The organism is Sphingomonas sp. FW306-1B-B10E (assembly GCF_058782005.1).
In genome coordinates this window covers 1-57,671 of record NZ_JBYSXG010000020.1, presented here as the reverse complement: position 1 = coordinate 57,671, position 57,671 = coordinate 1, and the positions used below count along the sequence as shown (strand labels likewise).

At 65.0% G+C, this 57,671-nt stretch carries 42 protein-coding genes (1 of these 42 running past the window's edge); 32 read left to right on the top strand and 10 right to left on the bottom strand.

The genetic code is table 11. The features are described from left to right. Positions 1–532, top strand: the 3' portion of a protein-coding gene (locus AC3WJI_RS10040; RefSeq protein ID WP_492757120.1) for an oxygenase MpaB family protein. It extends 317 nt beyond the left edge of the window; 532 of the gene's 849 nt are visible here — the last part of the coding sequence; its start codon lies beyond the left edge, outside the window; it ends in the stop codon at positions 530–532. On the opposite strand, the gene AC3WJI_RS10035 is transcribed toward AC3WJI_RS10040, so the two are convergent. Then, positions 529–1,503 (bottom strand): hypothetical protein, encoded by a 975-nt coding sequence (locus AC3WJI_RS10035; RefSeq protein WP_492757119.1) that lies wholly within the window; start codon positions 1,501–1,503, stop codon positions 529–531. The genes AC3WJI_RS10040 and AC3WJI_RS10035 overlap by 4 nt on opposite strands. A 257-nt stretch (positions 1,504–1,760) precedes the next feature. Here AC3WJI_RS10035 and AC3WJI_RS10030 point away from each other — a divergent pair, with 257 nt between their 5' ends. The 27 genes from AC3WJI_RS10030 to AC3WJI_RS09900 all read left to right on the top strand — a co-directional run bounded on the left by AC3WJI_RS10030 (position 1,761) and on the right by AC3WJI_RS09900 (position 39,200). Beyond that, the gene (locus AC3WJI_RS10030) at positions 1,761–12,674 is read left to right on the top strand and encodes a LysM peptidoglycan-binding domain-containing protein (RefSeq protein ID WP_492757118.1); all 10,914 of its coding nucleotides are present in this window, start codon (positions 1,761–1,763) and stop codon (positions 12,672–12,674) included. Between the two features lie 12 nt (positions 12,675–12,686). Continuing rightward, positions 12,687–13,094, top strand: coding sequence for a hypothetical protein (locus AC3WJI_RS10025; protein ID WP_492757117.1), 408 nt, complete (start codon positions 12,687–12,689; stop codon positions 13,092–13,094). 381 nt (positions 13,095–13,475) lie between these two features. Further along, the gene (locus AC3WJI_RS10020; protein WP_492757116.1) at positions 13,476–23,585 is read left to right on the top strand and encodes an HNH endonuclease; all 10,110 of its coding nucleotides are present in this window, start codon (positions 13,476–13,478) and stop codon (positions 23,583–23,585) included. Next, positions 23,585–24,055 (top strand): SMI1/KNR4 family protein, encoded by a 471-nt coding sequence (locus AC3WJI_RS10015; protein ID WP_492757115.1) that lies wholly within the window; start codon positions 23,585–23,587, stop codon positions 24,053–24,055. The genes AC3WJI_RS10020 and AC3WJI_RS10015 overlap by 1 nt, the downstream gene beginning before the upstream one ends. Positions 24,056–24,270: 215 nt before the next feature. Further along, complete coding sequence (locus AC3WJI_RS10010) at positions 24,271–24,972, top strand: flagellar hook-basal body protein (RefSeq protein WP_492757114.1); 702 nt, start codon at positions 24,271–24,273, stop codon at positions 24,970–24,972. Beyond that, the gene (locus AC3WJI_RS10005) at positions 24,969–25,745 is read left to right on the top strand and encodes a flagellar hook-basal body protein (protein ID WP_492757113.1); all 777 of its coding nucleotides are present in this window, start codon (positions 24,969–24,971) and stop codon (positions 25,743–25,745) included. The genes AC3WJI_RS10010 and AC3WJI_RS10005 overlap by 4 nt, the downstream gene beginning before the upstream one ends. A 2-nt stretch (positions 25,746–25,747) precedes the next feature. Beyond that, positions 25,748–26,152 carry a flagella basal body P-ring formation protein FlgA gene (locus AC3WJI_RS10000; RefSeq protein ID WP_492757112.1) on the top strand — a complete coding sequence of 135 codons (405 nt, stop codon included), beginning with the start codon at positions 25,748–25,750 and terminating at the stop codon, positions 26,150–26,152. Beyond that, the gene (locus AC3WJI_RS09995) at positions 26,149–26,724 is read left to right on the top strand and encodes a flagellar basal body L-ring protein FlgH (protein WP_492757111.1); all 576 of its coding nucleotides are present in this window, start codon (positions 26,149–26,151) and stop codon (positions 26,722–26,724) included. The genes AC3WJI_RS10000 and AC3WJI_RS09995 overlap by 4 nt, the downstream gene beginning before the upstream one ends. After that, positions 26,724–27,842 carry a flagellar basal body P-ring protein FlgI gene (flgI, locus tag AC3WJI_RS09990; RefSeq protein ID WP_492757110.1) on the top strand — a complete coding sequence of 373 codons (1,119 nt, stop codon included), beginning with the start codon at positions 26,724–26,726 and terminating at the stop codon, positions 27,840–27,842. Before AC3WJI_RS09995 ends, flgI begins: the two co-directional genes overlap by 1 nt. Positions 27,843–27,850: 8 nt before the next feature. Further along, positions 27,851–28,195, top strand: coding sequence for a flagellar basal body rod protein FlgB (locus tag AC3WJI_RS09985; RefSeq protein ID WP_492757109.1), 345 nt, complete (start codon positions 27,851–27,853; stop codon positions 28,193–28,195). Positions 28,196–28,199: 4 nt separating this feature from the next. Further along, a complete protein-coding gene (gene flgC, locus AC3WJI_RS09980) occupies positions 28,200–28,628 on the top strand; it encodes a flagellar basal body rod protein FlgC (RefSeq protein ID WP_492757108.1) in 429 nt (142 codons plus the stop codon). Next, complete coding sequence (fliE, locus tag AC3WJI_RS09975; RefSeq protein WP_492757107.1) at positions 28,625–28,939, top strand: flagellar hook-basal body complex protein FliE; 315 nt, start codon at positions 28,625–28,627, stop codon at positions 28,937–28,939. The genes flgC and fliE overlap by 4 nt, the downstream gene beginning before the upstream one ends. Continuing rightward, positions 28,936–30,198, top strand: coding sequence for a flagellar basal-body MS-ring/collar protein FliF (gene fliF, locus AC3WJI_RS09970; protein ID WP_492757106.1), 1,263 nt, complete (start codon positions 28,936–28,938; stop codon positions 30,196–30,198). Before fliE ends, fliF begins: the two co-directional genes overlap by 4 nt. Then, complete coding sequence (locus AC3WJI_RS09965; protein ID WP_492757105.1) at positions 30,185–30,556, top strand: hypothetical protein; 372 nt, start codon at positions 30,185–30,187, stop codon at positions 30,554–30,556. Before fliF ends, AC3WJI_RS09965 begins: the two co-directional genes overlap by 14 nt. After that, complete coding sequence (locus AC3WJI_RS09960) at positions 30,553–31,224, top strand: hypothetical protein (protein WP_492757104.1); 672 nt, start codon at positions 30,553–30,555, stop codon at positions 31,222–31,224. The genes AC3WJI_RS09965 and AC3WJI_RS09960 overlap by 4 nt, the downstream gene beginning before the upstream one ends. Then, on the top strand, positions 31,221–32,549 hold the full coding sequence (locus AC3WJI_RS09955; RefSeq protein ID WP_492757103.1) for a FliI/YscN family ATPase: 1,329 nt from the start codon (positions 31,221–31,223) through the stop codon (positions 32,547–32,549). Before AC3WJI_RS09960 ends, AC3WJI_RS09955 begins: the two co-directional genes overlap by 4 nt. Then, positions 32,542–32,991, top strand: coding sequence for a hypothetical protein (locus AC3WJI_RS09950; RefSeq protein WP_492757102.1), 450 nt, complete (start codon positions 32,542–32,544; stop codon positions 32,989–32,991). Before AC3WJI_RS09955 ends, AC3WJI_RS09950 begins: the two co-directional genes overlap by 8 nt. Then, positions 32,988–33,746, top strand: coding sequence for a hypothetical protein (locus AC3WJI_RS09945; RefSeq protein WP_492757101.1), 759 nt, complete (start codon positions 32,988–32,990; stop codon positions 33,744–33,746). The genes AC3WJI_RS09950 and AC3WJI_RS09945 overlap by 4 nt, the downstream gene beginning before the upstream one ends. Further along, positions 33,746–34,183 (top strand): flagellar hook assembly protein FlgD, encoded by a 438-nt coding sequence (locus tag AC3WJI_RS09940; protein WP_492757100.1) that lies wholly within the window; start codon positions 33,746–33,748, stop codon positions 34,181–34,183. The genes AC3WJI_RS09945 and AC3WJI_RS09940 overlap by 1 nt, the downstream gene beginning before the upstream one ends. A gap of 11 nt (positions 34,184–34,194) precedes the next feature. Beyond that, positions 34,195–35,367, top strand: coding sequence for a flagellar hook-basal body complex protein (locus AC3WJI_RS09935; RefSeq protein ID WP_492757099.1), 1,173 nt, complete (start codon positions 34,195–34,197; stop codon positions 35,365–35,367). Then, complete coding sequence (locus tag AC3WJI_RS09930; protein ID WP_492757098.1) at positions 35,364–36,137, top strand: FliM/FliN family flagellar motor switch protein; 774 nt, start codon at positions 35,364–35,366, stop codon at positions 36,135–36,137. Before AC3WJI_RS09935 ends, AC3WJI_RS09930 begins: the two co-directional genes overlap by 4 nt. Positions 36,138–36,143: 6 nt before the next feature. After that, complete coding sequence (locus AC3WJI_RS09925) at positions 36,144–36,437, top strand: FliM/FliN family flagellar motor switch protein (RefSeq protein ID WP_492757097.1); 294 nt, start codon at positions 36,144–36,146, stop codon at positions 36,435–36,437. Positions 36,438–36,442: 5 nt separating this feature from the next. After that, positions 36,443–36,844: a hypothetical protein gene (locus tag AC3WJI_RS09920; RefSeq protein ID WP_492757096.1), complete on the top strand. Its 402-nt coding sequence runs from the start codon at positions 36,443–36,445 to the stop codon at positions 36,842–36,844. Then, positions 36,841–37,554, top strand: coding sequence for a flagellar type III secretion system pore protein FliP (gene fliP / locus AC3WJI_RS09915; RefSeq protein ID WP_492757095.1), 714 nt, complete (start codon positions 36,841–36,843; stop codon positions 37,552–37,554). The genes AC3WJI_RS09920 and fliP overlap by 4 nt, the downstream gene beginning before the upstream one ends. Then, positions 37,551–38,294, top strand: a complete 744-nt coding sequence (locus AC3WJI_RS09910) for a sigma-70 family RNA polymerase sigma factor (RefSeq protein ID WP_492757094.1) — start codon at positions 37,551–37,553, stop codon at positions 38,292–38,294. The genes fliP and AC3WJI_RS09910 overlap by 4 nt, the downstream gene beginning before the upstream one ends. A gap of 5 nt (positions 38,295–38,299) precedes the next feature. After that, positions 38,300–38,851 carry a tetratricopeptide repeat protein gene (locus tag AC3WJI_RS09905; protein WP_492757093.1) on the top strand — a complete coding sequence of 184 codons (552 nt, stop codon included), beginning with the start codon at positions 38,300–38,302 and terminating at the stop codon, positions 38,849–38,851. 7 nt (positions 38,852–38,858) lie between these two features. Continuing rightward, positions 38,859–39,200, top strand: coding sequence for a hypothetical protein (locus tag AC3WJI_RS09900; RefSeq protein ID WP_492757092.1), 342 nt, complete (start codon positions 38,859–38,861; stop codon positions 39,198–39,200). Positions 39,201–39,207: 7 nt separating this feature from the next. Here the strand turns inward: AC3WJI_RS09900 and AC3WJI_RS09895 are convergent, their stop codons facing one another. Genes AC3WJI_RS09895 through AC3WJI_RS09875 form a run of 5 tightly spaced genes read right to left on the bottom strand, consistent with a single transcriptional unit; the run spans position 39,208 to position 44,582 of the window. Then, a complete protein-coding gene (locus AC3WJI_RS09895; protein ID WP_492757091.1) occupies positions 39,208–40,344 on the bottom strand; it encodes a tetratricopeptide repeat protein in 1,137 nt (378 codons plus the stop codon). A 9-nt stretch (positions 40,345–40,353) separates the two neighbouring features. Continuing rightward, positions 40,354–42,375: a flagellar biosynthesis protein FlhA gene (locus tag AC3WJI_RS09890; protein ID WP_492757090.1), complete on the bottom strand. Its 2,022-nt coding sequence runs from the start codon at positions 42,373–42,375 to the stop codon at positions 40,354–40,356. Then, positions 42,368–43,471 (bottom strand): EscU/YscU/HrcU family type III secretion system export apparatus switch protein, encoded by a 1,104-nt coding sequence (locus AC3WJI_RS09885; RefSeq protein ID WP_492757089.1) that lies wholly within the window; start codon positions 43,469–43,471, stop codon positions 42,368–42,370. Before AC3WJI_RS09885 ends, AC3WJI_RS09890 begins: the two co-directional genes overlap by 8 nt. Before the next feature lie 10 nt (positions 43,472–43,481). Beyond that, positions 43,482–44,237, bottom strand: coding sequence for a flagellar biosynthetic protein FliR (locus tag AC3WJI_RS09880; protein WP_492757088.1), 756 nt, complete (start codon positions 44,235–44,237; stop codon positions 43,482–43,484). Positions 44,238–44,243: 6 nt separating this feature from the next. Further along, entirely contained in the window at positions 44,244–44,582 is a 339-nt protein-coding gene (locus AC3WJI_RS09875; RefSeq protein WP_492757087.1) for a flagellar biosynthetic protein FliQ, read from the bottom strand. Between the two features lie 487 nt (positions 44,583–45,069). On the opposite strand from AC3WJI_RS09875, the gene AC3WJI_RS09870 reads away from it, so the two are divergent. The 3 genes from AC3WJI_RS09870 to AC3WJI_RS09860 are packed head-to-tail and all read left to right on the top strand — an operon-like array spanning position 45,070 to position 49,774. After that, entirely contained in the window at positions 45,070–45,402 is a 333-nt protein-coding gene (locus tag AC3WJI_RS09870; protein ID WP_492757086.1) for a hypothetical protein, read from the top strand. A gap of 51 nt (positions 45,403–45,453) precedes the next feature. Further along, positions 45,454–46,581: an efflux RND transporter periplasmic adaptor subunit gene (locus AC3WJI_RS09865; protein WP_492757085.1), complete on the top strand. Its 1,128-nt coding sequence runs from the start codon at positions 45,454–45,456 to the stop codon at positions 46,579–46,581. A gap of 1 nt (position 46,582) precedes the next feature. Further along, a complete protein-coding gene (locus AC3WJI_RS09860; protein ID WP_492757084.1) occupies positions 46,583–49,774 on the top strand; it encodes an efflux RND transporter permease subunit in 3,192 nt (1,063 codons plus the stop codon). Positions 49,775–50,070: 296 nt separating this feature from the next. On the opposite strand, the gene AC3WJI_RS09855 is transcribed toward AC3WJI_RS09860, so the two are convergent. From AC3WJI_RS09855 to AC3WJI_RS09845, 3 genes are all read right to left on the bottom strand, one after another. Then, on the bottom strand, positions 50,071–51,558 hold the full coding sequence (locus AC3WJI_RS09855) for an eCIS core domain-containing protein (RefSeq protein ID WP_492757083.1): 1,488 nt from the start codon (positions 51,556–51,558) through the stop codon (positions 50,071–50,073). Positions 51,559–52,043: 485 nt separating this feature from the next. Beyond that, a complete protein-coding gene (gene gyrB, locus AC3WJI_RS09850; RefSeq protein ID WP_492757130.1) occupies positions 52,044–54,605 on the bottom strand; it encodes a DNA topoisomerase (ATP-hydrolyzing) subunit B in 2,562 nt (853 codons plus the stop codon). 53 nt (positions 54,606–54,658) lie between these two features. After that, positions 54,659–54,988, bottom strand: coding sequence for an ArsR/SmtB family transcription factor (locus AC3WJI_RS09845; RefSeq protein ID WP_492757082.1), 330 nt, complete (start codon positions 54,986–54,988; stop codon positions 54,659–54,661). 288 nt (positions 54,989–55,276) lie between these two features. On the opposite strand from AC3WJI_RS09845, the gene AC3WJI_RS09840 reads away from it, so the two are divergent. Next, complete coding sequence (locus AC3WJI_RS09840) at positions 55,277–56,683, top strand: M20/M25/M40 family metallo-hydrolase (RefSeq protein ID WP_492757081.1); 1,407 nt, start codon at positions 55,277–55,279, stop codon at positions 56,681–56,683. Positions 56,684–56,808: 125 nt separating this feature from the next. On the opposite strand, the gene recF is transcribed toward AC3WJI_RS09840, so the two are convergent. Continuing rightward, positions 56,809–57,671 (bottom strand): DNA replication/repair protein RecF (recF, locus tag AC3WJI_RS09835; RefSeq protein ID WP_492757080.1); only part of this gene is annotated, 863 nt, incomplete at its 5' end.

The following is a 57,671-nucleotide window of genomic DNA, read 5'->3' as shown; positions in this document are numbered from 1 at the left end:
TGCCGCCGACGAGGCCGAGGCAGTGATCGCCAAGGTGCGCGACGTGCATACCCGCGTGCGCGGCACCCTGCCCGACGGCACACCCTATGCCGCGGACGATCCGCGACTGCTCGCCTGGGTCCATGTCACCGAGGCGGTGAGCTTCCTCGATGCGTGGCGGCGCTATGCCGAGCCGGGCATGTCGGCGCGCGATCAGGACCGCTATTTCGCCGAATTCGCGCGCATCGCCGAGGCGCTGGGCGCCGACCCGATCCCGCGCAGCCGCGCCGACGCCGACGCGCTGATCGCCGAGATGCTGCCCGAGCTGCTGGTCGACGCGCGTACGCGCGAAGTCGCGCGGATGGTGCTCGACCAGCCGTCGCCGAATCTCGCGGTCAAGCCGTTCCAGGCGATGACGTTCCAGGCGGCGGTCGACCTGCTGCCGGGATGGGCGCGACGGATGCACGGGTTCAGCGGACCGGGGCTCGCGACGCCGGTGGTGCGCTTCGGCACCGGCGGCATGGCCCGCACGATGCGCTGGGCGTTTCGCTAACCTCCGATTTTCAACACGTCGGCAAGCGTGGGGATTACGCCAGCGAGCGCAGGTGCCAGTATGACGAGAATCTTGCTCAGGCTCTGCAGGACATCCGGACCAGCCATTGCGGAAGCGCGGTCCGCTGCATTGACGTCTTTCGACGCCAGCTCGGCCGCCGTGGCGCGCAGTCCTGCGAGGACCGGCAGGGCGAAGACAGCAATCACCAGCGACAAACTAACGCCCGAATAGAGCGCAAAGGCATCGATATGCGCCGAGAATGCAGCGGCGGCAGGCTCTCGCAAAAGCATCAAGGGCCAACGCGTCCAGGCCAGCTGAAAGGCGATCGCGGTGATCATAAAGATTGCTGCGGCATTGACATAGAGACTTAGCCGCGCGCGCTGGCGGTTCAGATGTGCCCAGGCATCCTCCAGCGATACCGATTTCGCAGGCCGCGCAAGGCAGGCGACCGCGCCGACGATCACCGCCGCGGCACCCAGCATCGGAACGATGCGGCCTAGCGAAAGTACCATCTCGAAATTTTCGACGGTCAGGCCCGGCTGCTCCACATCGATGGTGGTATTGCCAAATATCGTCACGGCGTCGTCGATTACGTTTTTCCCCAGCGGCGTCTCAAGCGAAGACCACCGCATCGAGATCCATAGCCATATCGTGCCTATCCCGATCCCGGTCGCCAATGTGGCGAGCAGCACGCCACGCATCCTTGCGTCGAATTCTTCCACCAAGTGCCGAACGAACAGAAGCAGCGTCAGAAAAGTGACGCAGATCAGAACCAGCAATGCGGCGAGGATGTAGAGCCGGCCGGCGGCATCGTAATGGCCGTTCGGTAGGGGCGCGAGCGCAGGCATTCGCACTACGCCGTTCCACCCGTACAGGCCGATCAGCAGGTCCGATAGAATGAAGACAAAGGTGGGCGGCACGACCAGCGCGAGCGTGGCCCATCCTATGGTTGGCCGATCGTCCCCCTGCATGCCCCATCCCCTATGGCGGCGAGCCCGTCGCCATATACGGCGCAACCGCTTGCGTGCCTGAATATTGCACTTTCGCACCCCGGGAAGCCAAGCTGTTTACGTTCCCTGTATATCGTCCTGGGCTTGCCCGTGGATTGCCGGCAAGCGTACTCGGCCGTCCTTCTAAAGGGCCGTCGATAAAAACCCCTAAACAATGACCCGATCCCGCTGACTACGACTGCACGGGCGTCTGCCCGCGGCAGCAGGTGAGCAAGGCTATGGTTGCGATTTTCACTGGTTCGGGCACCGGTCTCGAGCGCGGTTCGGGCAATGTGCTCGGCAATTCGGGCCTGTTGGGATCGGCCAGCTTCGGGCGGGGCGGCGAACAATTGTTCCTGAATGCCGCGACGGGCAATCTGCTCGTCCAGCATCGCGACGAATTCCTCACCGGGCGCGGTGGCGATATCGGGATCGGCCGGACCTATAACAGCCTCGGCAACATGAGCGACGAGAATGGCGACAATTGGCGCCAGAGCACCGACCGCGCGGTGTTCGGCCTGTCGGGGATCGTCAACAGCTGGGGCAGCACGATCAAGCGCCGCTCCGCCGATGGCTCCGAGATCAACTATGGCTGGAACGGATCGGCCTATGTCGCGACCGACGGTGCCGGCGCCTTCGATACGCTGACTTGGGGTTCGGGCAACAACTGGACCTGGACCGACGGCGATAGCCGTACCAGCGAAGTCTATGGCTTCCACAATGGCGACTGGCGGATCGTTTCCGAGCAGGACACCAGCGGCAACGTCATCAGCTATAGCTACACCGGAGACCATCTCACCCAGATCGCCACCGCCGATGGCGGCACGATCCAATATATCTGGTCGGGAGACGCAATCACCGGCATCGTGACGTCGAGCCAGGGCGCGACGCTGACCCGCACGCGCTATGGTTATGACGCGACCGGCCGGCTCAGCACGGTAACCGTGGATCTTAGCCCCGAAGACAACGACATCACCGACGGTCGGACCTACACGACGACCTATGGCTATGAAGGCACGTCGCTGCTGGTCGCGAGCATCGCTCAGAGCGACGGTTCGCGGGTCGACCTGCAATACGATTCGAACCAGCGCATCGTCTCGATTTCCGAAAAGATCGACGAGACGACGAGCCGGACATCCACCCTTGCTTATGGCCAAGGCTATACGACGGTTACCGACGCTGCGGGTCAGACCACACGACTAGATTACGGCACCGATGATAATTTTGCGGTGCCGTTGGCGGCTTGGGCCAGTAGCAATGTGGTTCAAGAGCCAACGGTCTTCGCCGGTCAGGCGGGGATGCGGTATACCGTTCTGGCGCCCGGCATCTCGGCCGAAGCCTCGCAGGCGTTTACCGCCGCAGCGGGCGAGACGGTCAGCTTCGCACTCACGCTGCTGTCGGAATCAGGAACCACTAAGCAGGACCTCGGCATCTATGGCGATGTCGACGGCTGGTCGACCAATGACGGGTCTTCGGCGCGGATCGTTTCCGGGCCTGGACGAGTCGTTCAGCTCGGCGGCGGGCTGTGGCGTGTGATAGAGCTTTCGAGCACTGAACCAACACGCATCCAGATCACACGGACGTTCAAGCAGGCGCAGGCCGCCAGCGCGCGCTTCCTGGTTGACGGCGCCGACGGCTTCCGGGCGGGCGCGTCGCTCGCCGTGGCTGATCCCGTGCTGATCCGGAGTATGACCGCGGACCTGGGGCAGAAGGACATCGGCACGTGGAGCACGGTCGATCTCGATACAGTATCCGCCGGCACCATTGATGGCGCCCCTGCCTATCGGTTCACTATCTCAGGCGACGCGGAACAGCCGGCAATAAGCACGCAATTCTCAGTGGAAGCGGGGGAAACCTATAGTTTCTCTATCTCCATGATGGCAGCGTCGCCACATCCTTCAAGTAAGCACAAGATCGGCCTCTCAGGCAGCCTGAACGGGCCAGTGGTGAGTTCCTTTCGCACCGTCTCGGGCTTCGGCAACGCCATCATTACCGGTAATCCTGTTTATGTAGAAGGTTTGCGCACGACTGAGCCAACGCGCTTCGAATTCCTGGTCACGTTCGATCGCGCGCAGACGATGACAATTTCCTTGAGCCCTGATATGGGTACCGGCCCGAGCAGGGGCGTATCGGTGATCGCCGGGGCGCCGCTGATCACACGGCGGTTGCCAGACTCCGTAAATCCGGGACAATTGCTCAGGATCACGGCGCCGCCTACGTCTGCTGGCGCTCCCTCGCAGATCGTCCAGTTCGGCTATGATTCGGCTGGCAATGTCAGCAGCATCACCGATGCGATGGGGCAGGACACGAAGTACGTCTATGACGGCGCAGGCAATGTAGTCAGACTGACCGACCGGCTCGGTAATACCGTCACCCGTACCTACAACGCCGCCAACCAGATCCTGACCGAAACCCGCACCGGATCCGACAAAACTTCCAGCAACGCCCCGCATACCACGCGCTATGTGTATGACAGCCTGAACCGGCTGGTATACGTCGTTACGCCCGAAGGGCGAGTCAGTCGCAACGAGTATGATGCGGCGGGCCAGCTCGTCCTGGTCTCCGACTTTCCAGACTATCTCTATCCCGCGAGCGGGTTACCTTCCGGAACAGCGCTGAGTCAGGCGCAGCTCGATTCCTGGTGCGCCAGCCTTCCCGAGACCGCCAGCGCCGAGGTCACCCAGATATTCTACGACGCCCGCGGCAATATCACGCAGCGTCTGCGCGCCAGCCAGAACGACAGTTACCTCGCTCTCAATCCTGCAGGCGGCTATTCGGACGAACGCTTCACCTACGACGCCGCCGGGCAATTGCTCAGCCGGTATGTCGTCGGCAACAACACCGAGACCTTCGTCTATGACGGGCTGGGCCGGGTAACCGCCAGCACGGACGTGAACGGCGGGACCACCAGCTTCGTCTTCAACGATCCGGCGACGCAGACGGTGGTGACGCTCGCCAACGGCTTCGTCCAGACCTCGACCTACAGCAAGACGGGCGAACTGCTCAGCTTCACCGAGTCGGGCGCCCACACCACCGTCGGCACCGCCAGCTACAAATATGATCCGCTCGGCCGCTTGCGGATGATGACCGATGCCAGCGGAATCAAGAGCTATTATCTCTACGACGAGGTCGGCCGGAAGATCGCCGACATCAACGAAGCGGGCGGTGTCGCCGAATATCGCTATGACGCCGATAATCGGCTCGTGGCGACCGCGCGCTACTTCAACGGCGTGAACGGCGGCGCGGCGACACTGGCGCTGCTCGCCGATCCCAATTCCGATGTCGAGATGGCGGCGATCCGTCCGGCCGAGCATAGTTTCGACCTCTGGACCTGGTCGGTCTACGACAAGGAAGGGCGCACTGTCGCGGCGATCGATGGCGACGGCTCGACCACCACCTATGGCTACGACGCGTCCGGCCGGCTGGTTTCCACCATGGGCCATTTCAACAAATTTTCGGCCGCGCAGATCGCGTCCTTCAAAGCGAAGACGCCGACAGAGGTGCTTCCGCTCGGCTTCGATGCCAGGGACAGCGTAGCGCGTATCTTCTACGACAAGGACGGCAGGACGATCGGCACGCTGGATGGCGCGGGCTATCTCACCCAGACGATCTACGACGCTGCGGGCCGCAAGGTGCAGGAGATCGCCTATGCGACGCCGACGAACGTGTCGCCGCCGAATTCCGACACTTTCCAGACCCGGCTCGACAGCATCAGTTCGGCGGGAAGCGCCAATGACCGCAGCACTCGCTATGTCTATGATGGCCAGGGCTTGCTGCGCTACCAGATCGACGGGCTGAATGATGTCACCGAGTTCGGCTATGGTAGCGGCGCGGAGGCCAATGGGCCCGTTCGCCAGACCACGGTGTATGCCGGCGTAATCGCGCCCTTGTCCGCTTACACCTATGCTGCAGTGAAGAGCGCGGTAACCGGGCTGGCCGGGGATGCCGCCAACCGGGTGAGCTTCGGCGTCTACGACGAGGCGGGGCGGCTGGCTTATTCGATCGACGCCGTCGGCGCGGTCGTTAGTTATCGCTACGACAATCTCGGCCAGCTGATCCGCAAGATCGAGCATCGCATGCTGCGCCCCGCCGGCCCCTTGCCGTCGAAAGCGGACATGGATGGCTGGGTTGCAAATAACCCGTCAAATTCCGATCGCGTCACCCGCTACTTCTACAACGCGCGCGGAGAACTTCGCTTCACGGTAGATGCGGAAAATTATGTTACCCGCATCGACTATGACGCCGAGGGCCGCAAGGTCTGGGAGGGCCGCTGGGATACTCCCGTGGCGCTGACCGACGCTTCGACGATCGATGATCTCAACGTCACCGCGGGTTGGGTCGATTACACCAGTAAAAGCTGGTCCTACGATCCTGCTGGCCGGCTGATGGCAGAATATAACGGCGAAGGGGAGCGGACCGATTACGCCTATTGGGCCACCGGACAACTCGCCTATCAGACCGTCGGCGCCGGTACGCCCGATGCCAGCGTAACCTTGTATGTCTACGATGCCGCGGGACGCGTGGCCGCAGAATATGACGGCTATGGAGGCGCCGTCGAAGAGGCGGCGACTTTCTTCACCTATGACGGGCTCGGCAATCTCCTCAGCACCGTTGACGCGAACAACCACACGACCAGTTGGAGCTACGACAAGCTTGGACGAAAGCTGAGCGAAACCAATGCCGCGGGCGGCGTGACGGCGTGGGAATATGACGCGTTCGGCGATGTCGTCCGTACTACCGATGCCCGCGGCAATTCGAGCTGGAGCTATTACGACCAGCTCGGCCGGGTGGTGATCACGCGTGATGCAGAGGATTACGTCACCGAGACCGGCTATACCGCGTTCAGCGAGATCGCCTGGGTCAAGCGCAGCTACAACAAGGCGACCACGCCGGCCGGAACCGGCACTGTTCCCGGTGGCTATGATGCCCATGCGCTCGATGCGCTGATGCAATTCAGCTACGATAAACTTGGCAGGACCGTCGAAGTTACGGATGCCGAAGGCTATACCGAATACACTTCCTACGACGCGTTCGGAAGTGTTTCGCAGAAGCGCGACAAGCTCGGCGGTTATATTCAATATCAGCACGACCGACGCGGGCTGGTTCTTGCTGAACAAGTGTTTACTGTCTGGGGCACGCCCGCACAGAATTTCGCCAGCATTCATCGCAATGTCTTCGAATATGATTCCCGCGGCAATCTGATGCACCGGGCCGAGGCTTCCGGCCGGCCGGAGCAGCGGGACACCTGGTTTGCCTATGACAAAGCCGATCGCCTGGTCCTCAAGACGGGCAACGACGTTGCGGTCGGGCAGGCGGGCACGATGGCCACACCGGCCGAACATTATGCCTATGACGAGCGTGGCAATCTCGCCGAAACCTGGGACGCGGCGGGCGCGCACAGCTGGTTCTATTATGACGAACTCGGTCGCAAGACCGCCGAGATCGTCGCGGTCACAGCTTCCGCCGGCACGCAGCGGTCGTTCAGCTACGATGCAGTCGGCAACCTTATGTCCAACCGCGTCTACGCCGAATGGGCGGCGCTTCCAGCAGCCGCCGGCGGGCAGGCGCCGCTGCCGCCGACGGGAAGCTATCGCGAGACCACCTACGCCTACGACAATATCAACCGGTTGCTGGCGAGCAGCGTCGCCGATCAGGCCGTCGGCTACTGGAACACGGGTAGCTACAATTACGCGACCGCCACGCTGACGACGGCATACGAATATGACGCCGCCGGCAACCTCGTAAAGACGATCGACCCCGCCGGGGGCGGCGTGTACCGCTATTACGACAGGCGCGGCAACAAGACGGCCGAAGTCGACGCGGGCGGCTATGCGACGACATGGGAATATGACGCTGAGGGCAATGTTCTGACCGAACGGCGCTATGCCACCCAGGCGAGCGACGTGAACGTCAACGGCTTTACCGCATCCACGACCGCCGCCGACCGCGTGACGGCGTTCACTTACGACCGAATGGGCAATCGCCTCACCGAGACCCGGCTCGGCGTCGAGGCCTGGGTGCTCAACCCCGTCGACGGGCAGATCGCCGCGGCGCCGACCGAGGCGACGATCACCTATACCTATAATGCGCTGGGGCAGGTGCTCACCAAGCGCGAGGCCAATCTCGAGCTGACGGCGATTTACAGCTATGACAGCCGGGGCCGGCTGCTCAGCGAGAACCGCGCCAGCTTCGTCGACTTCTACGGCGATACGGTCACGCCGACGGTACGCTACTACTACGACGCGCTCGACAATCTCGTTCGCAGCGAGGTCGGCGGGATCAGCACCAGTGGTGCCGACCGCGTCACCCAGAACATCTACGGCGCGGGCGGACGACTGATCCGCACGATCGATGCCGCCGGCAATACGCGCGAATTCCTCTATGACGTCGCCGGCCGCAAGACCGGCGAATTCTACACCCGCGATCTCGGCCGCGACCTCTCCGAAAGCGGTGGCTTCGTCACCGAAGGGCTGTCGTTCGAATATGATCTCGCCGGCAATGTGACGCGTCAGGCGATCAACACGATCGGAAGCAGCTGGAATGAACTGAGCAGCCAGAGCTTCGCCTTCAACGCCTTTGGCGAGCTCGTCCATCGCGGCACGAATGTCAGCGCCGGCAGCGATGCCAATGGCTGGCAGGAGCATTTTGCCTATGACGGTTCGGGCCGGCTGATCCGGTCCAATGCCGACGACGGCATCTGGCGCCATTATGTCTATGATGCCGCCGGCCGGCAGTCGCTCGTGGTCGAGAGCCAGACCCTCAATCTCGCTGGCATGTCGCAGGCAGACGCCGTGGCCTATGCCGCGACGGGCGAAGCCGCCTCTACCGCGACAGCTTATGATCCCCGCGGTCGTGCGGTGCAGACCATCCAACGCTTGCGGACGACGTCGCTCGCCGGCCCGCTGCAGGATATCGCGGTCCATCGCGAATATAACGCGTTCGGCGAACTCGCCCTCGAGCAGGACGCCATCGGCTATCAGACCAATTATACCTACAATACCATGGGCCGGGTCACCCAGATCGAGCGCCCCGGCGTGGCGTTCTATATGGCCGATGGCACCGGATCGAGCATCCGTCCCACCGAGCGGTTCTTCTACGACCGTGCAGGCCGCCTGATCGCCACGCAGGACGCCAACAGCGTGTTCGTCGAGAGCCAGGGCGGAGTGGGTTACAAGACCACCCGCGAACTGCTCGCCGGCACTGGCTATGGCGAGAGCGAGGCGATGATCGCACGCGAATGGCATCCCGACGGCGGTCTCGCGACCAACGGCTACGACGTGTTCGGCGACCTCGTCTATCACAGGGATGAAGTCGGCCGCGCCACCTCCATGGCCTATGACCGGCTCGGCCGGCTGGTCCTTCAGAACAACCCTGCCGGCCGTAGTGAATATTTCGCCTATGATTTGCACGGCAACCGCATCGGGCATTGGAACAACGCGGTCGGCAATAGCGGGCGCGAACGAACCGAATATGATGCGCTCGGTCGCATCACGCTGCAGGTCAGCTATGGCGGCGACTGGATTGCCACAAGTTACACGTGGGAAGCCGGGCTGACGACCGCCGGAATGGGCGTTTTCGGCGGCTGGCTTGGTACCAACTCCTATGTCAACGGGCTGTCCTCGCAGGAACGCACCGACATCTTCGGCCACGAGACCTGGGCCAGCGACATGGGCAACCATGTCACGACCAACACCTTCGACGCCGGCGCGCGCATCACTGACAAGAGCGTGACCGATGGCTTCAGCACCAGCGCGATTCGCTACTGGTGGCTCAGCACCAATCAAATCGGGCGGGTGATCGTCGGCGTGAACGACGCCGTCCAGGACTGGACCAATTATTCGTACGATCTGGTCGGCAACCGGCTGAGCGAAGAGCTCGTACACATGGTTGGCGGGGCCGCGACGATGGTCTCCAGCCAGACCGCCACTTATGACGGGCTCCGCCGGCTGGTTACCTGGGCGGCGGCCGCCACCGACACCACGCCCTCGGCGAACACTTTCTACATGTACGACGCTAATTCCAATATCCGGCGGACCATCTCGAACTTCCGCCGGCTCGATGCCAATGGCGGTGTCGCGAGCACAGATGGCCAGGACTATTGGTATCTCTACGACAATATGAACCGCGTGGTCACCGCCAAGGGCGTGATGGTGAACGGCGTCATCCAGCGCGGCATGCAGGGAGTCGACCTGCGCTACGACGCCGCCGGCCAGCGCAAGCAGGCGATCACCAGCTTCACCGATTATGGCCAGGTGCTCGTCGAGGTCTGGGACCCCAATATGCCGATCGGTACGGGCGAGCCGACCTACGAATATCAGAATGTCGCTTATGAGGGCGAACGGCGCGAAGACTATAATTACTGGGACGACGGCCAACTGCGGGACGTGCGCGTCGCCCGGACCACCGCTAATGATGCCGGGGGCTATCTCGAGACCACGCCGCCGCCCGCCATAGGCATCCGCAAGGCTGATTATTGGTACGATCCGCAAGGCCGGCTCGAACGCCAGATCGATTACAAGGACGATCCCGACATCGATGGGGACGTCGCGCTCAACAGCGCGCTCTACGACAAACTGCTCAAATACAACGCCAAGGGGCAGATCACCGAAGACATCGTCTTCCAGCGTTTCGGCAGCCTCGTCCAATATACCAATACCCAGAATTCCTACGGCGAGGGCGCAGCCTATGCCCTGGGGGCGGTGACCGAAAGCAGCACCTATGTCTGGCGTTCGGACGTGCCGCACTCGAACTCGACCGTTTCCAACACCTATCAATGGTTTGATGGGGCGGTGCTTTCGACCACGACGATGATCGGCACCAATGTCGGGACCACCCAATATAATTATGACGTCTATGGCCAGCTCAAGACCGCGGTGATCGACGACGGCCGAGATCGCACGGTGCTCTTCACCAACGATGCGAACGGCCAGGTCATCCGTCGCGACGAGGTGGAGACGGCGACGCAGAGCCCGGCCAATCAGCCGCACGAGGTCTGGTATCGCTTCGGCGGTGCCGAAATGGGCTATACCGGCAATAACGGCACGCTCGAGACGGGGTACGAGGCATCGGTGGCCAGCCGGCCGCTGAACCAGGGGCCGGGCGCGTTTCGCAGCGGTTCGACCATTAGCCAGTCGCACGCCGATTTCGACCAGTTCTACAACCCGATCACGTCCTATGAGCAAGGCGGCGCGGGCGGCAGCTACACCGTCCGAAGCGGCGATTCGCTGTCGTCGATCGCCGCGCAGCTCTGGGGCGATTCGAACCTCTGGTATCGCCTCGCCGACGCCAATGGCCTCTCGGCCAATTCGGCGCTCGCGGAAGGGCAGCGGCTGACCATCCCCGGCGGCGTGATGCGCTCGACGTACAACGCCTCGACCTTCACTCCCTACGACCCCGCCGCAGCGCTCGGCGACACCAGCCCGACGGCGCCGACCCCGCAGGCGCCGCGCAAGGCGAAGAGCAAGGGGTGCGGGGTATTTGGTCAGATCCTGCTGGTGGTGGTCGCCATCGCCGTCACGGTCGCTACGCAAGGCGCGCTGGCGGGTGCCCTCGGAAGCCCCGTGCTCGGTGGCGCGGCGGCCGGCGTGGCAGGCAGCGTCGCCAGCCAGGGTCTCGGTCTCGCGACCGGCATCCAGAACAAATTCAATTTCGGCGCGGTGGCCATGGCGGGCATAGCGGGCGGCATCGGCGGTGGACTCGGCAGTGTTAGGGGTCTCGAGACGGTCGCCGGTAGCAAATTCGTCGGCGATGTGGCGCGTGGCGTTATTGGCAGCGCGCTCACCCAAGGGGTCGGCGTAGCTACCGGCTTGCAATCCAAGTTCGACTTCGTCGGAGTCGCAGTGGCAGGTGTTGCCGCAGGCGCGGCCAACGCGATGGGGAGCCTGATCGACACGCCCACGACTCGCAGCGGCGCCTTTCGTTACAACCTGGCTTTGCGTACCGCGTCGGGTCTTGCCGGCGCCGCGACACGATCCGTGATCGACGGCACCGACTTTGGCGATAACCTCCTCGCAGTGCTGCCGGATGTGATCGGCCAAACCATTGGGAGCCTGATGGCGGAGAATGTGGCAGGTCGCGGCGGCTCGAAACGGACAGGCAAGCCGATCAATCTGCTGGAGGAGGTGAAGGACGGCTCGTTCTCCGGGCCGAACGCGGGATATGATCCGCTGCCCGGACCCTATGACGGTTTGCAGGCGCTGTTTGATGGGTTCCCCGGTGGGGGCCAGTTGGTTAACGCGAGCTATCAGGATGTGCCGGAGCCGGTCCCCAGCGACGAGCCTGGGATGACCTCCGCTGGCGCCGACGATCCCGAAGCGGAGATCGTCGTCACCGGTCAGCGCATGACCGAGCAGCAGAAGCTTGAATATGACCGGAAGCACGGTGGTTTGTTCTGGCACCTGGGCAATATATTCTCGGGCCGGAACTGGGATGGCAGCAAGAACAAGGCGTATGAAGCGCGTGCCCAGGCCGAGCTGGCGACCAGCAATAGCGTTATTGGTATTCTGCGAGGGGTGGATAAAGCCGCGACCCAAACGAAACTTTCGTCCCGGTTTTACTATCTCCAGAACCCGCCGATGTCGATTTTCGATTATCAGTTGGAAAAACCGCGTATCGGGGTGGCGCAGGTCAACGTCAAAGGTGCTTTGTTGGGTGCGGCCGAGGTGGCGGCTCTGGTGCCTGCGCTCCGCGCTGGCAAAACTGTCGAAGGCATATTCGAGCTTACGGAGGGCGTAGCGGTCAATGGACGCCGCGTGATAGATTTGGCGTCGAGCTATGAAAACGGCATTCGGGGAATGTATGGCGGGGCGAGCCTGGAAGCGCGAAAGTTCAATGCAATCGTCAACGGAGAGCGAGTCTCGGGGATCGCTGATGACATCACAGACATAAATGGGGTGAGAACCGCGATCGATGCGAAATACGTTGATGATTGGGCAGCATCGCCTCGAAATCCAGCAAGCGCCATGGGTAAGATGTCCTGGGGGATTGAAGAGCAGCAAGCAATGATAGCTCAAGCTCAGAAATACTCTGCCGGCTTCAGGGGTGGCGCCATATACCATACCAATAGCACCGAACTGGCCACCTATTATGCCTCCGCCTTCAAGAATGCTGGGATCAAGAATGTGCGGTTCATCATTACGCCAGCCATTCGCTAGCGAGGAGGTTCCATGGTAAAATCGCTCGAAGATATTGTAGGAAAGATCACCCGTGAGCCGGTGATTCCAGGCAGTAGGCCTGAAGAAGCGGATGAAGTTCGCTATGTGAGCTTCGTGCCGCCTTCAAAGCCCGCTGATGCCTTTGATGAGGTCGTTTGGAAAGTTGATCCACCAGTTGTGAAAAGTGGTGGCGTCAGTCTGCCGAACTGGATTCTGACCATACCCGATGGGACCCCGTTTTACGCTCTGGAATATCATGACGATGTGAAGGGGTGGCAGCGGCAGATCGAGCGCGGGGCCGAACTGTTGGGCGTTCTCTACGCGAAAATCGAGGGACGGCAGTTCGTCGTATCGGATGGCCGTTCTTTTTTGCTATCGGAATGCAAGGCGGAATACGTGCCGGGCCTTTCGAAATCTTAAAGTGGTGACAACCGCTTAGGCTCGCACAGCACTAGCCAAGCGATGCCGCCAGCCCAGCGGGTAGATGAGCGCCTACCCGATGCCGATCTTACGCCGGAGCTGATCGGCGCCCGTCTCGACGGGATTGAGGAGCTGCCGCGCAATCGTAGCTCAGTCTCGGATAGTTATTTAGTGCGAGCCCTACTTCATGCCCGTCGATCGCGCCGACCTGCGCGCCGCCGCAGATGACCGGCGCCTCGGGGAGGTTGAAGGGCTGTCGTCATAGATCAACATCATAGGGGGTAGGCCGCCTCAGTCGCCGCCGGCCAGCGCACGCAAAGAATAGCTAAACTTTTCGCGAAATCCGCTGACCTTTCTAAATGCACGGGTGGAAGGCCCGTCATGACGGGGGGCGACATGGTTGCGATCTTCACGGGAGCCGGCACTGGGCTGGAGCGTGGTTCGGGCAGCGTGCTGGGCGGGGCGGGATTGCTCGGATCCGCCAGCATGGGGCGCGGCGGCGAGAAGCTCTTTCTCAACGCCGCCAACGGCAATCTGGTCATCAATCGCCAGGACGAGATCCTCCTCGGTCGCGGCCCCGATCTGGGGATCAACCGGACCTACAACAGCCGCGGCAACTATAGCGACGAGAATGGCGACAATTGGCGCCAGAGCACCGATCGCAAGGTCTTCGATCTCGTCGGCGCGGTAAACGGCTGGGGCAGCACGGTCCGCCGCCGCGGCGCGGACGGCGCCGAGATCAGCTACAGCTTCAACGGCTCGGTCTATGTCGCGACCGATGGCGCGGGCGCCTATGACACATTGAGCTACAACGGCGCCTGGACGTGGCGTGACGGCGAGAGCCAGGTGGCCGAGGTCTACGAAGCCTATGGCGCCGAGTGGCGGATCACTTCGCAACGCGACACCAGCGGCAATACGGTCTCCTTCGCCTATTCGGCCGACAAGCTGGTGCAGGTGAGCACCGCCGACGGCGGGACGATTCAATATGGTTGGTCGGGGAACAACATCACCAGCATCGTGACGTCGAGCCAGGGCACGACGCTCACGCGCACGCGCTACGGCTATGACGGCTATGGCCGCCTTGCCAGCGTGACGGTCGACCTCAGCCCCGGCGACAACAGCGTCGCCGACGGACAAGCCTATACGACGAGCTACAGCTATTACGGCGCGTCGCGGCTGGTCTCGGCGATCGCGCAGAGCGACGGTTCGCGAGTCGACCTCTATTATGACGACGACAACCGCATCGTCGGCGTCGCCGAGACGGTGGTGGACGGCGTCACCCGCACCACGTCGCTCGCTTATGGGGCGGGCTATACGAACATCACCGATCCTGTCGGACAGACGACGACGCTTTATTATGACGGCGCGGGCGCGCTCACCCGGATCGACGCGCCGCCGGCCCAGGCCGGCATGGCGCAGCAGGTCGTCCAGTTCGGCTATAACGGCAATGGCGACCTCGCCAGCGTCGTCGATGCGAGCGGCAACGTCACCAGCTACGGCTATGACGGCTGGGGCAACACGATCAGCCAGACCGACCGGCTCGGCAACGCGGTCACCCGCACGTTCAACGCCGCCAACCAGCTGCTGACCGAGACGCGCGTCGGATCCGACAAGGATTCGGCCGGCGCGCAGCACACCGATCGCTATGTCTATGACGGCGCAAACCGGCTCCGCTTCACCGTCAGCGCCGCCGGCCGCGTCACCGAATATCGCTATGACGGCTATGGCCAGCTGGCCGTGACGCTCGAATATAACGGCCAGTTCTACGACACCTCCGGGCTGGCCGCGACCACCCCGCTCGACGAGTCGCAGCTTGTAAACTGGGTGGGGTCGCTCGCCGATCCCAGCGCCAACGCGCAGGTCCATTACGGCTATGACGCGCGCGGCGGGTTGACGCAGAAGGTCAGCTACGGCGCGGCGTACAATCCCTATGCGCCGCACACCGCTTATGGCTACACGCACGAATATTTCACCTATGATCAGGCCGGCCAGTTGCTGGCGAACGTCGTCGCAGGGCAGAACTGGCAGAATTACGTCTATGACGGGCTCGGCCGGCTGACCGCCAAGACCGACGTCAACGGCGGCACCACCAGTTTCGTCTTCAACGACGCGGCGTCGCAGACGGTGGTGACGCTCGCCAACGGCTTCGTCCAGACCTCGACCTACAATCGCGCCGGCGAGCTGGTGAGCTTCACCGAATCGGGCGCCTTCGTCGCCGGGGGCAGCGCCAGCTATCAATATGACCGCAACGGGCGGCTCCGCGTGACGACCGACGCGAGCGGCGTGCGCAGCTATTATCTCTACGACAAGGTCGGCCGGAAGATCGCCGACATCAACGAATATGGCTGGGTGACCGAGTATCGCTACGATGCCAACGATCGGCTTGTAGCAACGGTCAATTACACCAACGGCATCGCCGGCGGCGGTGCGACCATGGCGCTGCTTGCCGACCCCAATTCCAACGTCGAGATTGCCGCGATCCGCCCGCCGGCGCACAGCTACGACGTCTGGAAATGGTCGGTCTACGACAAGGAAGGCCGGATCGTCGAAGCGATCGAGGGCGACGGATCGGTCGCCACCTATGAGTATGACGCGTCGGGAAGGCTGGTGCGGACGACCGCGTTCGTCAACAAGCTCGCCGGCTGGCAGGTTGCCGGCTTCCAGGCGACGTCGCCGACAGCGCCCGTGCTGCCGGGCGGGCACGCCAATGACAGCGTGTCGCGCATCTTCTACGACAAGGACGGTCGGACGATCGGCACGCTCGACGGCGAGGGCTATCTGAGCCGGGTCGACTATGACGCGGCCGGGCGCAAGGTCTTCGAAGTCGCTTACGCGAACGCGACCTATGCGCCGTATCGCGCCGGCAACAGCCTGCAGGACCTGATCAACAGCGTCGGCAGCGCGGCCAACGATGCCAGCACGCGCTACGTCTACGATCAGCAGGACAATCTGCGCTTCACCATCGATGGCCTCGGCCACGTCACCGAATATGGCTATGAATATGCCGGCTGGACGTGGAGCGCGTTCGGCGTCGTGCGCCAGACCATTGTCTATGCCGACGCGATCGGCGCGCTGTCGAGCTACAGCTACGAGAATGTCCGCAACGTGATGGCGGGGCTCGCCGGCAATTCGGCGAACCGCACGAGCTGGTCGGTCTACGACGATGCGGGGCGCCTCGCCTACACGATCGACGCGAATGGCGGCGTGGTCGGCTACGCCTATGACAATGTCGGGCAGCTGACCCGCAAGGTCGAATATGCCAATCTGCGGTGGACCGGCAGCCTTCCGAGCAAGGCCGACATGGACGGCTGGGTTGCCAGCTATCCCACTGCCTCCGATCGCATCACTCGCTATTATTACAGCGCCCGCGGCGAGCTGCGCTTCACGATCGACGCCGAAGGCTATGTCACGCGCAACGACTATGACGCCGAGGGCCGGCTGACCTTCACGGCCCGCTGGGATGCTCCGGTTGCGGCCGACGATGGCTGGAGCATCTACACCGTCAACGGTGCGGTGGGCGGCAATTGGGCGGGCAGCACCAACCAATATGACGCCAGCGGCCGTCTCACCTACAGGATCGACGGCGAGGGCCATACCCGCCGCTATTATTACTATGCCAACGGCCAGCTCGCCTGGGACATCCGCATGGAGGGCCAGGCCGAGGACAGCCGCACGCTATATGTCTACGATCCGGCCGGACGTCTGGTCGTCCAGTACGACGCCTATGGCACGGCCGAACAGGCAGTGACCCAACTCGGCTATGACGGGCATGGCAACCTCGTCAGCCGCGTCGATCCGCTCGGCCGCACCACCGGCTACGCCTATGACAAAGCGGGGCGGAAGGTCAGCGAGACCAATCCGCTCGGCGGCACCACCAGCTTCGCCTATGATGCGTTCGGCGACCTCGTTCGCACCACCGATGCGCGCGGCAATTCGAGCTACAGCTATTACGACAAGCTCGGCCGGATCGTGCTGACGCGGGATGCCGAAGACTATGTCACCGAGACAAGCTACACTGCCTTTGGCGAGGTCGCCGCGATCACCCGCCGCTTCAACAAGGCGTATAATGCAGCAGGCGCGGACATCTACCCGGCCTATGGCGGGCATGGCAGCGATGCGACCACCGCTTTCGAATATGACAAGCTCGGCCGGCTGACCCGCACGATCGACGCGCTCGGCAATTACGAGCAGTACACGCTCGACGCGTTCGGCAACCGGGCGTCGGTGCGAAACAAGCTCGGCGGAGTCGTGGCCAACGCCTATGACCGGCGCGGGCTGCTCGTGGCCGAGACACTGCCGATGGCATCGACCGACATGTGGGGCAACACGGTCGCGTCGACGGTCACCAATCGCTACGGTTATGACGCGCGCGGCAACCGCGTCTGGTCCGACGAGGCGCAAGGCCTCGCCGAGCATCGCTACAGCTGGTACGTCTACGACAAGACCGACCGCCTGACCGAGGTGCATGGCGATACGATCGCCTATGTCGACCAGTCGAATCACAGCAGCTTCGGCTATACCGACCTGGTCGAGCGGCGCGCTTATGACGGCCGCGGCAACCTGATCGAGACCGTCGATGCGAACGGCGCGCGGACGCTGTTCTATTATGACGATCTCGACCGCAAGATCGCCGATGTGAGCGCGGTCGGCACGCTCACCACCTATAGCTACGACGCGACCAGCAACCTCGTCGCGTCGCGTATCTGGGGAACGCCGATCGGCCAGCCGGGGAGCGCCGGCGGCACCCCGCCGGGCGCACCCGGAGGCGAATATCGCGAAACGACCTATGGCTATGACGCGCTCAACCGGATGGTCTGGCGCAGCGTCGCCGGCGTACGCACGGGGGCGTGGAACGGTGCCTCCTTCGCGCTCTCCACCGGCGCGATCACTTTCTCCTATGCCTATGATGCCGACAGCAATCTGGTCAGCACCACCGATGCCAATGGCAGCGTACTCTACGCCTATTACGATCGGCTCGGACACAAGATCGCGCAGGTCGACGAGGAAGGCTTCGTCACGCGCTGGACGCTCGATGCCGAAGGCAATGTCCTGCAGGAGCGGCGCTATGCGACCCAGACGAGCGGCGCGAATGTGTCCGCCCAGCCCTGGGTGCCGGACTCGGGCGCCGACCGGATCACTGCCTTCGCTTATGACCGCAACGGCCAGCGGATCGCCGAATATCGCTACAATGTCGAGGCGTACGGCGTTGACGGTTGGGGGCAGCTCTATGGCGCCGGCGACACCGCGACGGTGACCTACGCCTATAACGGTTTGGGCCAGGTGACGCGCAAGACCGAGGCGACTGGCGACTATCTCGATTACGGCTATGATGCGATGGGCCGGCTCGTCCAGGAGACGCGGGCGCCTTATGCCGACTTCACCGGCAATTGGGTGCGCCCGACGGTCCGCTATTACTATAACGGCGTCAACAATCTGGCGATGACGCGCCAGGGCGCCGAGGGGATGGACGGCGGCGACCGCATCACCCGCTACACCTATGCCGCGCGCGGGCGGCTGCAGACCATGGTCGATGCAGTCGGCGCGGAGACGCAATATTATTATGACGCGGCCGGCAACGTCGTCCGGCAGAACTACACGCGCACCAAGTCCGACGGAGGCACCGCCTATGAGGGCCTGCTCTACAATCGCGACGTGCTGGGGCGCGTCACCGCACAGTCGGTGGGCGTCTGGAACGGCTCGTGGTGGGACCGCGGCGACGTCCAGAACATCGCCTACAATGCGTATGGCGAAGTCGCGCAGCGCGGGCTGAACGGCGGCTGGCAGGAGCAGTTTGCCTATGACGGTCTCGGGCGGCTTTATCGCTCGACCGGCACCGACGGCGTTTGGCGCTATTATGTCCACGACGCGAACGGCAACCAGACTGCGACGATCGAAAGCGAAGGCAGCTGGATCGGCTGGCTGTCGCTCGACGGCGCTATTTCCACCGCCACCTACGGCTTCGCTTACGGGCTGGGGCAGGTGTATGTCGACGGGGTCAACGTCACGATCAACATCTATGACCGGCGGGGCCAAGCGGTCTCGACTCGGCTGAGCCAGCGCCAATTGAGCGAGAGCGCCGGGGCCGGCGATCTCGTGATGAACCGCGGCTACAATGCCTTTGGCGAGACCGTGTGGGAAACCGACGCGCGCGGCTATCAGACCAATTACGGCTACAACGCCGCCGGGCGAGTCACCTATGCCCAGCGCGCCGCGGTGATCGTCACCTACGAGAATGGCTGGCAGGCCTGGGTCAACCCGACCGAATATTATTTCTACGACATCGCCGGCCGCATGGTCGGCACCCAGGACGCCAATGGCGCGCGCACCACGCGGGCGCTGCTGGCGGGCACCGGCTATGGCGGCAGCGAAGGGCTGGTCACCGCCGAATATCATGCCGATGGCGGCGTGCTGCGCAACGGCTATGACCGCTTCGGCGACCTGCGCCGCGCCACCGACGAAGTCGGCCGCACCACCGCATTCGACTATGACGGGATGGGCCGGCTGATCCAGCTCACCCGCCCGAGCGGCCAGGCCGAATATTACGCCTATGACCTGCTCGGCCAGCGCATCCGGCACTGGAACTCATGGTATGGCGGCTACAATGTCGAAACCACTGACTATGACGCGCAAGGCCGAGTCGTGCGCAGCCAGGCCTATGGCGGCGACGTCACGACGACGAGCTACAGCTGGTATAGCGGCATCGGGACGGCGGGCCTCGGCACCTTCGGCGGTTGGGTCGAGACCACGAGCTACGCGAACGGCCGCAGCAGCACCGAATATTCCGACGTCTTCGGCCACGTCACATATTCGGTCGACCTCGGCGGCCACGGCACAAGCTACACCTATGACCTTGCCGGCCGTATGGTCCAGCGCTCCGGGCTCGAGACGGTCAACTACAATTACCTCAACTCGGGCCTGCTCGGCTCGACGACCAGCGGCTATGGCTCGGCCGCCAGCGCCCAGGCCAATATGGGCGAGACCTATCAGATCAATCGCACCACCTATTCGTACGATGCCGCGGGCAACAGGCTTTCCGAAGTCTACACCGTCGAGAACGGCGGCTGGTACGATTACGGTTGGTGGGAATATGGCTGGGACTATTACGACCAATATTGGGTCTCGAACTGGCAATATTCTAGCTCGGTAACGACCTACCAGAATGCCAGCGCCAGTTACGACGCACTCAACCGCATGGTCAGCTGGAACGAGGGCGGCAGCTACACCGTCCCCGCGGCGAGCATCAGCTACAATTACGACGCCAACGGCAATGTTCGCCGCAGCTACGCGACCTATCGCACGCTCGACCAGAACGGCAATGCATCGGGCGGCGCGAGCGTACAGGATTATTGGTATCGCTACGACAGCATGAACCGCGTGGTCACGGCCAAGGGGCAGCAGGCCGGCGGGCAGATCATGCGCGGCTATCAGGGCACCGACGTCGTCTACAACCAGGCCGGAGAGCGGGTGCAGTCGTCGCGGACGAGCGGGGCGACCGCTTCGGTCTACAACCCCTATTATTATTACGATCCCTACGACCCCTATTATTACGGTGATCCGTACAATTACATCTATTATGATGCGGAGAGCCGTGAGGACTATACGTATGATGCTGACGGGCATCTATCGACGGTAAGCGTCGCGCAGAGCGGCTATTACGACAATGGCGACGGCACGATCACCGTCACCGCGCCAGCCGCGACCGGCGATCTCAAGGCCAATTATTACTACGATGGCATGGGGCGGCTGAACCGACAGATCGACTGGCTCTATGGCGGCGTGGCCGCCTACGACAACACGACCTATTACAATGACAAGGGCCAAGCCTATTATGTGACGACCGTCCAGCGCCAGGGCGGGGACACGATCACCACCTATAGTTCGACCGATTACGGCTATGGTTCGAACTATGCGCTCGGCGCCGCGGTGAGCACGTCGGTTTCGACCTACAAGAACGGCGGCTATCAATATTACGCGACCAGCGCCAACAACTACATCTGGTACGCCAGCGCGGTTCAGTCGAGCGTCACTTATTCCCAATCCAACCAGGCGACGCAGACCAGCTATTTCTATTATACCGCCGCCGGACAGCTGAACTCGATCTATGTAGCGGACGGCCGCCCGCATACGATCACCTTCACCAACGACATGAACGGCCAGGTGATCCGTCGCGATGAGAGCGACTATAACTACTCGCTCGGCGATCCGCACGAGGTCTGGTACCGCTTCGGCGGCAAGCAGCTCGGCTATGTCGGCAACAACGGCACGCTGAATACCGACTATCAGACCTCGATCGGCAATCGCACGATGAGCGCCGGAACCGGCGCCTTCCAGTTCGGCTCGAGCTACGGTTCCGCCTACGCCGACTTCGACCAGAATTTCCAGGCGATCACCAGTTACAGCCAAGGCTCGTCGGGCGGCGCCTATACGGTTCGCCAGGGCGATACGCTGGCGAGCATCGCCGCGAGCCTGTGGGGCGACAGTTCGCTGTGGTATACCATCGCCGAAGCGAACGGCATGTCCGCGGCGAGCGCCCTCACCGAGGGGCAGGCGCTGACCATCCCGTCGGGCGTGCAGCGCAGCGCACACAACGCGTCGACCTTCAAGCCATACGATCCGGGCGAAGTGATGGGGGACACCAGCCCCACCACACCCCAGCCGCAAAAGGCATCGTCCAAGAAGAACAAGTGCGGCGTCTTCGGGACGATCCTGCTGGTGGTGATCGCCGTCGCCGTGACCGCGCTGACCTATGGCGCACTCGGTGGCGCGGCATTGACCGGCATCCAGGCGGTAGGCGCGGGTGCGCTTGCCGGTGCCGCCGGGTCGGTGGCCAGCCAGGCGGTGGGCGTCGCGACGGGCATCCAGGACAAGTTCAGCTGGAAGGGCGTGGCGCTCGCAGCGCTCGGCGGGGCGGTCGGCGCCGGCGTGGGCGAAGTGCTCGGCAAGGGCTCGATGCTCGGCAGCCAGTTCGTCGGCGACGCGGTGCGCGGGGCGGTCGGCAGCCTGGTTACCCAGGGCGTCGGCGTGGCGACCGGGCTCCAGGACCGGTTTGATTGGGCCGGGGTGGCGGCTGCTGGGATCGGCGCGGCCGCGGGGAACGGTTTCGCCCGCGGCGTGCTCAAGGTCGAGCCTGGACGCTGGGCGAGTGGCGCGACCGGCTATGCGCAGCAGGCGGCCACCGGAATGGCGGGCGCGATCGCCGGCGCGGCGACGCGCAGCCTGATCAACGGTTCCGACTTCGGCGACAATGTCCTCGCCGCTCTGCCCGACGTGATCGGCTCGACGATCGGCAACATGGTCAGCGACGCAGTCAACAATGCCGTCGTCGCGCGCAAGGTGAACCATGTTCTCGAGGAAACCGGGCTGGCGACCGAAGACCCCGGCGACAACCAGGTGTCGCGCGACGTCATTCGCCGCTTCCTGCTCGCCGGTGGCACCGAGGCGCAGGCTATCGAATTTGCGTCGGATGACAGCATCAATCTCGGCCTGCGGCAATGGGATGCCACGCGTGCCGGCGGATTGAGCGAGGACGAGTCGGCGCGGCGGCTTGAGGACACGATCCAGCGTTCCGAGCAGCGCCGCGCGGCTGAGACTCGCCGCGCCGCGGCATCGGCTGGCGGCGCCGTCACGGATGGCACAGGTAGCGCGGCCGATCAGGCGGTCGCCGAGACCCAACTCGCCGAGGTTGTGGTCATCGGCTACCGCCGCGGTCCGGGCGGCAGCGACATCGGCGCCAATGCCGTGTCGGGCGGGATCAACGTTCTCGACGGTCTGACCGGCTTCTACGATCGGCACCCGATCATCGCCGAGCTCGGCTTCGAGGCCACGCGGACGGTGTTGACCGGCGGACCGGTCAAGGCGCTCGTCCGACGTGCCGCGGACGTGGCGCTGGACGGGGTCGCGGACCAAGTCTCCGAATTCGCCGCCACCCGGGCGACGCCGTTCCTCACCAATTTGGCCGCGGACCTCGGCTGGGAGCTCGACGTCAACGTGCTCGGCGCGTCCATGTCGATCGGCGCGCCCGAGATCGGCACCGGCGGCGGCCAGCTCACCGGTGCGGTGGTCGGCACCGTCATGGGCGACGGCCTCGAGTCGGTCGTCAAGCGCGGCCGCAACATCCGCAATTTCTTCGACCCGATCCGCCGCATCAACGGCCGCCGCGTGCCCAATTACCGCTATGCTGGCCAAACGTTCGAACTGAGCGGGCCGCTGGGCGGCAAATACCCCCACGGCGTCCCGTTCAACATCCAGGGCTTCCCCGATTTCGCGCGCTATCAGATCCGCAGCGTCAGGATCGATCTGACCGGTGTCGATCGCCGCGACTTCGCCCTGGCGGATCGCGCCGCGGGCTATACCCGGGCCAACCCGCGGCCGGCAGGTTACACTTGGCATCACGACCATGATCTGGGCACAATGCGGCTGATCCCGACCGACCTGCACGACGCGGTTCGGCATGCCGGGGGACAGGCGCTGTACAGGGAACGCAACCGCTGATGGAAATCTCGGGATCGATGGGGCCGGGCAGCGAGGCGGAAATCGCTGCGATCGAACAGGCGACGGGTTGGGCGCTCCCCGACGCGTATCGCGCCTTCCTGCTGGAGCATGGCGGCGGCCAGCCCTTTCCCGATTCGTTCGACTACGCCGACGGGTCGGAGGGCTCGACGGTCGACCTGCTCTATTATGCGGTGCCGCCGGAGCGCGACTATTCCGCGATCCGCAACATCCGCAAGGTGTTCGCCGATGCGTTGCCGGCCGAGCTGTTGGCGATCGGCAGGGATCCCGGTGGCAACCAACTCTGCCTGGTCGGTCAAGGCGCCCGGCGCGGGGCAATTCTGTTATGGGACCACGATTATGGCGAGGTGACGCTTTCCGAAAAGGATTTCACCGAGGGAGGGGTGCGACTGATCGCGCCCGATTTCAATGCGTTTCTGGACGGACTGTTCGAATTCAGTCTCGACGATTGACCGGACGCGCTGACTTTGCGACGAATCGGATTTTCCACGTTGACTTGTGCAGATTTTTGCTAATCCGGCTGAGGTTGCCCGCGGATAAACCATCGAAGTCGCGCAGAAATCCGCGATTCGGAAGTACAAAAAAGTTTTTCGGTTAGTTCGCTGAATAGGCGCTTGACGACACTCCTACGACTCTGTTTCATTACGAACAGGGCGGGGGAGAGTAAATGTCAGGGGTCCTGGAGTCGGCGACGGCGATATTGAGCGCCTCAGAGAGACGACTCGAAATCGCTTCTCGTAACATGGCGAACATATCCACGCCTGGTTACAAGCGCAGCATCGGTTTCTCTGACATATTGGCATCCGCAGAAGGCGCAATTAATGTCATTCCGCTTAGGGAGTGGCATGATTTCTTGCAGGGTAAGTTGATTTCGAGCGGAAATCCGCTGGATTTGGCAATCGACGGCGCCGGATTGCTGGCGGTCCGGGCCGGCGAACGCATTCTGTACACGCGGCAGGGCCAGTTCCGTATGGGCGCGGAAGGGCAGGTGGTTTCACCGCAAGGCTATGTTTTGCAGCAAGCGGGCGGCGGCGACCTCGTGATCGAAAACGCATCGGTCAAGATCGTCGACGACGGCACAGTGCTCGATCAGGGGCGCGCGATAGGTCGGATCGGAGTCTACGCATCGCCTGACGCGACTGGGCTGCGCGCGATCGGGGAATCGCATTTCATTGCCGAAACGCCGCTGGAGGAGGCACGCGAAGCGGGACTTCGCCAAGGCATGCTCGAGAGCTCAAACGTATCCATGGGTGACGAGATGGTCACGGTGATGGGGGCAATGCGCCAAGCCGAGAGCGGTGCCCGATTGGTCCAGGTCTATGATGAGCTGATGGGCAAGGTGCTGACTGCGATGGGAGGTGGACGGTGAGCGACGCATTCTATGTTGGCTCGATCGGGCTGCAGACGCAGCAGCGTGCGCTCGACGCCCTCGCCAACAACATCGCCAACGTGAACACGCCGGGCTTCAAGCGGTCCGAAGTCCGCTATGCCGACGTGGTAATGCGGCGCGCCGATATCGAGGCGGCGGCGACGACCGCAACCGATGCCGATCCTACGTTGGTCTCGGGTGTCACGCTCGATGCGCAGTTCATGCTCAACGAGCAGGGTGAGATCGAACGGACGGGCCGATCGATGGACATAGCCATCGAAGGCGCCGGGTTTATAGAGCTGATGGGGCCTGCCGGACAGGCACTCCTCTGGCGCGGCGGCGGCCTCAAGGTGAACGAGGACGGGCTGCTCGCGACCGACAAGGGAGTCGCGCTGCGCGCCGCGATCACGGTCCCGCACGACGCGACTGCGATCGCGATCGGCAGCGACGGGGTGGTCCGGGCGACGGTGTCGGACTCGGCCGAAGCGGTCGAGCTCGGCCAGATCCAGCTGGTCAAAGTCGATGATGCGAGCGGCGTCGTCCGCCTCGATGGCGGGCTCTACCGCGCGAACGAGGACACGCAGCTCAACGAGGCGCAGCCGGGTGAAGACGGAGTCGGATTGCTCGTCCAGGGCGCGATTGAGCGCTCGAACGTCGCGCTGACGGACGAGATGGTCCGGTTGATGCTGGTGCAGCGTGCTTATGCCGCCAATGCGCAGATCGTGCAGGCGGCGGATCAACTTATGGGTGTGATCAACGGCCTTCGGCGGTAATCATGTTGAATTTGTTGTGGACCTTTGCGCTTGCTGGAGCGGCGTGCTTCGAGGCGGCGCGACCATTGTCTGCGGATGCGCTGATCGCCCCCGCGGACGTCGTGGTCGTCGTATGCGATCCGGCGCGTCCGGCCGCACCAGTGCGCTATGACCGCGCGGCACGCGGCTCTCGTCCCGCTACGGCGCTGCCTGCGGGCGGCTATCTCGGCCGGATCGCGCTGTCGGTCGAGCGCGGTGTCGAGAAGGGCGCGGCGCTGACGCTGCGATCGTCGGCCGGCCCGATCGTCATCGAGCGCGGCGTGACGGCGCTCCAGCCGGGGCGGTCGGGCGAGCGAATCTTCGTGCAGGATGCGGCAGGCGCGGTGTTCGCGGTCGAGCTCCGGCTCGCTCCTGAGGCTGGGCAATGAACGCGGCGCTCGGCGCGGCCGGGCTGGCGTTGCTGCTCGCCACCGCGCCGGCCATCGCTCAGGACCTCTATCAGGCCGGCAGCTGGCCGGCGCTCGCTTCCGATCGTCGCGCCTCGGCGCCGGGCGACGCGATCACTGTCGTCATCCTCCAGAGCGCTGAGGCATCGAACACCACCCAGTCGTCAAGCAGCCGTTCGACCAGTCTCAGCGGCGGCCTGCGTGCGGGCGGAGTCGACGAGAGTGGCCAGCTGAGCCTGGGCGGCGGGTTCAGCGGTCGCGGCGAAACGCGCCGCAGCGATCGGCTGGTAGCGCAGCTGAGCGTGACGATCGAAGGCGTGCTACCCAATGGCGACTATCGCATCGTCGGTCGCCAGCAGATCCACGTCAACGGCGAGGACACGGTGATCGGCGTGCGCGGCCGGGTCCGCCCCGCGGACATCTCGGCCGAGAACAGCGTCCTATCGAGTCGCATCGCCGATGCCCAGATCGATTATAACGGTAAAGGCTTCGTGTCGCGTAGCGCCAAGCCGGGGCTGATCGGCCGACTGTTCAGCCTGTTGGGGTTGTTGTGATGGGCAGGCTCGCGCTCGCCGCCTTTGCGATCGCGTTGAGCATCGCCGTGGCCGCCCCGGCGATGGCGCAGCAGGTGCCGATCAAAGGGCTCGGCCGGTTCGGCGGATGGCGCGACAATGCGCTCGTCGGCTATGGCTTGGTCACCGGGCTGTCGGGCTCGGGAGACACCCGCCGCAGCGGGGTGACCCGACAGGCGATGCGCAACATCCTCAACCGGCTGGGTACCAACGTCACCGACGACCAGATCAGCAGCCGCAACGTCGCAGTGGTGATGGTTACCGCAGTGCTGCCGCCCTCGGCCAATGTCGGCGATCGCATCGACGTCACCGTTTCCTCGATCGGCGATGCGCGCAGCCTCGCCGGCGGCACGCTGATCATGACGCCGCTGCTCGGACCCGACCAGCGCGCTTACGCGCTTGCTCAGGGTGCGCTGGTCGTGGGCGGCTATCGCTTCGAGAGTGAGCTCAATCAGCAACAACGCAACTATCCGACCACCGCAGTGCTGCCGGGAGGCGCGACGATCGAGTCCGCAGTCGAGTCGCGGCTGATAGCCAGCGAGGGCGAGCTGTCCTTCCTTCTCGCCAATCCGAGTTTCTCGACGGCACAGCGGATCGCCGAGCGGATCTGCGAAAGGCTGGGTGCCGGCGCCGCCTGGGCGCGCAATGCGGATGAGGTACGGATCCGCTTCACGCGCAGTCCGGGCGATGTCGCACCGTTCGTGGCCAGCATCGAGAATCTGATGGTCGAGCCGGACATCCAGCCACGCATCGTGATCAACGAGCGGACCGGTACGGTTGTCGCCGGACACGACGTGATGATCTCGAGCGTCGTTGTCGCCCAGGGCGACATTAAAGTGACCGTGACTGCCGAGAATACTGCCTCACAACCAGGCTTCTATTCTGGCTTCGCCAGCGACGTACGGAGCCTGATCGTCACAAACACTAAGCTGGAGGTGGCGCAGGGCGCTGCCGACGCGACGTTCCGCTTCCCCAACACGTCGGTTGCGGATCTCGTCCAAGCCCTGTCGCGCGCTCGCGTCGACACGCGCCGCATGATCGGCGTGCTGCAGGCGATCAAGGCCGCCGGCGCGCTCCATGCCGAAATCATCATCCAATAGGTGCGCCAATGGACACGATCGCTCCCCTGCTGATTGCGAAGGCGCTGGACGGGCTCCACGCCCGGTACCGCGTCACCGCGGAGAATATCGCCAACGCCAACACGCCCTCCTATCGCCCGCTCAGCGTCAGCTTCGAGGAGAGCCTGGAGGCTGCGGCGCGCGAGGGCGCGCAGGCGATCGCGCACGTTTCGCCGCGCACCAGTCTGGCCCGGCAATCCGGAGTCGTCGGCTCGATGCGGCTTGATCTTGAGATCGCCACCGCCTCGCAGACGGCGATGCGATACGCGGCTTTGATCGACATTCTCGGCCGCCGAATGGCCATCGGCCGGGCGGTGATCGCAGGGGGGAATTGATCCGATGGACGCAGTGCAAATCAGCCGAACCGGCCTCGACGTCGAGTGGCAGCGGCTCCAGGTCATCGCGCAGAACCTCGCCAATATGAACACCAGCCGCACAGCCTCCGGCGAGGCTTATCGGCCAGTCCGGCTGCTGTCCGGCCCCAAGATACGCTTCTCGAAGCTCGTCGGTCAGGGCGAAGTGGCCGCAGCACCGGCGGGCGTCGAGGTGGTGGGCCTCGAGCCGATGGTGGGCGGCGTGCGCCGCGTGCGCGAGCCCGGCAATCCCCAGGCGGATGCCGACGGCTTTGTGAGCTATCCCGATATCGATCATGCGGCCGAGATGACGCTGATGATCCAGACTTCGCGCGCTTATGAGGCAAACCTGACGGCAATGTCTTTTGCGCAGCAAATGTATTCGCGCGCGATCGAACTGGGCAAGCAGGCGTGAGCCCGGTCGAGGCGATCGCCGCGGCCGGCGCCGACGCTGCGCCGATGGCCTTGCGGGTCGGGGGCGTCCCGGCGCAGATCGCCCAGCCGACTGCCGGATTCGGCGAAGTGCTGATGGCGGGGCTTCGCGGCGTGGACGCCAAGATCGCCACCGCCGACAAGCTCGTCCAGCAATTCGCGGTCGATGACTCGGTGCCGGTCCACCAGGTCACGATGGCGATCGAGGAAGCGCGGCTGTCGGTCGAACTCGCTATGCAGGTCCGGGCGCGCCTGCTCGAGGGCTATCGCGAACTGATGAACATGCCGCTATGAGCGACGCCGCCTCTCCCGCACGGCCTGGTGTCAACCGCCAGCTCCTCCTGTTCGGCGCGTTGTTCCTGCTCTGCGCGGGGGCATTGGCCATCGGCTACTTTTTGTTCCTGCGGCCCGATTACGTGGTGCTCGCACAAGATCTTCGCCCCGCGGACGCCGGCGCCGTCGTTGCCGAACTCGACAAGCGCCGAGTAGACTACAAGCTCAAGGACGGCGGGACCACGATCCTGGTACCGAGCGACCAGGCCGACGCGACCAGGCTGGCGATCTCGGGGTCTGACGCCATGGCGCGCGGCCAGATCGGCTTCGAGCTCTTCAACAAGTCCGATATGGGGCTGACCAACTTCGCGCAGAAGATCAATTATCAGCGCGCATTGCAGGGCGAGCTCGTCCGCACCATTACCCAGATCGCCGGCGTCGAGAGCGCGCGCGTGCATCTCGGCCTGCCGGAGCGGGCATTGTTCCGCGGTGATCGCACCGAGCCCACTGCTGCGGTCACGCTGACAATGCGTCCTGGATTGACCGCGGATCCGGCGCGCGTGCTCGGCATCCAGCAATTGGTCGCTGCGGCCGTCCCAGACCTTCCCCAGTCGCGAGTTGTCGTGCTCGACGCCGATGGCCGAGTGATCAGCGTGGTGCCCGAGCCGACCGGGAATGCCGACTCGATGCTCGACGAACAGCATGCCATCCAGGCTTATTATGCCGCGCGGGTGCGCGCGGCGGCGGAGCCGCGAATAGGCGGGCAGCGCTTCGCCGTGCGCGCGCTGGTGCTGCCGATCGCCAGCGGTGGCGCCGCCGCGGGTGCCGATTGGGCGCCGAGCGGCGAAGGGGCGTCGCGCAACTTCCGCCTGCGCATCCTGATCGTGACGGCAGTCCCGCTTCCAGGCGAAGATCAAGCGGCGCTCCGCGACGCGATCGCGCGAGCGGTGGCGTTGGATCCGACACGTGGCGACGACATGGCCTTCGAGGTCGGCCCGGTCGATCCGGTGGCAGCACCGGCGGCGGTGGCAGCCAATCAGGCTGCGCCGGCGCCGGGCTATGCCGCCCCTGGTGCGGCCGCGCTCCCCGCCTCTCCGCCCACGGCCGGCGCCGGCTGGTTCTGGGTGCTGGCCCTGGCCGCCTTCCCGGTTCTCGCCGGAATGTTCTTGTTGCGCCGGCGCGGTGGAACCGCGTTCGACGGTGCGGAGCACGAGGCGTTCGCGGGGCGGCTGCGACGCCAGTTGAACCTTGCTGAGGGGACGCCCGATGCTGCTCGTTGAGGATGGCCTCCCACTGCTGATCGAGCAACTCGACGCCATGCCGCCGCGCGACCGCCGGGCGATCCTGGCGCACTTGTCCTCGGACGAGCGTCGGCGTCTGTCGCGCTTGCAGCGAAGCCTGTCCGCCGAGCCTGCGCAAGCGCCGGCGGACGATCTGCAGGCAAGATACTCCGCCGATGTCGCGGACCGCATTTCGGCGCTGCGCGAAGGTCGCGAGGATGGCCTGACAGACGCGACGCGCGATGCGCTGCGCAAGCTGCTCGGCATCGCGCCGTCGACAAGGGCGCTCCAGGCACGCACACCGTCGCTGATGGATTCGCTCAGCGGCGCGCTACGCCGTGGCCGAGGTGGGGCGTGAGCGCGATCCTCCGCCGCGACCGCGCCGGGATCGTACAACCCTTCGAGCATGATCCTCGTCCGGTCGGCCCGGTGGTGCCCCGCCCGGATCCGCGCGATCTCGAATGCGAGCGCCTGGCGGCACGGATCGCCGAGCTCGAAGCGGCGATCGAGGCTGCCGAGAATGCCGGCGGGAAAGCAATCGCGGCGGCACGTGCAGAGGGCGAACGTGCCGGCCTGGCGCGCGCCGAGGCGCGCGAAGAAGAACGGATCGCGGCGCTTCGCGACGGCATCGGCGGCGCATTGACGGCCTGGCAGACGCGATTGGACGGCCTCGACGTTCTAGCGGCCCAACTCGCCGAGGCGGCGCTTGCCAAGCTGTTCGAACCGCACGCGGATTTGGCCGAAGCGGTGGGGCGCAGGCTGGGACGGGAAATTCGCGCGCTTCGCAAGGCGAGCATCGTCACCATTCATGTGAGCCCGCGCGACTTCGCCGATCCGGCGGCACGCGCCGCGGTGGCAGGCGCGATCGCCGATGAGGGGGGCGCCGTGACGGTAGAGACGGATCCGGAGCTCGACACCGGCGCCTGCCGCATAACGTGCCGCATGGAGCAATATGATCTCGATGTTCGCGCCGATTGGGCTGCGATCCGGACTTTGCTGACGGCGCTCGGGACTGCCGACGCGTGACCGCGCACCCGTTCCTCGGGCGGATCGCTGCGGTCGAACTGGCGCGGCCCTACGGCGTCGTACGCAAAGTCGCGCCAAGCTATTTCGAGGCATCGGGCCCTGCTGCGACGATCGGCGACATCTGCACGATTGAAGACGGTGCGGACGGGACGCTGCCGATCCTCGCCGAGGTGGCTGCGGCGGACGAGGCTGGGCTGCAGCTGATGCCCCTGGAGCAGGATCGTCCGGTCCGTCCGGGTGCGCGGGTCTATTCGCTGCCGCTCGGCGCGGACTGCGCCGTGGGAGACGGGTTCGCCGGGCGGGCAGTGGACGCGCTGGGACGGCCGATCGACGGCCGGGGGGCGATTGCCGCGCAGGACCGAGCGCCGATCGGTGGTACCGTACCGCGTCCGCTCGAGCGTGCGGCATCGGCTGAAACTGTCGTCACCGGCATTCGCGCGATCGATGGGCTGCTCACCTTGGGCAAGGGACAGCGGATCGGCATCTTCGCCGCCAGCGGCGTAGGCAAGACCAGCCTGCTCGAACAGCTCGTGCGCCAGGTCGAGAGCGATCGCTGCGTATTGTGTCTCGTCGGGGAACGTGGTCGCGAAGTCGAAGGCTTTTGGCGGGCGCTGGATGGCCGCAAGGATCGGGAGCGCTTCGCGATGGTCGCGGCGACCTCCGACGCCAGTGCCGCGCTCCGGGCGCGCAGCGTCAATCTCGCGCTCTGCCTCGCCGAATATTGGCGCGATCGCGGCGAGCATGTCGTCGTCTTCGTCGACTCGGTCACGCGGCTCGCAATGGCCTTGCGGGAGGTCGGCCTCGCCGCGGGCGAGCCGCCGACGGTCCGCGCCTATACGCCGAACGTGTTCGCGGCATTGCCGAGGCTGGTCGAGCGTTGCGGCGCGGTGCGTGGCGGCGGCGCGATCACCGCCGTGCTCTCAGTGCTGAGCGAGACCGACGACATCGACGATCCGATTGTCGAGACGATGAAGTCCCTGCTCGATGGGCACATCCTGCTTTCGCGCAAACTGGCCGAACGCGGACATTTCCCGGCGATCGACGTCGCGCGGAGCATCAGTCGACAGGCGTCGCGCCTGATGGGATCGGCGCATACCGCGGCTGCCCGGGAAGCCGTCGCCATGCTCGCCGTCTTCGAAGAGGCGCGGCTGCTCATCGAGAGCGGCATGTACAAGAGTGGATCGAGCGCCGAGATCGACCGAGCGATCGCGCTGCGCGAGCGGCTTGCAGACTTTCTCCAGCAGCGCCAGACCAACAGCAATGCTTTGGCGGACACGGTGTCGGCGTTGTGCGCGGCGACGGCGGGGGAGGCGCGGCGTGGCTAGGCACCATGCGAGCGCGCTCCTCGCGCGGATCGAAGCGCTTCGATTTGCAGAGCGCGCCGCCGCCCTGACCGCGGTGATGGACGCCGTGTCGGCGGAACACTGCGCGCAGCAGGACAAGGCCGATGCGGACACCGCCTGCGCGGCGGCGTTCTCTCGGTGGCAGAGCGAGGTGGAGAGCCGCCATTTCTCGCCCGAGCTCGCATCGGCGCTCGGCGCAGAAGCCAATCGGAATGTGACTTTGACGGAAGGTGCAGGCGCTGCGCTCGAAAGTGCCAATGCAGAGCGCCTGGCGTGCGAGTCGTCCTGGCATCAGAGCGAGGCGCGCTGCCGCCAGTCTTCCGCAATGCTGCAATCCAGTCGCCGTGCCGAAGCCCGGCAGCGCGCCCAGCGGGCGACCGACATCGCTGCGGATCGGGCGACATTCTTGTGGAGCCGTACATGATCGAAGCCGCGCCCGCAGGTTCCGGCGTGCTGCCGCGCGCCGAAGTGACCTCCGAGCGGCGCAGCGAAGAGGCGCAAGTCGAATTCGCGGCATATTTGGGCGTGCTGCCCGCGGCGATGCGTGACCCGAGCGCGGCAGGGCCGACCACGGATGATCGTGGCGTGCGGCTGGCCGAAGCCCAACGCTTCAACGAGGACGGCTGGTTCGGAACGCCGGTTGCCGCCGACGGGGCGGAACCTTCCCACAGGGAGGCGGAGCCTCCGGCCGCGTTGCCGCCGCGGGCCGACGACGGCTTACCGCCGCAAAGCTGCGAGACCGATCACTCGTCCCGTTTGCCTGCCGCTGCCGAAACTGCGTCGGAGCGAACGACGCCTGCGAGGGCTGCACAGGCGAATGCCTTCCTGCCTGCGCGGACATCACTCGCGTCGTCCGGCTTGACCCCGGCGGCTTCGACGGCGGAGCGCCACGCGGCAATGCCGGCCGATGGCGGCGAAGAGGTCGCACCTTCACCCGCCAGCAAGCGCATGCTTGCGCAGGCGGCCGCCCGTGGCGCGCAGTCGGCGACACGCGTGGCGCTCAGCGAAACCGAGCAGGGAGTTCGAGTTGCGGTCGCGACCGATGCGCTGCCGGCGGAGGAACGCCAGCGGCTTCGCGACGAGATCGCCGCGCTGCTCGCCCGGCACGGCCTCTGGACCGACGGCATCCGGATCGTCGCGCGACCTGCGCCGCATGCTTCCTATCGGGGTAACAAGTGATGCAGACCGCACCAGTGACCGCCGCGGACGGCACCGCCAATCCTCAGCAAACCGCGCAAAGCGCCGATCAGGCCAGCAATGCGTTCGGGCTCAGCTTCGAATCGCTGCTCAAGATCATCCTGACCCAATTGACCTATCAGGATCCGCTCAAGCCGATGGATAATTTCGAGTTCGTCTCGCAGCTCGCCCAATTCTCGCAGATCCAACAGGGCCAGACGATGAACGACCGGCTCGAGCAGCTCGTGTCGGCGCAGGCGACCAGCCAGGCAACCGGGCTGCTCGGCAAGCAGATCGACGTGCCTTCCGGCGCCGCGACCCTGTCTGGCAAGGTGATAGCGGTGTCGTTCCAGGGCGGCGTTCCCAGTGTCACTATCGAAACGTCGGACAAGCGGACCGTCAGCAATCTCGCCATCAGCAGCATCACCCAGATCAGGTAGGGGACAGGGCCATGTTCGGTGCCATCTATATCGGGCTCAGCGGCATGAACGCTTATTCCAAGGGCCTTCAACAGGTGAGTAACAACGTCACCAACCTCAACACCTCGGGGTTCAAGAGCTCGATGGTGTCGTTCCAGAATTATTACGGCGTGACCGACGGCGGCGGCATGTCCTATTCGCCCGGAAATAACGGCGACGGCCACGGCGTCGGTCTCGGCGAGTCTCATATCGATTTCAAGCAGGGCGAGCTGCGACAGAGCGACCGGGACCTCGACCTCGCTGTCGACGGCACGGGCTTTCTTGTGCTGCTGAACGGCGACGAAACGCTCTACGCCCGCACCGGCAGCTTTGAAGTATCGCAGGACGGCTATATCGTCCTGTCCGGAACCGACTATCGCCTCGCCGCGCTCGACTCGTCGAACCACCCGGTGGCGCTTTCCGTAGATAGCGCGCGGGCCAGCCCGCCGATCGCCACCACGACGGTGAAATTCTCGCAGAACCTCTCGTCGACGGGCACGAGCTACGCGGTGAGTGATCTCACCGTATACGACGCCAAGGGCACGGCGCACGTGTGGAAAGCCTCGTTCGCCCGCGAAAGCGCCGAGTGGAAGATCACCGTCACCGACGAAAAAGGCGCGACGATCGGCGAGACCAAGGCGCTCAAGTTCAATAACGGCATCATCGACCAGAGTACGGCGAAGCTCGACTTCAAGGATGCCGCCAACGACCTGACCGTGACCTTCGACTTCTCAACGGGAGTGACGTCCTATTCGTCCGGCGAGGTCTCGACGCTGAGCAAGACCTCGATCGACGGACAGGGGCTGGGCACGCTCACCACGATCGTCGTTGACGAGAAAGGGCGCCTTCAGCTCGGCTATTCCAATTCGCAGAAGAAGGCGCTCGGCACGATCGCGCTCGCCGACTTCCGCGACCCGCAGGAGCTTCAGCAGCGCAACGGCGGGCTCTTCGTACAGGCCGGAACGGGCAGCCGCGAACTGCTCAACAGTGAAGATTCGCGCGTCGGCAAGGTGGTTTCCAAGCGGATCGAAGCGTCGAACGTCGACCTGTCGGCGGAATTCGGTGACCTCATCCTGATTCAGCGCGGCTTTCAGGCTGCATCGCAGATCGTCAGCGTCTCCAACGACATGATCCAGCAGCTCTTCGGCATCCGAGGGCAAGGGTGAGCGATCCGCAACCCTGGCTGCCTCCTGGCGCCGCCACGGATGCCGCAGACGCCGCACTCGCGGAGTTGTTCACGGCCTGGGCGCGGCATTGGTTTGCCGGCGCGAGCGGCGACACGCCGACGCTGCGGCGCGCCGAGGCGGACGCGCTACGCGCCGCCGGCGAGTGGCTGCGCACTGGGGAGGTCGCGATCGGCATTCCCGGCGGCGGAAAGGGTGCGGCCGGCGCTCTCGCACTGGGCGTCCGCAAGCGCGCGGGGGACCGCACCGATGCCGATCGCGCGCTGCTCGCGCAGCTCGGCGAGGAAGGCCTCCGCGACCTCTGCATCCGCGTCGCCAAGCTTTGTGCGCTGCCGCCCGAGACTCGATGGGCCGAGGCGGTGACGCCTCCCGCTCCCAACACGGTCCTCTATTGGGTGGAGCTCGGCGGTGGTGGCGACCCGATGGTGGTGCTGCTCGCGCTGCCGCCGGCCGCGCTTGCCCGTCTCGTATTGGCCGGCATGCCGTCGGAACCGCGACGGGCGCCGCTCGCCAGCGCGGAGGCGGCACTCGCGCCAACTGCCCTGCGCCTGTCGGCGGTCCTCGGCCATTGCGAAGTCACGCTGGCGGAGATCTGCGAGCTGATGTCGGGTGACGTCCTCGTGCTCGATCGAGCGATCGGCGAGGCGTTGCCGATCGCCATCGAGCATCTGCCTGCGCGACGCGGTCGCTGCACGGTATCGAAGCAAGGCGACACGCTCGCCCTCCAAATCATCGAAGCTCCTGTTGGATGAAACTCCGTGATTGACCAGAACGATCGTACCGCCAACCCGCCCGGCGAGGCCGCACCGCGCGTCAGCACCAAGCTGATCGAGAATGTCGCGGTGCAGCTCGAAGCCTTTATCGGCGACACGCGCATGACCGTCGCCGAACTCGCGGCGTTGAAGACGGACGCGGTGGTGACGCTCGACGCACCGCTCAATCGGACGGTCGAGTTGCGCCTAAACCAGCAGCCGGTCGCGCGGGGCGAACTGGTCGCGGTGGGCGACAAGTTCGGGGTGCGCATTTCCGAAATCGTCGAATGGCCCGAATGATCAGCATGGTTCTGCGTGCGATTCTTTGTTGCGTATTCGTCTTCGAGGCGACGATGCCGGCCCTGGCCAGGCCCGCCCGGCTTGGCGGTGGTGGTGGTGTCGACGTCCCGCTGCTTCGCATCCTGCTCGCATTGGTGCTGTGCACGATGCTGGCGATCGGCTTCGCGCTGCTGCTCAAGCGCGGCGGCGGGCGGTTCGACCTTGCCGCCGCGAGCAAGCTCTTTGCCAGGCTGCCCGGCGAGCGCCGCATCGAAGTGATCGAGAGTCGCCGAGCGAGCCAGCACGCGGATATCTGCCTCGTGCGGTGCGACGACCGCGAGTATCTGCTGCTCTGCTCCGCGCAACAGCAGCAGATATTGCGCGAGATCGGTCCGGCAGGAGCAGCACCGCAGGCAGAGGCGCAATGATCCGGCGCCTATTGCCCTGTGCTGCCGTTCTGCTGCTGCCGCTTGAGGCGCACGCCGCCGTGCCGGCGCTGGTGCCTGCCGGCATGGGCACCGATGCCGTGCGGACCATGTTGATACTGACGATGCTGGCCGTGGTCCCGGCGATCCTGATCAGCATGACGAGCTTCATCCGCATCGTCGTCGTGCTCTCGATGGTGCGACACGCCTTCGGCATGCCCGAGACGCCGCCCAATCCGGTGCTGGTCAGCCTCGCGCTGTTCCTGACCGCATTCACCATGTCGACCACGTTCGGCGCAGTGAACACGCGTGCGCTCCAACCGTTGATGGCGGGCCGGATCGGCGTCGAGCAGGCGGTGGCGCAGGGCAGCGTACCCCTGCGCGACTTCATGCTTGCTCAGACTCGCGACAGCGACATCGAGGCGATCTATGCGATCGCCAAGACTCCGGTGCCCGACCGGCCCGAGCAGGTGGAGATCCTCAAGCTCGCGCCGGCATTCATCCTCAACGAGCTCCGCGTCTCCTTCACGATCGGGTTCGTCATCCTGCTGCCGTTCCTTCTCATCGACCTCGTCGTCGCCAGCATCCTGCTGGCGCTGGGGATGATGATGGTGCCGCCCGCGACGATCTCGCTGCCGATCAAGATATTGATGTTCGTGTTGATCGACGGCTGGGGGCTGATTTTGCAGGGCGTGCTCGGCAGCTTCCGATGACTCGGCTGCCGCAATCGGGACTGGAGCTGATCCTCATCCCGCCGCGGGTGGAGGCATCCCTATGGCGCCGGTTGCGCTACGAACGGGAGCTGCGCTGCCGCGAACAGATATTCACCCGCTACCGCGCGCTCGCGCGCGCTATTGCCGCCCGTCAGCTGCGCGCCCGCCCGCGCAACGGCGTCGAACTGCCCGACATCGAGCAGTTCGCCTATGAGGGATTGCTGATCGCAATCGACCGATACGATCCCTTGCGCGGAATCCCTTTTGCCGCGTTTGCGCGACGACGTATCCTGGGCAGCATCTTCGATGGCGCGTCGAAGATGAACGAGATCGACGCGCAATATAGCTATAGTCGCCGCCAGGAAGCCGACCGCGTGCGATCCCTTGCCGCTTCGCTGCGGGCTGTCGATGATCCACTGGAGATGCTGGCGACGCTCGCGAGCGGCCTGGCGATCGGATTGATCCTCGGCGACACGCATTTGGTTCTGGCAGAGGATGGCCGCGACCACCGCCCCAATGCGTATGAGACGCTCGCGCGGCGCGAACTACAGGCTCGCCTGGTGCACGAGATCGCGCGGCTTCCAGATCGGGAAGCAGTGATCATTCGCCAGCACTATGAAAACGGTGTTAGCTTCCAGCGCATCGCCGAGTTGCTCGGGGTGTCGAAGGGACGCGTGTCGCAGTTGCACGCCAAGGCGCTCGCCACGCTGCGGAGCCGTGTGGGCAGAAGGAAGGGGTGATCGGAATGTTGTGCAGCGACGAGGAGATGGAGCAACTGCTCGCGGCAATGCACGCGAGTTCGCCGGACGAGCTCGCTTTGGCGGAACGGCTGGTCGAGGCCTATCCCGAAGACCCGCGGCTGCATTTCCTACGCGGATCGATGCTCGCGGGTTCGCAGCGACCGATCGAGGCCCATGCGGCGCTCAGCCGGGCAGTCGAGCTTGCGCCCGATTTTGCACTGGCGCGATTCCAGCTCGGCTTCTTCGAACTCACCTCGGGCGAAGCCCGGCGCGCGCTGGAGACTTGGGAGCCGCTCAACGCCTTGCCGCAGGATCATTATCTCGCCCATTTCGTCTCCGGTCTGCGTCACCTCGTCCAGGATCATTTTGCCGAGACGATCGCCGCGCTCGAAACCGGTATCGCCGCCAATGCCGAGAACCCGCCGCTCAATCGCGACATGCAATTGATCATCAACGAGTGTCGCGATCTCGTCCGCCCCGGCGATGCCGGCGCCACGGAGACATCGGCCACCTCGTTCCTGCTCGACCAGCTCGGCGCGCGCGGGACTACGCATTGATGTCAGCATGACGCGTGTCGGCAACGTCGATCAGGTGCTGCTATTGCTGCGTGAGCAGCTGCAGCGCGCCGGGCACGGCCGCGGCAGCCAGCGCGCTGCGCAGTCGACGCGCCCGGCTGCGGCGCGGCCGATCGAGCGGGCGCGGGCCTTGGCTGCGCTCGACGCGCTGTCGGAGGAGGACGTTCGACGCGCCGTCCTGCGCGGCCTGCTCACTGAGGAATTGGGCGAGGAGCTCGGCGCCGACCCCGGCTTCCAGGGTGTGATCGACGACGTCTTCCGTATCATCGCCGATATGCCGGGTGGAACCGAGCTGATCGACCGCGCAATCGCCCGCCTGCGCGGCGGATAGCGGCGGCTCAGCCCAGTCGAGTTCCCATGCGTGCCAACGCGCTGGCGATAGTGCGGCCCGAATCGTCGATCGGCGTGTGGAGCGCCTTGTCGAATATCCGTTGCGCCTGATCCGCCTTGCCTGCTCCCGCAGCGAGCAGGGTGGCGGCGAGCGCAGCCGAGAAGCATTCGCGGTCCAGGCGCATCGCCACCTCGCATCGCCGCCTTGCTTCGTCGACATCGCCGTCGAGCAGATCGATCACGGCCAGCGAGCCATGGCTTTCGGCGAAGCTGTCGTCCAGCGCGAGCGCAGTTTCGAAGCGGGTGCGGGCGGTCGCTCGGTCGCCGGTGATGAAATATGCCCAGCCGGCTGCGATCCACGAGCCGAGATGCGTTCCGAACAAGGCGGCGCCCTTGTCGATCTCGGCGGCGGCGGTGGCCTTGTCGTCGTCCATCAGGCGCGCGAGTCCGCGACCGACCCATGCGCGCGGCGATTCAGGCGCCCGCGCGAGCGCGGCGTCGAACAGCTGCGCGGCCGTCCCGGGTTCATCATCGTTGAGCGCGAGCGTACCCAGTGCGGCAAGGGCATCGGGATGATCGCCAGCCTGTTCGGCGCACCGGCGGGCCAGGTCGACATCCTCGATGTCGATCGCGAGCGTCGCCACTACGGCGTTGAATCCGCGGTGCTGCGGATGCAGGTCGAGCAGCGCGCGCGCGGCCTCGCCGGCGCCTTCGAAGTCGCCGCGATCGTGCAGCAGCTGGACATAGAGCTGCGCGGCCTGGGGCAGTGCCTCGACCGTCGCTCGATCGAGCAGCGCGATCGCGGCATCGAAATGCCGTAGCATCGCCAGCGACCAAGCATGGTTGAAGCGGACCGCCGGGGCATCTTCACCGCCTTGCGTCAGCGCCTCGAAGCGTTCGGCGGCGACTGCCCAATCCTGCCGGCGCATCGCTGCCAGGCCGGCGAGGTGAAGTGCCGCCGGCGAGAGCGGCGCGATTGCCGCATGCCGATCGAGCAGCGCCTCAGCCTCGCCGAAGCGATCCTCGGCAAAGGCCGCCTCGGCAGTGTCGGCGAGCATGCGAGTGTTGGCCGGATCCTGCTCGAGCAACGCTGCCAGTCGGGCGTAGCGGCCCGTTTCGGCAGCGGCGGCGGAATGCTGGGACATGATCGAAGCCTATCCTTCCAGACGTACCACGTCGAACGATTTGAGATTGATCCGCGTCGGGATCTCGCTGACCGACAGGATCGAGAGCTTGGGGATGCTGCGCCGGGTGAGCGTGCGCAAATGACGCCGCAATTCAGCGCCGCACAGCAGCACCGGGGCGCGGCCCTGCTTGAACATCTCGTCGGCGAGGGGCGAAAGCTTTCTGACAACCTGCTCGGCCAGCCTCGGCTCGACTGCGAGCGAGGTACGTCCGGCATTGGCGCCGATACTGGCGACGATCTGGTTCTCGACCCGCGGATCGAGGCTGAGCACCGCGAGATCGTTGTGGCGACCGCGCAATTGTTCGCAGATTGCGTAGCTCATCCGCTGGCGGACAAGTTCGGTTAGCTCGAGCGGATCCTTCTGTGTGCGTGCCAAGTCGACGAGATGCTCGACGATCAGGTCAAGATTGGCGATCGACACGCCTTCGCCGAGCAGATTTTGCAGCACGCGCTGGACGTCGGACAGTGTCAGCGTGTTGGGGACGAGTTCTTCGACCAGGCCTGGCTGGCGGGTGCGGACATCGTCGAGCAGCGCCGCGACAGTGGCGCGGGTAAGCAGGGTGCTGATCTCACCGCGTACAATCTCGCCGAAATGCGTCACCATCACCGTTACCGGATCGACGATGGTATAGCCCGCCTCGCGCGCCGCGGCCACCATCGCCTCCTCGATCCAGAAGGCCGGCAGTCCATAGGCTGGGTCCGTCGCCTCGATGCCCTCCAGTCGCGTTTTGGCGCTATGCGAGGCGATGGCGAGCGTTCGGTCGATATGGATTTGTGCGGCGCCATAGCGCGCACCGAATAGGCGAATCTCATATTCGTCATCGGCGAGCGTCGCCCCATCGACCATCTTCACGCCCGGGAAGCCGATGCCGAATTCGTGCTCATGGGCGCGACGCAGATTGGTGATCCGCTCAAGGATGACGGCCTCCTCGGCACGCCAGGTCAAAGCGAGCGCTTCGCCGAGCCGGATCTCGAGCGCGGGGACGGGTGTGGCGGCGAGAACCGTCTGGGCGGCCTCTTCGGTTTCGACCGGTGTTGCGGCAGCCGAGCGGCGGATCCGGAACCACGCCAGAAAGGCGAGCACGCCGATGATCGCGATCGGCCATTTGGGCATGCCCGGCATCAACAGCAGCGCGAACAACACCGCCGCGACGATCAGTGGGATACGCGGCTCGGATGCGAGCTGGCGGAACACTTCGGTGCTCAATTGCCGGTCCGCCGCCGAGCGCGTGACGATGATGCCGGTAGCGATCGAGATGATCAGCGCCGGCAACTGGGTGGCGATGCCGTCGCCGATCGTCAGCAGCGTGAAATGCTGGAGCGCCGCCCCCCAGTCCATGCCCATCTGGGTGATGCCGACGATCCAGCCCGCGATGATGTTGATCAGCAGGATGATGATCCCGGCGACCGCATCGCCCTTCACGAACTTGGAGGCACCGTCCATCGCACCGTAGAAGCTCGCTTCCTTCTCCAGCATCTGGCGGCGGCGGATCGCCTCTTTCTGGTCGATCAGGCCCATGTTGAGGTCGGCGTCGATGCTCATCTGTTGGCCCGGCATCGAATCGAGCGTGAAGCGCGCCGCCACTTCGGACACGCGCTGCGCGCCGCTGGTCACTACGACATATTGCACCACGACGAGAATCGCGAACACGACCAGCCCGACTACGAAATTGCCTTGGACGGCGAACGCGCCGATCGAGCCGATCACCTCGCCGGCATTGCCGCCGGTGAGGATCAGGCGGGTCGCGGCGACATTGAGCGACAGCCGGTAGAGCGTTGCGACGAGGAGCAGCGAGGGGAAGGTCGAGAATTCGACCGGCTTGGCGACGTAGAAGGTTAGCAGCATGATCGACAGGCCGAGGCCGAAATTCATGATGATCGCGAGGTCGAGTAGCGGTGCCGGGATCGGGGCGAACAGGATCACCAGGATGGCGATCGTCGCGCCTACCAGGGCCAGATCCTGGTTGTTGCGGTAGAGCTTCTCAAACATTACCTTGCGCCGAGTTGGAGGAGGCGAGGGGAACGGCGGCGGCGCGCTGTCGCAGCTGAATGTACAGCTCGGCCACCGCCTCGAAGCTCTCGTGAGGCACTTCGCGGCCGATGTCGCATCGGCGGAACAGGCTGCGCGCCAGCGCGGGCTTTCGCAAGACCGGGATGCCGCGGCGATGCGCCTCTTCGCGCAATGCCAGCGCGAAGCGGTTGCGCCCCTTGGCTGTGACCGTCGGCGCGTCCATCCGTTCGGCATCGTAGCGCAATGCGACGGCGAAATGCTGGGGGTTTACTACCAGCAGGTCCGATCCCGCGAGCTGGCCGGTACTCTGGCTGGCCTTGACGAACTCCTGGTGCAGTTGCTTACGCTTCGACTTGATCCGGGGGTCGCCTTCGCGGTCCTTGTTCTCGCGAGTCACTTCGCGACGGCTCATCCGCATCTGCTTAGTGAATTCGCGGCGCACGAGGATTTGGTCGAGCACTACGAAGCCCAGCGCGATCAGCACGAAGACGAACAGCAGGCGCAGCGTGACTTCGCCCATCAATCCGGCGAGCCGCTCGCCCTCGCCGGAGATCGCGGCGTAGCGCTGGAGGCTGTCAAGCACGAGCAGGTATGTTGCGGTGGCATAGACGGCGATCTTGGCGACGTTCTTGAGCGTCTCTTTGACCAGCCGGATCGAGAAGAGCCGCTTGAGCCCCTTGGCGGGATTGAGCCGGCTGAAATCGGGCTTGAGAGGATGCGTCGTTAAGATCAGTCCGCGCAGCTGGACGATCTCAAGGAACAGCACGATCACGAGCAGCGTGCCGCCGAACAGCGCCAACGGCTCGACAGCCGCCCAGTAGATTCGCGCGGGCAGCGATGCCGCCTGCTCGGGCTCCGCTGCGCTTTCGATGCCGAGCGCGATCGTCTCGCGCATGAGTTCGGCCAGCCGGCGCGCGACACCTTCTCCGGCAATCGCCTGAAAGGCGGCGACCGCTACCAGTCCGCCCAGGAACCCCAGCTCGAGACTGCGCGCGACCGAGCCCTTTTCACGAGCCTTTTTGAGCTTGAAGGCAGTCGGCGCCTCGCTGCGGTTCTGCTCTTGCTGTTCCGCCATCGCCGCCGCCTCAGCCGTGCTGCGCCATAGTTTCTAGCGCGCTGCGCAGCAGCCGCACGAACAACGCCCCCGACAGTCCGATCGCGATGGGTAATAGCATCAACGTTGCCAGTGCCTTCACCTGGAAGCCGAGCAGCAGCACGTTCATCTGCGGCAACGTGCGCGACATCATCGCGATCGCGAGATCGAGCAGGAACAGGACCAGCAGCAGGGTGCCGGCGATGCCCGTGGCCGCGAGCATCGACGCCCCCATGAAGTGAATCAGCACCGCAGGATCGCCGCCGATCGTCGCGGCGCCGAGCGGCACCTGCTCGATCGACGCCGCCCAGGCGCCGAGCAGATCGGCACCGCCGCCGATCGCGAAGAACAAGGCAGCGCCGACATAGGCAAACAAGGTGCCGACCAACGGCATCTGCGCGCGCGTCGTCGGATCGACCAGTACGGCGAGGCCGTAGCCGGCCTGGATATCGATTGCGCGGCCGGCGGTCAGCAGCGCGGAAAAAGCGAGCTGGAGCGGCAGCGCGAGCCCGATGCCCATCAGCAGCTCTCCCAGGGCCAGCATAGGAAGGCTCTCGGCACGAAAGGCGCCGCGATAGGTGGCCTCGGGATAGGCGGCGACCAGCCACCCGGCGAGGCTGATGCTGAGCACTAGCCGGATAGGGGCGGGAATCCGCATCAGCGTGAACGGTTGTGAGAAGGCGAAAAGTGGCGCGATGCGCAGACTCAGCAGCAGGGTCGCCAACATCTGCGCGCTTATCTCGTCCACAGGATCTCAGCTCGCCAGGCTGGGAATGGCCAGGAACAAGCCGCGGGCGAAATCGGTGATCCGGGCCATCATCCAGGGTCCCAAAGCGATGGTCAGCGCCGCCGCGATCAGCAGCTTGGGGACGTAGCTGAGAGTGATTTCCTGGATTTGCGTTGCGACCTGCAGGACGCTGACGAGCAGCCCGACGATCAACGTCGCGGCAAGCACGGGCCCTGCGACAATGACGCAGTTCCACAACATGTCGTTCATCAAGCCGAGCGCGCGATCCGACTCCATCGATGAGCCCCCTGTCGGCAGCGATTCGCGCTGTTCGGCCGAATCCCCCCGGTCCGGCACGAGCAGCATAATTGCGCAGCGGTCGGCTTCAACAAGAAACTCGGGTGACGCCTCGATTTTTCATCGACGGCACAACGATCTCGCCAGTAATTGAGTAAGTCGATTACAAGTACGAACGCGGCTGAGCCCCTCCCTTGCAAACTCTCGCGGAATGGGTAGGCGTTCGGAATCGAACTCGGGCGAATGGGCTGCTTCCGTGACGGATTGATTCGTGGTCCGTCGCGGAAACCGAGAGACTTTAGGCTGGGCTACATCAAGTTATCGAGTAAGGGTAGGGATTGCCGGGGTCTCGCGTCGCAAAATGCGTGGCGATACTGGCGAGTTCGTCCTGAAAGGACGGGGACTGAGTCCAGCAGCGATATTTAGCCGAAACATCGCCTGATCGGGAGCTTCGCGCCCGGATCTCGGTCATTCTGGTTGGCGACCCGAGCCCCCGAAAGGCGGAGATTCGAACCGACCGCTGACAGGATCGCGAAGATGTGTTAAGCACGGGGCCGTGCGCGCGCTGCTTCCTTTCCTTGCCTGTCTGATACTGGTCATCACCAGCCTGACATCGGTTGCGCACGCAAACGAAGGGCCGAGCGACGAGCTGAGCGCTATCGAACTGGCTGCATGGCATTCGCCCGGCGATGCGGACGAGGTGCCCGCCGACCCGGACAAGGATACGCCACACCATCATACGATCTGCCACGGGCACGATCTCGCCGCCCCGTTTCGTGCGCCTGCCGCCACAGTCGTGACAGGCGAAGTGTGCGCGCCCCGGCCTGCATCGGTGGCAGCAGTCTCCGGCGGCGCATTCGAATCACCGCTTCGCCCGCCCATCGCCTGACCTCGACAAGCTCGCGCGCTTGCGCGTCTGTCCACGTCAGGAGCATCAAGAATGTATCGAATTGCCGCGGCGCTTTGCGTCGCAACGCTCGTAGTCGGCTGCGGCGCGCCCGCGCCCGAACCCGAGCGCGAAGCCGTCGAGACCCACACCGACGGCAGCATCGCGTTGACCGCCGAACAGATCTCGGCCGCGAACATCACCCTTGCACGCCCGACGATCGGAGGTGCCGGCGCCGCGATCGAGGCGCCTGCCCTCCTTGAAAGCGATCCCGATGCCACGCGCATCGTCGCGGCACCGATTGCGGGGAGGATCATCACATTGACCGGCAACCTCGGCGACACGGTCGGGGCCGGGCAAACCCTCGCGGTCATCGAGAGCCGCGAGGCAGCCGGTCTCCAGGCTGACGTGGCCCGGGCGCGGACGCGGTTGGCGCTGGCGCGCAAGACGCTGGACCGGGACGAGACGCTCTACGCTCGCGGATTCCGGCCGTTACGGGAAGTGGATATATCGCGGGCGGCTGCCGATCAGGCGGCTACCGACCTCGCGCTGGCACGCCAGCAGGTCGCAGCTTCGGGAGTAAGGGGCGGGAGCCTCAATCGCATCGTGATCACCTCGCCGATATCGGGCCAGATCGTGACGCGCACGGCTATGCTCGGACAGGTCTTCACCGCCGATGCGCCCGAAACCGAACTGTTCCGGGTCGCGGCGCTGCGGCGGTTGAACGTCGGCCTGGCGATTTCGGCCGGCGACGCCGCCCGCGTCAGGCCGGGAAGTTCGGTCGAGGTGACCGCCCCAGGGCGTACCGGCACCGCGCGCGTACGTTTTGTGTCGCCGACTCTGGATCCGCAAACGCGTCTCGTTCGGGTCATCGCCGATCTCGACAATGCCGGCGGCCGGTGGCGCGCCGGCGAGCCGGTACAGGCTCGTATCATCGCGGCGCGGACCGGTGCGGCCCCGCTGATGGTTCCCACAACGGCGGTCCAGACGGTCGAGAACGGACCGGTCGTGTTCGTCCGGACGCCAAAGGGCTTTCGCGTCGCTCCGGTGACGCTGGGCGGGCGCAACGGTCTCATGGTCTCGATTGCGAGGGGCCTGTCCGGCGACGAGCAGATTGCAACGACGAATACCTTCACGCTCAAGGCCGAGCTCGGCAAGGGCGAAGCGAGCCACGAGGACTGATATGATCGCCCGTATCGTAAGCTGGGCGGTCGACAAGCGCTGGCTTGTACTATTGCTCGCCGCTATCGGCGCCCTTGTCGGCGCCGCCGCCCTGTATCGTCTGCCGATCGACGCGGTACCGGATATCACCAACAATCAGGTCCAGATCAATGTTCGCGCGCCTGCGCTGTCGACCGAGTTGGTCGAGAAGCAGGTCGCGTTCCCGATCGAGACTGCGCTCGCCGGCGTACCGGGCCTCGAATATACCCGCTCGCTGAGCCGCAACGGCTTCGCCCAGGTGACTGCCGTGTTCACCGACACGACCGACATCTATTTCGCGCGCGCCCAAGTCAACGAGCGGCTCGGCGCCGCGCGCGAGAGCCTGCCAGAAGGCGTCAATCCCGAGCTCGGGCCGATCGCCACAGGTCTGGGCGAAGTCTATATGTGGACCGTTCGGCTCGACCACAGGCCCGAAGACAGGCATCTGCCCGGCGAACCTGGCATGCAGCCCGATGGCAGCTACATCACGCCCGAAGGTGAGCGGCTGACGAGCGAAACTGACAAGGCGACCTATTTGCGCACCGCGCAGGACTGGATCGTCGCGCCCCTTCTCAAGACGGTGCCCGGCGTCGCCGGCATCGATTCGATCGGTGGCTATGCCAAGCAATATCTCGTCATCCCCGATGTGGCGAAGCTCGCCACGCTCGGCTTGACCCTTGCCGATCTCGCCACCGCGGTGGAGCGCAACAACACGAGCAGCGGCGGCGGCTCGGTCGACCGCAATGGCGAGGGACTAGCAGTTCGCGCCGACGCGTTGGTTCGGAACGCAGGCGAACTCGCGCGCATCGTCGTGGCAACCCGACAGGGCGTGCCGATCACGCTGGAACAGGTGGCCACCGTGCGGGTCGGCCAGGCGGTGCGCATGGGATCGGCGTCGGAAAACGGAACCGAGGTCGTCGTGGGAACCGCCGTCATGCGAATTGGAGAGAATAGCCGCACGGTCGCAACGGCCGTCGCCGGCCGGTTGCAGTCGATCAACGCGTCGCTCCCGCCGGACATCGTCGTGCAGCCGTTGCTCGATCGCACCGCGCTGGTGAACTCCACCATCCAGACCGTGGCGCGTAATCTTGGCGAGGGCGCTCTGCTGGTGATCGTCGTGCTGTTCGCGTTACTCGGGAATTTCCGCGCGGCGCTGATAGCGGCGCTCGTTATCCCGATCACCATGATGCTGACCGGCTTCGGCATGCTTCGTGTCGGCGTCTCCGCAAATCTCATGAGCCTCGGCGCGCTCGACTTTGGTCTTATCGTCGATGGCGCGGTGATCATCGTCGAGAATGCGCTTCGCCGCCTTGGCGAACGTCAACATGCATTGGGCCGGCCGCTCGCCCAGCCGGAGCGGCTGGAGGCTGTCTCCGCGGCGGCCCGGGAGATGATCCGGCCCTCGGTTTACGGGCAGGCCATCATCATTCTCGTCTATGTTCCGCTGCTCACCTTGAGCGGGGTCGAAGGCAAGACCTTCGTGCCGATGGCGGTTACCGTGATCATCGCGCTGGCCTGCGCCTTCGTCCTGTCGCTCACCTTCGTGCCGGCCGCGATCGCCATATGGCTTTCGAAGCGGGTCGAGGAAAAGGAGGGACGGATCGTCGGCTGGCTGCGCCGTCGCTATGAGCCCGGTCTCGAGCGCGCCATGCGGCGGCCGAGGCTGACGATCGGCGCGGCAATCGGCAGCCTCGGTGTCGCCGTGTTCGCCTTCCTCATGCTCGGCAGCGTGTTTCTGCCCCAGCTGGACGAAGGCGACGTGCTGATCCAGGCACTGCGCATCCCCGCGACCTCTGTCCAGCAGAGCCAGGCGATGCAAGTGCCGATCGAATGGCTGGTGGCGAAACAGCCCGAAGTGAAATTCGTCTTTTCCAAGACCGGCACGGCGGAGCTGGCTTCAGACCCGATGCCGCCGAACGCTACCGACATATTCGTCATCCTGAAACCGCGGGCGCAGTGGCCTGACCCGAAGCTCACCAAAGAAGCTCTGGTGGCGCGGTTCGAGACACAGCTCGCCACACTACCCGGCAACGCCTGGGAGATAACCCAGCCAATCCAGATGCGCTTCAACGAGCTCATCGCCGGGGTTCGGGGAGATATCGCGGTCAAGGTGTTCGGCGACGACTACACCAGCATGAATGCGACGGCCGATCGCATCGCGGGCATCCTGCGGCGAACGCGGGGCGCGGTCGACGTCAACTTGGAGCAGACGAGCGGCCTTCCCATGCTCGACATCCGAGTGAACCGGGACGCTATGGCGCGGCTGGGGGTCACCGCGCAGGACGTGCAGGACACGGTGGCGGCGACTCTAGGAGGCCGCGAGGCGGGCACCATCTACGAGGGCGACAGACGCTTTCCCGTCGTCCTCAGACTCTCGGATTCCCAGCGCGCCGATTTCGAAGCGCTTCGGCAGATCCAGATACCCCTGTCCGGCGGGGCATTCGTGCCGCTTTCCAGCGTGGCCGATCTGAACGTGGTCGAAGGGCCCAACCAGATCAGCCGAGAGAATGGCAAGCGCCGGGTGGTGGTACAGGCCAATGTGCGCAGTCGCGACATCGGTAGCGTCGTCGCCGATGCGCAGGCGGCCATCGCCCGCGATATTCGACTACCGGCGGGCAGCTATCTGGAATGGGGAGGGCAATTCGAGAATTTGGCCTCGGCAAGCAGCCGACTGGCGTTGGTCGTCCCTGCCTGTTTCGTGTTGATCCTGCTGTTGCTGTACGGTGCCCTAGGCTCGGCGCGCGATGCGGCGATCGTCTTCACCGGGGTACCGCTCGCGCTGGTGGGCGGGGTGCTGGCCCTCGCCGCGCGAAGCATGGACTTCTCCATCTCGGCCGCGGTGGGGTTCATTGCGCTCTCGGGAATAGCGGTGCTCAACGGCCTGGTCATGGTTTCCTCCATACAGGATCTGATCCGATCCGGCATGGATCGCGCGGAAGCGGCGCGCGCCGGCGCGATGCAGCGGCTCCGTCCGGTCGTGATGACGGCGCTGGTCGCGAGCCTCGGCTTCCTGCCGATGGCCTTCGGCCATGGTGCGGGTGCCGAAGTGCAGAGGCCCGTCGCCACGGTCGTGATCGGCGGTCTATTTTCCGCGACGCTACTCACCTTGTTTGTGCTGCCGACGCTCTACGCGCGCTTCGGGCGGCCACCCTTAAAACGGGGAAACGTTCAATGAGGCCCCCAGCACGCCCCTGGTCCGAATTGGACGACACGGAGCTGCAGCGTCGGCTCACCGCACGCCAGCAACCGGCCGAGATCTCGCGTGCGCTCGGCCGAACGGTCGATGCGATCCGCGGACGGGCGCAGGTTCTGCAGCTGAGCCTCCCGTCGAGGACGCGCCCCTGGAAAGAATCACCGAACCGCGGTCCGAAACGTTGAGGCCACTGCAGGGAGCGAAGAGTGGGCCATGAACCTCGTGGCCAAGGTCGCAATCATTCCGCAGGCGGGCACGCCCGGACGCTCGGACTGATCCTAGAAGCGCTGAGGCTGACTCATCCATCCTGTCAGGTTGGCCACATATTCGAACGGGTTGCTAGCGGAGGGAAGGTACGGCAGCGCCTCGACTTCGTCCTGTAGGGTTGGCGTCGTGATATGATCACCTCCACCGCCTTGCGCATTTATCGGCCTGCGCGGCGGCGAGGGCGACCGCCCGCGACCGGTTGAACGCTTGTGCGTACGTACACGCCGTTTGACGGCTTCGCGCCTGCTGTGTGCGGCTTGCGCAACCCTGAGCCGCTGTGGATCGGGTGTCGTGCCCCCGGTCGCCACGGGTCCGACCGCGCCCAGCCCGTTGTGATCGTTTGGGATCATCCCGGTGATGTAAGGCGAATTCAGAACAGTTTGCCCGTGAGGACTGACCTGGAGATGACGCAAAGCGAGTTCATTCACGACGTCGTCTGCATTAATCACATTGTTGTCGACGATTTGGTCGACGGCTTCTCGCATTTGGTCATGTGCGCCGGCTTGCCCCTTGGTGTGGGTATAGCCCCGGCTTCCCGGCTTGGGAGCAAAGCCCGTATGGGCGCCAACATCGCCTCCACCGATATCGAATAGTTGTTGCCCGGTCGAAGTGCGGAACCCGCTCTGCGCGCCGATAAGGGCTTCGTTACCTGACTTGCTGACCTGTCCGCCCAAATTGGTCGGCACCACTTCGTGCAATCCCGATCCGCGGGACAGCCCTGAGCTTTTCACCGCATCGACGCGAATGTCTCTTGCAAGCGGGGCCTTGCCGGACAGCTGCTTATCGGCGCCGCGCTCTCCCATATAATCCTCTCCCGAGCGCAGGAACGGTCGCACCGTCGGGTCGGTGGCTTGGGTGTAGGGTGTGTCGTCATAGGTTTGGCCATCGAACAGGCCGCTGTGCGATGGCGGCACCGCGGTCGAGGAACTGGCGCCTACGGTCTCCCACCGTGCCGGGCTGGTCTGCGCATTCCAGCGCCACAGCTGGCACTGCACGAGCGGAGAGCTGGAAAGGGTCGGGGCGCGAAGCGGATATGACCTGCCGGGTAATGTGCCCAATGCCCTTGCACCCATTACATCGGCCTCGCGCTCGAGGTGTTGATCATTGTTGGCGGCAACACCCCCTTTCAACTGAAGCGTGGGACGGACGCGCCCCTGCTTCTGTTGGACCACGTGCCAGGCTTCATGGGGAAGGTGATGGTCCTGTCCGGGCGCTACATGGATTTCGCTGCCCTGCGCGTACGCGTGCGCCTGCAACAGTGCTGGACGCGGCGAATTGCGATGAACGCGGACATCGTTCATCGACATTCCCGAAAGCGCTTCGACGCCTGCCTTCAGGTCGTCAGGCAAGCCGGTGTAGTTGGGTTCAGCGGATGCGTTATCAGGGGCGGGCTGGGCTACATCCCCTTTCTTGTTGAGCGATGGGCCAAGCGCCTTGAGGGCGACGACCTGGGATCGCCCGTTGAGTGCCGCCGCGATCCGATCGGGACCGGGAGGCATGCGCCGCTCGTTTTGGACTAGGTGCAACGAGGATGCGGTGTGCGATGGGCGCCGGGTTGCTTCATGGTCTGCCATGGGATTTCGTCCGATCCAGGGTGCAACAGCATCTGTCAGCGCCGATTGTCGGTCAATGCGCAGACACCACAATGGAGACATCAAGTGCAGCGAGGCTGCCATCACCTGGTCGCGACGATGCCAGCTCTCGCCAGAAAAGCCGCCGCAACGTTCGATGCAATGCGGCTTTGCCCAGCAGCGGCCGCGTTGCGGTCGATGAGACAGAAAATCGGCCGTGCCCGTACGACGGTGAAATCCGCGGTGGATGACTTCGTACGGACCGCCCGCCCGGCACCGCGCGGCCGATCACTATATCGGCCTCGATCGACCCGGGCCTGATTGTGTCGGTGGAACCCGCCGACCTTCACGAGATTGTCGGCAATCTATTGGACAATGCGGTGCGCTACGCAGTCGCATTTGCGCTACGCAACTTATACGTCCAGATTTGCCACGCTCAGCGCATTCTCCTGGATGAAGTCGCGGCGCGGTTCGACCACGTCGCCCATCAGCTGGGTGAAGATGGCATCGGCGACGTCGGCCTGGTCGACCTGTACCGCCAGCATCGAGCGGTTCTGCGGATCGAGCGTGGTCTCCCAGAGCTGCTCGGCATTCATCTCGCCGAGGCCTTTGTAGCGCTGGATCGACAGGCCCTTGCGTCCCGCGGCGAGGATCGCGTCGAGCAGCTGGCTCGGCCGCGAGACCAAGGCCTGGCCCTTGCCGACGGTCACCGGCTCCTCAGCCTCGCCTTCGCCTTCCCCCTCGAGCGCGGCGGCAGCCTCGATCTCGGTGGCGGGAATCGCCTTGGATGCGGCGAGCTTCGAGGGCTGGAGATAGCTCGGCGCCTGCTCGCTCGCCAGCGCGTGGAGCTTGCGCGCCTCGGCCGAGGCCAAGAACGCCGCCTCGACGATGTGGTGGTCGGTCACGCCGCGCCACAGCCGTTCGAAATGATAGCCGCCATCCTCGGTCACGCGCGCCGACCAGCGCGCCTCGGCGTCGGCGGCGTCCAGCCGGGTCACCACCGACTTGAGGCTCTCGGCGCGCTGCTCGCGCGTCGCGGCGGGATCGAGCCCGTTGCCGAGCGCCAGCACTTCGATGATCGTCGGATCGTAGCGCCGCGGCACATAGCGCATCAGCGTGCGCATGCGGCGGGCATGCTCGACCAGTTCGCGCAAATCCTCGCCGCTGCGCGCGCCGCCCGGCCCCTCGAGCACGTTGCCGCCGACCCCGGCATCGACCAGATATTGGTCGAGTGCGCTATCGTCCTTGAGATAGACTTCGCTGCGGCCCTTGCTGGCTTTGTAGAGCGGTGGCTGGGCGATGTAGAGGTGCCCGGCCTCGATAATCTCGGGCATCTGGCGATAGAAGAAGGTCAGCAGCAGCGTGCGGATATGCGCGCCGTCGACGTCGGCGTCGGTCATGATGACGATCTTGTGGTAGCGCAGCTTCTTGATGTCGAAATCGTCGCGGATGCCGGTCCCCAGCGCCGTGATGATCGTGCCGATCTCGCGGCTGGCCAGCATCCGGTCGAAGCGCGCGCGCTCGACGTTGAGGATCTTGCCGCGCAGGGGAAGGATCGCCTGGAAATGGCGGTCGCGGCCCTGCTTGGCCGATCCGCCGGCCGAATCGCCCTCGACGAAGAAGAGCTCCGACTTGGCCGGATCGCGCTCCTGGCAATCGGCGAGCTTGCCGGGCAGGCTGGCGATGTCGAGCACGCCCTTGCGGCGGGTGAGCTCGCGCGCCTTCTTGGCGGCCTCGCGCGCGGCGGCGGCGTCGATCACCTTCTGGATGATCTGCCGGGCATGCGCCGGATTTTCCTCGAGCCATTCTGCCATCTTGTCCGCCATCAGGCTTTCGAGCGGCTGGCGGACTTCGGACGAGACGAGCTTGTCTTTGGTCTGGCTGCTGAACTTGGGATCGGGGAGCTTGACCGAGACGATCGCGGTCAGCCCTTCGCGCATGTCGTCGCCGGTGAGGCTGACCTTCTCCTTCTTTAGCATGCCCGATTTATCGGCGTAGCTATTGATCGTGCGGGTCAGCGCGGCGCGGAACGCGGCGAGGTGGGTGCCGCCGTCACGCTGGGGGATGTTGTTGGTGAAGCAGAGGACGTTTTCGTAATAGCTGTCGTTCCACTCGAGCGCGACGTCGATCGTGACGTCGTCGCGGGTGCCCGAGATCGCCACCGGATCGGGCATCAGCGCGACCTTGTTGCGATCGAGATACTTCACGAACGCAGCGATGCCGCCCTCATAATAGAGCTCGACCTCTTTGACTTCCTCGTGCCGCGCATCGCGCAGAAACAGGCGCACGCCCGAATTGAGGAAGGCGAGCTCGCGATAGCGGTGCTCGAGCTTCTCGAAATCATATTCGGTCTGGTTCTTGAAGGTGCCGCCGTCGCCGGGGACCTTCTCGGTCGAGGCGAGGAAAGTGACGCGGGTGCCCTTCTTGCCCTCGGGGGCGGGACCGACGACCTTGAGCGGCGCAGTGGCGTCGCCATAAGCGAAGCGCATCCAATGCTCCTCGCCGTCGCGCCAGATGTTGAGGTCGAGCCACTCGCTGAGCGCGTTGACCACCGAGACGCCGACGCCGTGGAGGCCGCCCGACACCTTATAGGCATTATCGTCCGAAGTATTCTCGAACTTACCGCCGGCGTGGAGCTGGGTCATGATGACCTCGGCTGCCGAGACGCCTTCCTCGCTATGGATGCCGGTCGGGATGCCGCGGCCATTATCCTCGACCGAGACCGATCCGTCGGCGTTGAGCTGGATGACGATGCGGTCGCAATGCCCGGCGAGTGCCTCGTCGATCGCATTGTCCGAGACCTCGAACACCATGTGGTGGAGGCCCGAGCCGTCGTCGGTGTCGCCGATATACATGCCGGGGCGTTTCCGTACCGCGTCGAGGCCCTTGAGGACCTTGATGCTGTCGGCGCCGTAGGCATTTGCGTTGGGGGTGTTTTCGGGGGTCTGATCGTCGGTATTTGCCATGCCGAGCATATAGGGTCGGCGCTCGGGAAACGGAAGCAAAATGGGGGCGGGGCGGGGCGCCGTCATGCGCGGCGTTCCGCGGCGACGATCAGCGCGCGAAGCCGGGCGGCACGGGGGCTGTCGAACGCTTGCCAGCGGCGCAGCCACAAGGCGGCCTCGGCGAGCGGATCGACGTCGAGCGCGCACAGCATCCGGCGCCCGTCGCGCCGCCGGCGGACGAGCTGCGCCGCCTCGAGCGTGGCGAGGTGCTTGGCGGCGCCGGCCGCGCTCATCGCGAAACCGCGGGTCAGGTCGCCGACCGATTTCTCGCCGGCCATGAGGCGATCGAGCATCGCGCGGCGCGTCGGGTCGGCCAGCGCAGCGAAGGTGGCTTGGATGCGATGGCCAACCACAAGGTTGGCAACGTCCGCGGCGGGCGCGACATCCAACCTTTTGGTTGGTTCCGGAATCGGCGGATTTGCGTGGGTTTCGGGCCTGTTCGGCGATTGCGAAGTTGCGGAAGTTGCGGGCTGTGCGCAGTTGCCGGGTGTGGCTCTGCTGGGAGTGCGGCGGGCGAGGCGGGAGGGTGACGCGCGACTCATATGCGGAGCGAAGCAGGGCAAATCCTACATTGCCAGGAATCTCTTCCGGTCTCCCGCGGAACCTGCTCAAACGGCAGGGTTTGCAAGGGGGAGTCGCAGATGAAGACCGTATTCGCAGCGGGCATCGCACTGGCCGCGCTCGCTGCGCCGGCAGCGGCGCAGACCGTGCGCCCCGACCAGGCCAAGTTCCGCGAGCTCTACAAGGAGCTGGTCGAGACCAACACGACGCTGTCCGCCGGAAGCTGCACGCTCGCCGCCGAGCGGATGGCGGCGCGGCTCAAGGCGGCGGGGTTCCAGGACAGCCAGCTTACCCTGTTCTCGACGCCCGAGCATCCCAAGGAGGGCGGGCTCGTCGCCGTCTATCCGGGGACGTCGAAGACCGCCAAGCCGATCCTGCTGCTCGCCCATATCGACGTGGTCGAGGCCAATCGCGCCGATTGGGAGCGCGACCCGTTCACGCTCATTGAGGAGAACGGCAATTTCTATGCGCGCGGCGCTGCCGACGACAAGTCGATGGCGGCGATCTGGACCGACGCGCTGATCCGCTTCCGCGAGGCCGGCTACAAGCCCAAGCGCACGGTCAAGCTGGCGCTGACCTGCGGCGAGGAGACGACCTATGCATTCAACGGAGCGCAGTGGCTGGCGAACAATCGCCGCGACCTGATCGACGCCGAATATGCCCTCAACGAAGGCGGCGGCGGCAATACCGACGGGCACGGCAAATTGCTCAACCAGGAGCTCCAGGTCGGCGAGAAGGCCGTGATCAACTTCCGGCTCGAGACGCGCAATGCCGGCGGGCACAGCTCGATCCCGATCGCCGACAATGCGATCTACGAATTGGCCGACGGATTGGCGAAGCTGCGCAGCTACGAATTTCCGCTCGAGATGAGCGACACGACGCGCGCTTTCTTCGCCAAGGCGGGCGCGGCGCGCGGCGATGCGCTCGGCAAGGCGATGGCCGCGCTTGCCGCCAATCCGCAGGACAAGGCGGCCGAGGCGGTGGTCAATCGCGACCGCATCTACCATTCGATGCTGCGCACCACCTGCGTCGCGACTTTGCTCGACGGCGGGCATGCCAACAACGCGCTGCCGCAGCGTGCCGGCGCCAACGTCAATTGCCGGATGTTCCCCGGGCGCACCGTCGAGGAGACGCAGGCGGCGCTGGCCGCGGCGATCGGCGATGCGAAGCTGACGATCACCCCGGTGCCGCCGATCCGCCCGATCGCCAAGGCGCCGCCGCTCGATCCGAAGATCCTCGGGCCGATCGAGACGCTCGCCGCGAAATATTTCCCGGGCGTGCCGGTGATCCCGTCGATGTCGACCGGGGCGACCGACGGCATATTTTTGGAAGCCGTGGGGATTCCGGTTTACGGCGTGCCGGGGCCGTGGGGCGATCCCGACGGCAACGGCGCGCATGGGCTCAACGAGCGGATCGAAGTCAAGTCGCTCTATGTCGGGCGGGACTATCTGTTCGATCTGGTGAAGGCGTATGCCGACCGGCAATAACGGCCTTCGAGAGCTTCTTGCTGTTCCCCGGCGAAGGCCGGGGCCCAGTCTCGGTGCATTTGGTGAGGCGCGCGAACTTCTCGAAAGACGTGGCAGCTGGACCCCGGCCTTCGCCGGGGAACAGTTTATTCGGCTAACACCGATCCTTCGACCACCCGGTAGCGCGTCGCGTCGCCGGGGACCGCTTCGAACAGCGCCGGCTCGGTGCCAGTCATCCACACCTGGCCCTTGCCGGCGAGGCGCTCGAACAGCGCCGCGCGACGGCCGGGATCGAGATGCGCGGCGACTTCGTCGAGCAGCAGGATCGGCGCGCGGCCGACGCGGTCGGCGACGAGTTCGGCATGGGCGAGGACAAGGCCGAGCAGCAGCGCCTTCTGCTCGCCGGTCGAGCAGAGATGCGCAGGCTGCTGCTTGCCGAGATGGGTGACGAGCAGGTCGGCGCGGTGCGGCCCCGCCAGGGTGCGTCCGGCGGCGGCGTCGCGGCGGCGGCCGTCGCGCAGCTCGCGGGCGAGCGTCGCGGCGTCGCCCTGCCAGCCTTCGATCGCCAGGCCGGCGCGCGCGAACAGGCTCTCGGGCTGCGCCGCCAGCCGCGCGGCAAGCGCGGCGACGGCATCGCGCCGTGCGGCGTCGATCGCGGCGCCGTGCTCGGCCATGCGGGCCTCCAGCGCCGACAGCCATTCGGGGTCGGCGGGCGCCTCGTCGGCGAGCAGGCGGTTGCGCTGGCGCATCGCCGCCTCGTAGCGCGTCGCATGCTGGGCATGGCCGGGCGCGAGGGCGAGGGTGAGCCGGTCGAGGAAGCGGCGGCGCTCGCCGGGGCCTTCGGCGAACAAGCGGTCCATCGCCGGGGTGAGCCACAGCACCGTCACCCATTCGGCGAGCGTCGCGGCGGCGGCGGCGGCGCCGTTGATCCGCACCAGCCGGCGCTCGGGCGCGTCGGGCTGGGTGCCGGTGCCCACTTCAATCTCCCCTCCCGCTTGCGGGAGGGGTC

Bases quoted from the DNA above. Each gene is read 5' to 3' on its own strand.
- AC3WJI_RS10035 (WP_492757119.1), bottom strand. From the start codon at position 1,503: ATGCAGGGGGACGATCGGCCAACCATAGGATGGGCCACGCTCGCGCTG.
- AC3WJI_RS10030 (WP_492757118.1), top strand. From the start codon at position 1,761: ATGGTTGCGATTTTCACTGGTTCGGGCACCGGTCTCGAGCGCGGTTCG.
- AC3WJI_RS10025 (WP_492757117.1), top strand. From the start codon at position 12,687: ATGGTAAAATCGCTCGAAGATATTGTAGGAAAGATCACCCGTGAGCCG.
- AC3WJI_RS10020 (WP_492757116.1), top strand. From the start codon at position 13,476: ATGACGGGGGGCGACATGGTTGCGATCTTCACGGGAGCCGGCACTGGG.
- AC3WJI_RS10015 (WP_492757115.1), top strand. From the start codon at position 23,585: ATGGAAATCTCGGGATCGATGGGGCCGGGCAGCGAGGCGGAAATCGCT.
- AC3WJI_RS10010 (WP_492757114.1), top strand. From the start codon at position 24,271: ATGTCAGGGGTCCTGGAGTCGGCGACGGCGATATTGAGCGCCTCAGAG.
- AC3WJI_RS10000 (WP_492757112.1), top strand. From the start codon at position 25,748: ATGTTGAATTTGTTGTGGACCTTTGCGCTTGCTGGAGCGGCGTGCTTC.
- AC3WJI_RS09995 (WP_492757111.1), top strand. From the start codon at position 26,149: ATGAACGCGGCGCTCGGCGCGGCCGGGCTGGCGTTGCTGCTCGCCACC.
- flgI (WP_492757110.1), top strand. From the start codon at position 26,724: ATGGGCAGGCTCGCGCTCGCCGCCTTTGCGATCGCGTTGAGCATCGCC.
- AC3WJI_RS09985 (WP_492757109.1), top strand. From the start codon at position 27,851: ATGGACACGATCGCTCCCCTGCTGATTGCGAAGGCGCTGGACGGGCTC.
- flgC (WP_492757108.1), top strand. From the start codon at position 28,200: ATGGACGCAGTGCAAATCAGCCGAACCGGCCTCGACGTCGAGTGGCAG.
- fliF (WP_492757106.1), top strand. From the start codon at position 28,936: ATGAGCGACGCCGCCTCTCCCGCACGGCCTGGTGTCAACCGCCAGCTC.
- AC3WJI_RS09965 (WP_492757105.1), top strand. From the start codon at position 30,185: ATGCTGCTCGTTGAGGATGGCCTCCCACTGCTGATCGAGCAACTCGAC.
- AC3WJI_RS09945 (WP_492757101.1), top strand. From the start codon at position 32,988: ATGATCGAAGCCGCGCCCGCAGGTTCCGGCGTGCTGCCGCGCGCCGAA.
- AC3WJI_RS09940 (WP_492757100.1), top strand. From the start codon at position 33,746: ATGCAGACCGCACCAGTGACCGCCGCGGACGGCACCGCCAATCCTCAG.
- AC3WJI_RS09935 (WP_492757099.1), top strand. From the start codon at position 34,195: ATGTTCGGTGCCATCTATATCGGGCTCAGCGGCATGAACGCTTATTCC.
- AC3WJI_RS09920 (WP_492757096.1), top strand. From the start codon at position 36,443: ATGGTTCTGCGTGCGATTCTTTGTTGCGTATTCGTCTTCGAGGCGACG.
- fliP (WP_492757095.1), top strand. From the start codon at position 36,841: ATGATCCGGCGCCTATTGCCCTGTGCTGCCGTTCTGCTGCTGCCGCTT.
- AC3WJI_RS09910 (WP_492757094.1), top strand. From the start codon at position 37,551: ATGACTCGGCTGCCGCAATCGGGACTGGAGCTGATCCTCATCCCGCCG.
- AC3WJI_RS09905 (WP_492757093.1), top strand. From the start codon at position 38,300: ATGTTGTGCAGCGACGAGGAGATGGAGCAACTGCTCGCGGCAATGCAC.
- AC3WJI_RS09900 (WP_492757092.1), top strand. From the start codon at position 38,859: ATGACGCGTGTCGGCAACGTCGATCAGGTGCTGCTATTGCTGCGTGAG.
- AC3WJI_RS09895 (WP_492757091.1), bottom strand. From the start codon at position 40,344: ATGTCCCAGCATTCCGCCGCCGCTGCCGAAACGGGCCGCTACGCCCGA.
- AC3WJI_RS09890 (WP_492757090.1), bottom strand. From the start codon at position 42,375: ATGTTTGAGAAGCTCTACCGCAACAACCAGGATCTGGCCCTGGTAGGC.
- AC3WJI_RS09885 (WP_492757089.1), bottom strand. From the start codon at position 43,471: ATGGCGGAACAGCAAGAGCAGAACCGCAGCGAGGCGCCGACTGCCTTC.
- AC3WJI_RS09875 (WP_492757087.1), bottom strand. From the start codon at position 44,582: ATGCTGCTCGTGCCGGACCGGGGGGATTCGGCCGAACAGCGCGAATCG.
- AC3WJI_RS09865 (WP_492757085.1), top strand. From the start codon at position 45,454: ATGTATCGAATTGCCGCGGCGCTTTGCGTCGCAACGCTCGTAGTCGGC.
- AC3WJI_RS09860 (WP_492757084.1), top strand. From the start codon at position 46,583: ATGATCGCCCGTATCGTAAGCTGGGCGGTCGACAAGCGCTGGCTTGTA.
- AC3WJI_RS09855 (WP_492757083.1), bottom strand. From the start codon at position 51,558: ATGCCTCCCGGTCCCGATCGGATCGCGGCGGCACTCAACGGGCGATCC.
- gyrB (WP_492757130.1), bottom strand. From the start codon at position 54,605: ATGCTCGGCATGGCAAATACCGACGATCAGACCCCCGAAAACACCCCC.
- AC3WJI_RS09840 (WP_492757081.1), top strand. From the start codon at position 55,277: ATGAAGACCGTATTCGCAGCGGGCATCGCACTGGCCGCGCTCGCTGCG.